The 54,278-nt window shown below is 60.4% G+C and carries 62 protein-coding genes (1 of these 62 only partly in view); 25 read left to right on the top strand and 37 right to left on the bottom strand.

From position 1 onward, the window contains the following. The 4 genes in view from WA367_RS12245 to WA367_RS12230 are tightly spaced (at most 17 nt apart) and all read right to left on the bottom strand, a layout consistent with a single transcriptional unit that may run on beyond the window. Positions 1–318, bottom strand: the beginning of a protein-coding gene (locus WA367_RS12245) for a hypothetical protein (protein ID WP_336057008.1). It extends 1,752 nt beyond the left edge of the window; 318 of the gene's 2,070 nt are visible here — the first part of the coding sequence; it begins with the start codon at positions 316–318; its stop codon lies off the left edge, out of view. A gap of 8 nt (positions 319–326) precedes the next feature. After that, complete coding sequence (locus WA367_RS12240) at positions 327–3,155, bottom strand: DUF4159 domain-containing protein (protein WP_336057007.1); 2,829 nt, start codon at positions 3,153–3,155, stop codon at positions 327–329. Next, entirely contained in the window at positions 3,152–4,057 is a 906-nt protein-coding gene (locus WA367_RS12235; protein ID WP_336057006.1) for a DUF58 domain-containing protein, read from the bottom strand. The genes WA367_RS12240 and WA367_RS12235 overlap by 4 nt, the downstream gene beginning before the upstream one ends. 17 nt (positions 4,058–4,074) lie before the next feature. After that, positions 4,075–5,088: an AAA family ATPase gene (locus WA367_RS12230; RefSeq protein WP_336057005.1), complete on the bottom strand. Its 1,014-nt coding sequence runs from the start codon at positions 5,086–5,088 to the stop codon at positions 4,075–4,077. A gap of 138 nt (positions 5,089–5,226) precedes the next feature. Between WA367_RS12230 and WA367_RS12225 the strand changes: the two genes are divergently transcribed. From WA367_RS12225 to WA367_RS12215, 3 genes are read left to right on the top strand one after another with little or no spacing between them, the layout of a single operon-like run. Beyond that, entirely contained in the window at positions 5,227–5,877 is a 651-nt protein-coding gene (locus tag WA367_RS12225) for a DUF1285 domain-containing protein (protein WP_336057125.1), read from the top strand. After that, positions 5,874–6,506: a CoA pyrophosphatase gene (locus tag WA367_RS12220; RefSeq protein ID WP_336057004.1), complete on the top strand. Its 633-nt coding sequence runs from the start codon at positions 5,874–5,876 to the stop codon at positions 6,504–6,506. The genes WA367_RS12225 and WA367_RS12220 overlap by 4 nt, the downstream gene beginning before the upstream one ends. Continuing rightward, positions 6,503–7,768 carry a CCA tRNA nucleotidyltransferase gene (locus WA367_RS12215; RefSeq protein WP_336057003.1) on the top strand — a complete coding sequence of 422 codons (1,266 nt, stop codon included), beginning with the start codon at positions 6,503–6,505 and terminating at the stop codon, positions 7,766–7,768. The genes WA367_RS12220 and WA367_RS12215 overlap by 4 nt, the downstream gene beginning before the upstream one ends. A 38-nt stretch (positions 7,769–7,806) precedes the next feature. Here WA367_RS12215 and WA367_RS12210 read toward each other — a convergent pair whose 3' ends face one another. The 4 genes from WA367_RS12210 to WA367_RS12195 form a co-directional block, all read right to left on the bottom strand. Beyond that, positions 7,807–7,992, bottom strand: a complete 186-nt coding sequence (locus WA367_RS12210) for a DUF1059 domain-containing protein (protein ID WP_336057124.1) — start codon at positions 7,990–7,992, stop codon at positions 7,807–7,809. Between the two features lie 157 nt (positions 7,993–8,149). After that, positions 8,150–10,054, bottom strand: coding sequence for an ABC transporter ATP-binding protein (locus WA367_RS12205; protein WP_336057002.1), 1,905 nt, complete (start codon positions 10,052–10,054; stop codon positions 8,150–8,152). Beyond that, on the bottom strand, positions 10,051–11,898 hold the full coding sequence (locus WA367_RS12200; RefSeq protein WP_336057001.1) for an ABC transporter ATP-binding protein: 1,848 nt from the start codon (positions 11,896–11,898) through the stop codon (positions 10,051–10,053). The genes WA367_RS12205 and WA367_RS12200 overlap by 4 nt, the downstream gene beginning before the upstream one ends. A 54-nt stretch (positions 11,899–11,952) precedes the next feature. After that, the gene (locus WA367_RS12195; protein WP_336057000.1) at positions 11,953–12,201 is read right to left on the bottom strand and encodes a hypothetical protein; all 249 of its coding nucleotides are present in this window, start codon (positions 12,199–12,201) and stop codon (positions 11,953–11,955) included. Between the two features lie 296 nt (positions 12,202–12,497). Between WA367_RS12195 and WA367_RS12190 the strand changes: the two genes are divergently transcribed. The 3 genes from WA367_RS12190 to WA367_RS12180 all read left to right on the top strand — a co-directional run bounded on the left by WA367_RS12190 (position 12,498) and on the right by WA367_RS12180 (position 15,046). Next, entirely contained in the window at positions 12,498–12,959 is a 462-nt protein-coding gene (locus WA367_RS12190) for a tRNA (cytidine(34)-2'-O)-methyltransferase (RefSeq protein ID WP_336056999.1), read from the top strand. Between the two features lie 501 nt (positions 12,960–13,460). Continuing rightward, a complete protein-coding gene (locus WA367_RS12185) occupies positions 13,461–14,333 on the top strand; it encodes a hypothetical protein (RefSeq protein WP_336056998.1) in 873 nt (290 codons plus the stop codon). Between the two features lie 116 nt (positions 14,334–14,449). Continuing rightward, positions 14,450–15,046 carry a hypothetical protein gene (locus WA367_RS12180; RefSeq protein WP_336056997.1) on the top strand — a complete coding sequence of 199 codons (597 nt, stop codon included), beginning with the start codon at positions 14,450–14,452 and terminating at the stop codon, positions 15,044–15,046. Between the two features lie 154 nt (positions 15,047–15,200). On the opposite strand, the gene WA367_RS12175 is transcribed toward WA367_RS12180, so the two are convergent. Then, entirely contained in the window at positions 15,201–15,458 is a 258-nt protein-coding gene (locus WA367_RS12175; RefSeq protein ID WP_336056996.1) for a hypothetical protein, read from the bottom strand. A 139-nt stretch (positions 15,459–15,597) separates the two neighbouring features. On the opposite strand from WA367_RS12175, the gene hemF reads away from it, so the two are divergent. Further along, positions 15,598–16,512, top strand: coding sequence for an oxygen-dependent coproporphyrinogen oxidase (hemF, locus tag WA367_RS12170; protein ID WP_336056995.1), 915 nt, complete (start codon positions 15,598–15,600; stop codon positions 16,510–16,512). Between the two features lie 9 nt (positions 16,513–16,521). Here the strand turns inward: hemF and WA367_RS12165 are convergent, their stop codons facing one another. Continuing rightward, entirely contained in the window at positions 16,522–17,154 is a 633-nt protein-coding gene (locus WA367_RS12165; RefSeq protein WP_336056994.1) for a LysE family translocator, read from the bottom strand. 119 nt (positions 17,155–17,273) lie between these two features. Here WA367_RS12165 and WA367_RS12160 point away from each other — a divergent pair, with 119 nt between their 5' ends. From WA367_RS12160 to WA367_RS12140, 5 genes are all read left to right on the top strand, one after another. Continuing rightward, positions 17,274–17,570, top strand: coding sequence for a DUF6665 family protein (locus tag WA367_RS12160; protein ID WP_336056993.1), 297 nt, complete (start codon positions 17,274–17,276; stop codon positions 17,568–17,570). 294 nt (positions 17,571–17,864) lie between these two features. Continuing rightward, positions 17,865–18,428 (top strand): ubiquinol-cytochrome c reductase iron-sulfur subunit, encoded by a 564-nt coding sequence (gene petA / locus WA367_RS12155; protein ID WP_336056992.1) that lies wholly within the window; start codon positions 17,865–17,867, stop codon positions 18,426–18,428. A gap of 18 nt (positions 18,429–18,446) precedes the next feature. Next, entirely contained in the window at positions 18,447–19,733 is a 1,287-nt protein-coding gene (locus WA367_RS12150) for a cytochrome b (RefSeq protein WP_336056991.1), read from the top strand. Between the two features lie 32 nt (positions 19,734–19,765). Continuing rightward, positions 19,766–20,590, top strand: coding sequence for a cytochrome c1 (locus WA367_RS12145; RefSeq protein WP_336056990.1), 825 nt, complete (start codon positions 19,766–19,768; stop codon positions 20,588–20,590). A gap of 112 nt (positions 20,591–20,702) precedes the next feature. Further along, positions 20,703–21,248, top strand: a complete 546-nt coding sequence (locus tag WA367_RS12140) for an adenine phosphoribosyltransferase (RefSeq protein ID WP_336056989.1) — start codon at positions 20,703–20,705, stop codon at positions 21,246–21,248. Here the strand turns inward: WA367_RS12140 and WA367_RS12135 are convergent. The 10 genes from WA367_RS12135 to WA367_RS12090 all read right to left on the bottom strand — a co-directional run bounded on the left by WA367_RS12135 (position 21,233) and on the right by WA367_RS12090 (position 28,696). Continuing rightward, complete coding sequence (locus WA367_RS12135; protein ID WP_336056988.1) at positions 21,233–21,727, bottom strand: MaoC family dehydratase; 495 nt, start codon at positions 21,725–21,727, stop codon at positions 21,233–21,235. The two genes, WA367_RS12140 and WA367_RS12135, sit on opposite strands and share 16 nt — an antisense overlap. Further along, complete coding sequence (locus tag WA367_RS12130; RefSeq protein WP_336056987.1) at positions 21,717–22,196, bottom strand: MaoC family dehydratase; 480 nt, start codon at positions 22,194–22,196, stop codon at positions 21,717–21,719. Before WA367_RS12130 ends, WA367_RS12135 begins: the two co-directional genes overlap by 11 nt. A 5-nt stretch (positions 22,197–22,201) precedes the next feature. Continuing rightward, positions 22,202–22,810, bottom strand: a complete 609-nt coding sequence (locus tag WA367_RS12125; protein ID WP_336056986.1) for a LysE family translocator — start codon at positions 22,808–22,810, stop codon at positions 22,202–22,204. Positions 22,811–22,918: 108 nt separating this feature from the next. Next, complete coding sequence (locus WA367_RS12120; RefSeq protein WP_336056985.1) at positions 22,919–23,494, bottom strand: HupE/UreJ family protein; 576 nt, start codon at positions 23,492–23,494, stop codon at positions 22,919–22,921. A 322-nt stretch (positions 23,495–23,816) separates the two neighbouring features. Beyond that, complete coding sequence (locus tag WA367_RS12115; protein WP_336056984.1) at positions 23,817–24,359, bottom strand: peroxiredoxin; 543 nt, start codon at positions 24,357–24,359, stop codon at positions 23,817–23,819. 237 nt (positions 24,360–24,596) lie between these two features. Then, the gene (gene ychF, locus WA367_RS12110; protein WP_336056983.1) at positions 24,597–25,700 is read right to left on the bottom strand and encodes a redox-regulated ATPase YchF; all 1,104 of its coding nucleotides are present in this window, start codon (positions 25,698–25,700) and stop codon (positions 24,597–24,599) included. A gap of 113 nt (positions 25,701–25,813) precedes the next feature. Further along, complete coding sequence (gene pth / locus WA367_RS12105) at positions 25,814–26,533, bottom strand: aminoacyl-tRNA hydrolase (RefSeq protein ID WP_336056982.1); 720 nt, start codon at positions 26,531–26,533, stop codon at positions 25,814–25,816. 24 nt (positions 26,534–26,557) lie between these two features. Continuing rightward, positions 26,558–27,196, bottom strand: coding sequence for a 50S ribosomal protein L25/general stress protein Ctc (locus WA367_RS12100; protein ID WP_336056981.1), 639 nt, complete (start codon positions 27,194–27,196; stop codon positions 26,558–26,560). 162 nt (positions 27,197–27,358) lie between these two features. Next, positions 27,359–27,685, bottom strand: coding sequence for a hypothetical protein (locus WA367_RS12095; protein WP_336056980.1), 327 nt, complete (start codon positions 27,683–27,685; stop codon positions 27,359–27,361). 78 nt (positions 27,686–27,763) lie between these two features. Then, positions 27,764–28,696, bottom strand: a complete 933-nt coding sequence (locus tag WA367_RS12090) for a ribose-phosphate pyrophosphokinase (protein WP_336056979.1) — start codon at positions 28,694–28,696, stop codon at positions 27,764–27,766. Positions 28,697–28,945: 249 nt separating this feature from the next. Between WA367_RS12090 and WA367_RS12085 the strand changes: the two genes are divergently transcribed. Beyond that, entirely contained in the window at positions 28,946–29,596 is a 651-nt protein-coding gene (locus WA367_RS12085; protein ID WP_336056978.1) for a phosphoribosyltransferase, read from the top strand. A 55-nt stretch (positions 29,597–29,651) separates the two neighbouring features. Here WA367_RS12085 and WA367_RS12080 read toward each other — a convergent pair whose 3' ends face one another. The 5 genes from WA367_RS12080 to lgt all read right to left on the bottom strand — a co-directional run bounded on the left by WA367_RS12080 (position 29,652) and on the right by lgt (position 34,340). After that, the gene (locus WA367_RS12080; protein ID WP_336056977.1) at positions 29,652–30,335 is read right to left on the bottom strand and encodes a hypothetical protein; all 684 of its coding nucleotides are present in this window, start codon (positions 30,333–30,335) and stop codon (positions 29,652–29,654) included. Between the two features lie 62 nt (positions 30,336–30,397). Next, positions 30,398–31,549, bottom strand: coding sequence for a M24 family metallopeptidase (locus tag WA367_RS12075; RefSeq protein WP_336056976.1), 1,152 nt, complete (start codon positions 31,547–31,549; stop codon positions 30,398–30,400). Next, positions 31,549–32,346 carry a peptidoglycan editing factor PgeF gene (gene pgeF / locus WA367_RS12070; RefSeq protein ID WP_336056975.1) on the bottom strand — a complete coding sequence of 266 codons (798 nt, stop codon included), beginning with the start codon at positions 32,344–32,346 and terminating at the stop codon, positions 31,549–31,551. Before pgeF ends, WA367_RS12075 begins: the two co-directional genes overlap by 1 nt. Before the next feature lie 60 nt (positions 32,347–32,406). Then, the gene (locus WA367_RS12065; RefSeq protein WP_336056974.1) at positions 32,407–33,495 is read right to left on the bottom strand and encodes a class I SAM-dependent methyltransferase; all 1,089 of its coding nucleotides are present in this window, start codon (positions 33,493–33,495) and stop codon (positions 32,407–32,409) included. Further along, positions 33,492–34,340, bottom strand: a complete 849-nt coding sequence (gene lgt / locus WA367_RS12060; protein WP_336056973.1) for a prolipoprotein diacylglyceryl transferase — start codon at positions 34,338–34,340, stop codon at positions 33,492–33,494. The genes WA367_RS12065 and lgt overlap by 4 nt, the downstream gene beginning before the upstream one ends. A gap of 169 nt (positions 34,341–34,509) precedes the next feature. On the opposite strand from lgt, the gene WA367_RS12055 reads away from it, so the two are divergent. The 3 genes from WA367_RS12055 to WA367_RS12045 all read left to right on the top strand — a co-directional run bounded on the left by WA367_RS12055 (position 34,510) and on the right by WA367_RS12045 (position 36,015). After that, the gene (locus tag WA367_RS12055; protein ID WP_036479468.1) at positions 34,510–34,821 is read left to right on the top strand and encodes an accessory factor UbiK family protein; all 312 of its coding nucleotides are present in this window, start codon (positions 34,510–34,512) and stop codon (positions 34,819–34,821) included. A 329-nt stretch (positions 34,822–35,150) separates the two neighbouring features. Then, positions 35,151–35,651 (top strand): YbjN domain-containing protein, encoded by a 501-nt coding sequence (locus WA367_RS12050; RefSeq protein ID WP_336056972.1) that lies wholly within the window; start codon positions 35,151–35,153, stop codon positions 35,649–35,651. A 10-nt stretch (positions 35,652–35,661) separates the two neighbouring features. Beyond that, positions 35,662–36,015, top strand: a complete 354-nt coding sequence (locus tag WA367_RS12045; protein ID WP_336057123.1) for a tRNA-binding protein — start codon at positions 35,662–35,664, stop codon at positions 36,013–36,015. Here WA367_RS12045 and WA367_RS12040 read toward each other — a convergent pair. Next, positions 36,012–36,509 (bottom strand): DM13 domain-containing protein, encoded by a 498-nt coding sequence (locus WA367_RS12040; protein ID WP_336056971.1) that lies wholly within the window; start codon positions 36,507–36,509, stop codon positions 36,012–36,014. The two genes, WA367_RS12045 and WA367_RS12040, sit on opposite strands and share 4 nt — an antisense overlap. 162 nt (positions 36,510–36,671) lie before the next feature. On the opposite strand from WA367_RS12040, the gene bla reads away from it, so the two are divergent. Next, entirely contained in the window at positions 36,672–37,559 is an 888-nt protein-coding gene (bla, locus tag WA367_RS12035; protein ID WP_336056970.1) for a class A beta-lactamase, read from the top strand. Here the strand turns inward: bla and WA367_RS12030 are convergent, their stop codons facing one another. Then, a complete protein-coding gene (locus tag WA367_RS12030) occupies positions 37,560–38,912 on the bottom strand; it encodes an ATP-binding protein (RefSeq protein WP_336057122.1) in 1,353 nt (450 codons plus the stop codon). A 245-nt stretch (positions 38,913–39,157) separates the two neighbouring features. On the opposite strand from WA367_RS12030, the gene WA367_RS12025 reads away from it, so the two are divergent. Next, the gene (locus tag WA367_RS12025; RefSeq protein WP_442935577.1) at positions 39,158–39,571 is read left to right on the top strand and encodes a DUF1801 domain-containing protein; all 414 of its coding nucleotides are present in this window, start codon (positions 39,158–39,160) and stop codon (positions 39,569–39,571) included. 16 nt (positions 39,572–39,587) lie between these two features. On the opposite strand, the gene WA367_RS12020 is transcribed toward WA367_RS12025, so the two are convergent. Both WA367_RS12020 and WA367_RS12015 read right to left on the bottom strand, forming a co-directional pair. Next, positions 39,588–40,307, bottom strand: a complete 720-nt coding sequence (locus WA367_RS12020; protein WP_336056968.1) for a response regulator transcription factor — start codon at positions 40,305–40,307, stop codon at positions 39,588–39,590. Then, positions 40,294–40,827, bottom strand: a complete 534-nt coding sequence (locus WA367_RS12015; protein ID WP_336056967.1) for a MarR family winged helix-turn-helix transcriptional regulator — start codon at positions 40,825–40,827, stop codon at positions 40,294–40,296. The genes WA367_RS12020 and WA367_RS12015 overlap by 14 nt, the downstream gene beginning before the upstream one ends. 227 nt (positions 40,828–41,054) lie before the next feature. On the opposite strand from WA367_RS12015, the gene WA367_RS12010 reads away from it, so the two are divergent. The 3 genes from WA367_RS12010 (at position 41,055) to WA367_RS12000 (ending at position 43,100) form a co-directional block, all read left to right on the top strand. Continuing rightward, positions 41,055–41,948, top strand: a complete 894-nt coding sequence (locus WA367_RS12010; protein ID WP_336056966.1) for a branched-chain amino acid aminotransferase — start codon at positions 41,055–41,057, stop codon at positions 41,946–41,948. Positions 41,949–42,067: 119 nt separating this feature from the next. Next, the gene (locus tag WA367_RS12005; RefSeq protein WP_336056965.1) at positions 42,068–42,343 is read left to right on the top strand and encodes a hypothetical protein; all 276 of its coding nucleotides are present in this window, start codon (positions 42,068–42,070) and stop codon (positions 42,341–42,343) included. Between the two features lie 103 nt (positions 42,344–42,446). Then, the gene (locus tag WA367_RS12000; protein ID WP_336056964.1) at positions 42,447–43,100 is read left to right on the top strand and encodes an MBL fold metallo-hydrolase; all 654 of its coding nucleotides are present in this window, start codon (positions 42,447–42,449) and stop codon (positions 43,098–43,100) included. A 49-nt stretch (positions 43,101–43,149) separates the two neighbouring features. On the opposite strand, the gene WA367_RS11995 is transcribed toward WA367_RS12000, so the two are convergent. After that, the gene (locus WA367_RS11995) at positions 43,150–43,629 is read right to left on the bottom strand and encodes a BA14K family protein (RefSeq protein ID WP_336056963.1); all 480 of its coding nucleotides are present in this window, start codon (positions 43,627–43,629) and stop codon (positions 43,150–43,152) included. A 210-nt stretch (positions 43,630–43,839) separates the two neighbouring features. Here WA367_RS11995 and WA367_RS11990 point away from each other — a divergent pair, with 210 nt between their 5' ends. Continuing rightward, positions 43,840–44,310, top strand: coding sequence for a VOC family protein (locus tag WA367_RS11990; RefSeq protein WP_336056962.1), 471 nt, complete (start codon positions 43,840–43,842; stop codon positions 44,308–44,310). Between the two features lie 87 nt (positions 44,311–44,397). Here WA367_RS11990 and WA367_RS11985 read toward each other — a convergent pair whose 3' ends face one another. The 3 genes from WA367_RS11985 to WA367_RS11975 form a co-directional block, all read right to left on the bottom strand. Continuing rightward, the gene (locus WA367_RS11985) at positions 44,398–44,610 is read right to left on the bottom strand and encodes a cold-shock protein (RefSeq protein WP_336056961.1); all 213 of its coding nucleotides are present in this window, start codon (positions 44,608–44,610) and stop codon (positions 44,398–44,400) included. A gap of 446 nt (positions 44,611–45,056) precedes the next feature. Then, positions 45,057–45,269, bottom strand: coding sequence for a cold-shock protein (locus WA367_RS11980; RefSeq protein WP_336056960.1), 213 nt, complete (start codon positions 45,267–45,269; stop codon positions 45,057–45,059). A gap of 270 nt (positions 45,270–45,539) precedes the next feature. Further along, entirely contained in the window at positions 45,540–46,187 is a 648-nt protein-coding gene (locus tag WA367_RS11975) for a class I SAM-dependent methyltransferase (RefSeq protein ID WP_336056959.1), read from the bottom strand. A gap of 97 nt (positions 46,188–46,284) precedes the next feature. Between WA367_RS11975 and WA367_RS11970 the strand changes: the two genes are divergently transcribed. Continuing rightward, positions 46,285–47,205: a LysR family transcriptional regulator gene (locus WA367_RS11970; protein WP_336056958.1), complete on the top strand. Its 921-nt coding sequence runs from the start codon at positions 46,285–46,287 to the stop codon at positions 47,203–47,205. 27 nt (positions 47,206–47,232) lie between these two features. On the opposite strand, the gene WA367_RS11965 is transcribed toward WA367_RS11970, so the two are convergent. The 4 genes from WA367_RS11965 to WA367_RS11950 form a co-directional block, all read right to left on the bottom strand. After that, on the bottom strand, positions 47,233–47,781 hold the full coding sequence (locus WA367_RS11965; protein ID WP_336056957.1) for a DUF2239 family protein: 549 nt from the start codon (positions 47,779–47,781) through the stop codon (positions 47,233–47,235). Positions 47,782–47,853: 72 nt separating this feature from the next. Then, positions 47,854–48,276 carry a DUF1284 domain-containing protein gene (locus tag WA367_RS11960; RefSeq protein ID WP_336056956.1) on the bottom strand — a complete coding sequence of 141 codons (423 nt, stop codon included), beginning with the start codon at positions 48,274–48,276 and terminating at the stop codon, positions 47,854–47,856. A gap of 73 nt (positions 48,277–48,349) precedes the next feature. Further along, positions 48,350–48,928, bottom strand: a complete 579-nt coding sequence (locus tag WA367_RS11955; RefSeq protein WP_336056955.1) for a biotin transporter BioY — start codon at positions 48,926–48,928, stop codon at positions 48,350–48,352. 725 nt (positions 48,929–49,653) lie between these two features. After that, a complete protein-coding gene (locus WA367_RS11950; RefSeq protein ID WP_336056954.1) occupies positions 49,654–50,319 on the bottom strand; it encodes a GntR family transcriptional regulator in 666 nt (221 codons plus the stop codon). A 128-nt stretch (positions 50,320–50,447) separates the two neighbouring features. On the opposite strand from WA367_RS11950, the gene WA367_RS11945 reads away from it, so the two are divergent. Further along, entirely contained in the window at positions 50,448–50,978 is a 531-nt protein-coding gene (locus WA367_RS11945; RefSeq protein WP_336056953.1) for a SixA phosphatase family protein, read from the top strand. Positions 50,979–51,076: 98 nt separating this feature from the next. Beyond that, a complete protein-coding gene (uvrB, locus tag WA367_RS11940; protein ID WP_336056952.1) occupies positions 51,077–53,860 on the top strand; it encodes an excinuclease ABC subunit UvrB in 2,784 nt (927 codons plus the stop codon). The last annotated feature ends 418 nt before the right edge of the window (positions 53,861–54,278 follow it).

The raw sequence follows: 54,278 nt of genomic DNA, 5'->3' as shown, positions 1-54,278 counted from the left end.
TTCGAATTGACCGAAACGGGAGAGGCGCTCCTTCAATCCCTCCAGGGCCGCGCGTGCGGTCTCGGCGCGATTGCCGATCTCCTGGCTCTGGCTTTCATCCAGCACGACGGCAACGACACTTGAAAGCGGCTCGCGCTCCTCGTCCAGGAGTACGGGGTTGAAGAGGGCGAGCGCGAGCGCGCCAAGGGCTGCCAGACGAAATAGCGAACCGCGCTGGCCGACGAGCAGCCCGGCTCCCACGATCAGCAGAAGCGGCACAAGCACGATTGCAAGGAGCGTGATTGAAAAGAGGGGCTCGAAGCTGATGGAAAGGTTCATCGCGCCACCTATTGCCCAAGCCGTTCAAGCAGAACCGGCACGTGCACCTGGTCGGCCTTGTAGTTGCCGGTGAGCATATACATCATGATGTTGACGCCGGTTCTCAGCGCATAGGTGCGCTGCAGCGGGTCGGATGGCACGGTCGGCAGAAGGGCTTCGCCATTTTCGTCGATGGCCCAGGCTCCGGCCAGATCATTGCCCGTGATCATGATGGGCGAGACCCCGTCGCCGGTGCGCACCGGGCGGTCGCTGCGCTCGGCTCCACCGGCAGCCGCTTCCACCCAGAGCGGGCTTCCGCGGTAACGGCCCGGAAACTCGTTCAAGATGTAGAAGGATTTCGACAGCACGTGGTCTTCAGGCACCGGCTCAAGCGGCGGGACGTTCAGCGATGAGAGTATGTCGCGCAGGCGCTGGGTCTGCGGGCTTACAGAGCCTTGACCGCTAAAGTCGGTGGAATATTGGTCCCGTGTATCGAACAGGACCGTCCCGCCTTCCTGCATATAGGCGTCGATGCGAGCAATCGCCTCTTCCGACGGCATGGGCGCGTCAGCCTCGATGGGCCAGTAGATCAGCGGATAGAAGGAGAGCTCGTCTTCGGCGATATTCACGGCTGCGGGTTCGCCGGGTTCCAGAGCCGTCTTGTCCAGAAGAAAACGGTTCAGGCCGCGGATGCCCGCGCGGCTGATGGCGTCGGTCGATGCCACGCCGGTCTGAACATAGGCAATACGTGTTTTCGAGATCGCCTCAATGGCTGCCGCATCATCGGGGTTCGCTGCCTGCGCAAAGGCGCTGTCCGGGGCCATAAGCCCGGCGACAAGTGTCAGGGCTGCAAGAACAGGGACGGCTGCACCGGCCTTGCGCGCGGAGAAGCGGCGGGCATTCAGCTTTCCGCCCATCCACAGTACAGCCAGCGTGTCCAGGGCCAGAAGCAGAAGGGCGGCAATCAGGAGCGGGCCTTTCATATCCAACGAACTGTCTTCGGCATAATCCAGTGCCGTTACCGCAACTGGGCTTTGCGGTCGCTCCAGCGGAACAAGCCGGTCATCGGCCTTGAAGAGATTATGCGCCAGAACGCCTTCCTCGCCGCCATAAAGCCCCGGCGGGTGCTGCAGATTGACCGCTACATTGTTGGTGGCGGGAAGAGGTTCTGCCTGTGGCCCGGGAGGAACGAGCGCGCCGCTGGCGGAGATCATGCGATAGGGTGCCAGTCGCTGACCCGTTTCCTCACCCTCACGGGTGGCCGCACCCTGGTTGCGTGAGAACTGCACGATGCGCCGCAGCATCTCCACAAAGCTGCCGGAGATCGGAAGATTGGACCATGTCGCTTCTGGGGTGACATGGAAAAGCACCACGCGACCATCACCACGTTCGGCACCGGTAACAAGCGGTGTGCCGTCAGCGAGGTTTGCCCAGGTGCGCTCGACAATATCGGGGGAGGGCTGCGCCAGAACCTGCCTGCGCACCACCACGTCGCGGGGGGGTGTCAGATCCGAGAAGGGGCCGGAGGCGGGATATTCCGACACCGGTTGCGGTTCCGACCATGAGAGTGCTCCGCCAAGGGAGCGTTCGCCCACCCGTAATGTCACGGGCAGCAGGGTTTCGTCATTTTCGGCGGCTGCAAGGCGCGGTCCAGCAAAACGCACCAGCGTTCCACCGCCATTCACCCATTCCACCAACGCGTCGCGTGCACTTTCAGGCAGCGTGCCGACATCGGCCATGATGATGGCTGCCGGTTTCTGCTCGATAAGCTCGGGTATCGCCTTGGTCAGTTCCGGTGCGGAAGGCTCGAGCAGATCGGCATAAGGGGCCAGTGCGCGACGGATGTAATAGAGCGGCGAGAGGAGCGGCTGCGCGCGGTCGCCTTCATTCTGCGACAAAAGTCCGATCCTGCGGCGGCGTGCATTCTCGTCAAGCACGCGTAAAGCTCCGGCGTGGTTTTCGCCCTCGATGGCCAGTGTCGCGAAATCGTTGCGCAACTCGAAGGGCAGGCGCATCTCGCCCGACGCCGTTTCCTCGCCTGGGCCAAAGGTGATCGCGGTTTCCGCGATACGCCGGCCTTTCTCGTCGCTTGCATAGGCAATGACCTGCCGCGGCGCGCCATCATCGCCCGAGCGCGCGAGATCGACGCGAAAACTGTCCGGCTGGTTGTCGGCTGCAGTCATAACCACCGCATTCAGGCGTTGGGGTTCGATCCACAGAAGATCGGCGAGCGGGGCAGAAAGAAGTTCGGCGAATGCGCTGCCGTCGCTCTCGCTGCCTAATCCGTCGGCGAGAATGGCAAGCGAAGCTCCCGGCGCGTCATCCAGTGCTTCCTTGAGGCGCGTGAAGCCGCTCATCCGATCGACGGGGACGGGACGGGGTTCGGCGGCGTTCAGTCGGTCACGCGCTGTTGCCGCATTGAACGGACCGATATCCTGCGAGGCAAGCTCTGCGGCCAGGAGCAGATAGATCGGCAGATCGTTGTCTGCCGCATCTGCCACAAGCCGCTCGGCCGTATCCAGTCGCCGCTCCCAATCCGCCGCAGAGGCCCATCCATTGTCGAGCACGATGGCCAGCGCATTGCCCGAGACCGCAATCTTCTCACGCGGATTGAAGACGGGGCCGGCAAGCGCGAAAATCAGGAGAGCCGCCAGCATCAGCCGCAACAGGGTCAGCCACCACGGGCTTTTGTGCGGTGTTTCTTCCCGCTTCAGCACATTTGCCAGGATGCGCAGCGGCGGAAAGGTTTCGCTCTGCGGGCGCGGGGGTGTCAGCCGCAGAAGCCACCAGATCGCCGGCAGCGCAATCAGGCCCCACAGAACCATTGGTGTCGCGAAGGTCAGGCCGAGGAAATTCATGCGCCAAAGCCCGCATCGACGGATAGCGCCATATGCACCGCAACGAGAGCTTCCGACGCGAGCCGGTCGGTGTGGTTGACAGTGTAGCTCCAGCCGATCTTCTTGCACCAGCGCGAAAGCGTGTCGCGGCGTGCGGCATAGAGGTTGCGGTAGTCTTCGGCCAGTGTTTCCGCACGGCCTGCAGTCAGCTTCGCGCCGGACTCGGGATCACGGAACTCGGTGCGGCCGGTATAGGGGAATGTCTCTTCCGCCGGGTCAGCCACCTCGATCAGATGGGCGCGAGCCCCGGTACGCGCCAGCACGTCGAGCCGGCGCATGGTTTCTTCGGGCGTATCGAGAAAATCACTGACAAGAACGACATCGGAGAAGCGTTTGACGGTTCCGAGATCCGGAAATTCGTCTTCCTCAGATGCATGAACGAGATGATGCGCCAGGCGCTCTGCACCATTGCGGGCCGAGAAAGGATCCGTCAGGCCCGGCCAGGCAATGCGCTCGCCGCTGCGTGACAGCAATTCGGCAAGTGACAATGCCAGAACCAACGCGCGGCTTTCCTTGGAAACACTTGCCGTCTTCGACTGGAAGCGCATGGAGGGCGAGCGGTCGGCCCACAGCCACACCGTATGGGCGGCCTCCCATTCGCGGTCGCGCACATAAAGATGCTCGTCGCGGGCAGACCGGCGCCAGTCGATGCGGGAAACGGCTTCGCCTTCGGTATAGGGGCGGAACTGCCAGAAATTCTCGCCAATTCCGCGGCGGCGGCGGCCATGCCAGCCGGCAATCACATTGTTCGCCACGCGCCTTGCATCCACCAGCAGATCCGGCACAAGCGAAGCACGCATGCGGGCGCGAGCCAGCGCATCCTGTGTTTCTGCCGGTTCTGCAATCTGGCCGATGGGCGCCATCAAATGCCTTTCAAACCTCAGATTGCCTGCGCGAGACGGGCAATCACGTCGCGCACGCTCATGCCTTCGGCACGGGCGGCGAATGTCAGTGCCATGCGGTGCTGAAGCACGGGCTCTGCCAATGCGCGCACATCGTCCACGGACGGCGCGAGACGGCCATCATACAGTGCACGTGCACGCGCGCACAGTGTCAGTGCCTGGCTTGCACGCGGACCGGGACCCCAGGCGACATGGCGGTCGGTCTCGGGATGGCCAAGGCCGGGACGGGCGGAGCGCACGAGGGCCAGAATAGCCTCGACCACGCTTTCAGGCACCGGCATCCGGCGCACCAGAGCCTGGATCTCCATCAGGCGCTCGGGCGTGAGCACGTTTTCAGCCTTCGCGTCTTCGGTGCCGGTCGTCTCCAGAAGGATACGGCGCTCGGCCTCAAGCTCCGGATAGAGAATGTCGACCTGCATCAGGAAGCGATCAAGCTGCGCTTCGGGCAGGGGATAGGTGCCTTCCTGCTCCAGCGGGTTCTGGGTGGCAAGCACGTGGAAGGGCTTCGGCAGGTCATGGCGGTGGCCCGCGACCGTCACGTGATATTCCTGCATGGACTGCAAAAGGGCCGACTGGGTGCGCGGGCTTGCGCGGTTGATCTCGTCAGCCATCAGAAGCTGGCTGAAGATGGGGCCGGGCAGAAAGCGAAAACCGCGCTTGCCACTGTCATCCTGCTCCATCACTTCGGAGCCCAGAATGTCTGACGGCATCAGGTCGGGGGTGAACTGGATGCGGCGGGAGTCGAGGCCCAGCACCACGCCCAGCGTCTCGACCAGCTTTGTCTTGGCCAGGCCCGGCACGCCGACCAGCAGCGCGTGTCCGCCGGCAAGCAATGCGACCAATGTGCGTTCGACAACAGCTTCCTGACCGAAAATGATACGGCCCACGCCATCGCGGGCGCGCGCAATGTCCTCGAGCGCCTTTTCGGCCTCGGCAACCATCTGCTTCGGATCCACTCCGGTGGCTGCATCCTCGCGTGCGATAATGCTCATATGGGTGTCCCTTCCCTTCGACCGGTGGTGCATCCCGTGCAATAGTCAGAATGCGGGAATCGCAGCTTGCGACAGTGCTTGGAGCTTAAATTACTCCATAAGGCTGACAATCCTAAGAACAGTGACTATTTCGTGACCATGCACAGGCAAAGCGACGACAATAAGAGCAGCAGTGACAGCCTTCGCGAAGCGGGTGACGCTGGCGCGCTTGAAGCCATGATCTCGCGGGCAGCGCGTGCTGGCAAGGGTGCTGCACCGGTTGACAAGTGGAACCCCGATTTCTGCGGCGATCTCGACATGCGCATCGCTGCCGATGGCACCTGGTTCTATATGGGCACGCCCATTGGACGCGCCGCGCTGGTGCAGCTCTTTTCCTCCGTTCTGCGCAAGGACGAGGATGGCAGGACATATCTCGTCACGCCGGTGGAAAAGGTTGGTATCACTGTCGAAGACGCGCATTTCATTGCCGTGGAGATGACGGTTACCGGCCAGGGCGACACGCAGATACTCACCTTCCGCACCAATGTTGGCGACGTGGTCGAGGCGGGAGAAGACCATCCACTGCGTTTCGAGGATGAGCCGGCAACCGGCGGGGTGAAGCCCTATCTTCTGGTGCGTGGACGGCTTGAGGCTCTGCTTTCGCGGGCGCTTCTTTATCAACTCGTTGATCTGGGCGAGACGATAAGGATCGATGGCGTGGACATGTTTGCCGTGCGTTCGAAGGGCACGGTCTTTCCGATCATGCCGGTCGAGAAACTGGAGGCGCTGGCCGCAGCGGATGACGAATGAGCATGCTCGACGAGCGCTATTCCGCCATGGAATTTCGTCGGCGGGCGAGCGCTCAGGATCCGGATTGGCATCCTGACGACTATGGCGATCATCGCCTCAATCCGGAACTCAAGCCGATGATCCTGCGCGATCGCCTGCATGATGCTGCGGTACTCGTGCCCGTGGTCGATCACGGGCCAGAGGCGAGCGTCATTCTTACGCAGCGAACGCAGAAGCTTCGCGCCCATTCCGGCCAGGTGGCCTTTCCAGGTGGGCGCATCGATCCGGAAGATGCCTCGCCCGAAGATGCCGCGCTGCGGGAGGCGGAAGAGGAAATCGGACTGGAGCCTTCTCGGGTCGAGATCGTGGGCCGGATGCCAGACTATGTCACGGGCAGCGGCTACCGCATCCGCCCTGTTCTGGGCGTGGTGCAGCCGGGCTTTGAACTGAGGCTCAATCCGGACGAGGTCGATGCGGCATTCGAGGTGCCGCTGTCCTTTCTGATGGAGCCTCAGAACCACCGACGTGAAAGCCGCATCTGGCAAAGCCGGGAGCGGTTCTACTACACCATGCCCTATGGCGAACGCTTCATCTGGGGTGTTACCGCCGGCATTCTTCGCACGCTTTACGAAAGGCTTTATGCCCGATGACGAAAACGACGATCGCTGACGCTGCCTGGCTTTCCGACAAGCGGCTGCAGGCGCTGCTTGCCGCGCTCAACGAGGGCGGGGAGGAAGCACGGATTGCAGGCGGGGCCGTGCGAAATGCGCTTATGGGCCAGGACGTCACCGATATCGACATCGCCACGACGACCATTCCTAACGAGACGATCAGGAGGGCCGAGGCCGCAGGCTTCAAGGCCATTCCCACCGGGTATGAACATGGCACCGTCACGGTGGTTTCCGACGGAAAACCCTTTGAAGTCACGACCCTGCGCGCCGATGTCGAAACCAATGGTCGCCACGCGGTGGTTGCCTTCGGGCGCGACTGGCAGGCCGATGCAAACCGACGGGATTTCACGATCAACGCGCTTTATGCTGATGCGAAAGGCAAGGTTTACGATCTCGTCGGCGGGCTGAAGGACCTGGAAGACCGCAATCTGCGCTTCATCGGCGAGGCGGAAGAGCGCATCCGCGAGGATTACTTGCGTATCCTGCGCTTTTTCCGGTTTTTCGCCTGGTACGGGGCAGGGCGGCCGGATGCGCAAGGGTTGAAGGCCTGCGCGCGATTGAAGGATGGTTTGGGCGGTCTGTCGGTCGAGAGGGTCTGGATGGAGCTCAAAAAGCTCCTGTCCGCGCCTGACCCTCATCGTGCAATTCTCTGGATGCGCCAGACCGGCGTCCTCACCGCCATCCTGCCGGAATCGGAGAAGTGGGGCATCGACAGCATGGTGCCGCTGGTGGAAACGGAAAAGGCGCTTGGCTGGGAGCCGGACGCGCTCCTGCGTCTTGCCGCCATTCTTCCGCCTTATCCTCCAAAGATCGAGGAACTGGCCAAACGCCTGCGCCTGTCGCGCGCGGAGACGGCAACCCTGGTCGAGTGGGCCGAAGCGCCGCAGCCAAGTCACGAAACAAGCGAAAAGACCTTGCGCCAGCAGCTTTACCAGCATCCCGCACAGGCCATGAAAATGCGCCTGCGTCTGGCGCTTGTCGCCACGCGTCAGCGGGCAATGCAGGATGCAGAGATATTGAGGGAAAGCGCCAGCCTCCAGCGCCAGCTTGAGTTGGTGGATAGCTATCAGCGCCCCGTCTTTCCGCTCAAGGGTGAGGACCTGCTTCAACTCGGCATGAAGCCGGGCAAGGCTGTGGGCGAACTTCTCGGCCAGCTTGAGAAGGAGTGGCAGGACAGCGATTTTTCGCTGTCACGGGACGCCCTGCTTGAGCGCGCAAAACAGAAAACCGGCGAGGCCTGAGGCTTCGCCGGTTTAAAACTCCTTACTTTCCGCGCGCTCTAGGCCGCGTTCTTCTTGGCAACGATGCGCGAGCGGATCGCCTCGATCATGCTCTCGCGGATGATCGTTTCACCATGTGCCTGGCGCAGATGCTCTGTTGCACGGCGGATGACTTCGGCTTCTTCGTCATGGCGTGTGTGCCAATCGCAGCCGGGTACAAGCGAACCGCAATGGAATTCCTTCATCACATAGTCCTCCATGTCTCGCGCCCGTCTTGATGCTCAAGCATTTGCCGCTCGCATCTGCTGCTTGAGTGCAGCAAATCACGGGCTTCGGATGGCGAATATAGCATAAAGCACAGCATTTTTGATCCTGCGCCGTTCACATTTCTCCCGTCGGTTGTCATTCGGCGGCCAATTGCTTCGGCAGAAAGCCACCCGATTGGCGCTTCCACAGATGCGCGTATAGCCCATCGGCCTCCACGAGAGCCGGGTGGCTGCCTTCCTCCACGATCTGCCCTTTCTCAAGCACGATGATCCGGTCGAGTGCTGCGATGGTCGACAACCGATGGGCAATGGCGATGACCGTCTTGCCCTCCATCAGGCTTTCCAGTTTCTCCTGGATGACGGCCTCGATCTCGGAATCAAGCGCCGATGTTGCCTCATCAAGGATGAGGATGGGCGCGTTTTTGAGCATCATGCGGGCAATGGCGAGCCTTTGACGCTGGCCGCCCGACAGCTTCACGCCGCGTTCGCCCACATGCGCATCATAGCCCGACCGGCCGCGCTGGTCGGTCACGCCCATGATGAAGTCGTGGGCGGATGCCTTCTTGGCCGCGGCGATGATCTCGTCCTCGCTCGCACCCGGCTTGCCATAGGCGATGTTGTCGCGGATGGAGCGGTGCATGAGCATCGGCTCCTGGCTGACCACGCCGAACTGTGCGCGTAGCGATGCCTGGGTCACGTCACGGATATCCTGGCCGTCGAGCAGGATCCGTCCGCCTTCCACGTCGAAGAGACGCAGGAGCAGGTTGACGATCGTTGTCTTGCCGGCGCCCGATGGGCCAACAAGCGCCACCCTCTCGCCGGGCCTGATGTCCAGGGTCAGATTTTCGATGACGCCTTGCTGTTCCGGATCGCCTTTCTTTCCGTAGGAAAAGCTCACCTCTTCGAAGCGGATATTGCCCTTGACCCGTGCCATTGTTGCAGCATCTGGCTTGTCGCGAATGGCAGGCTCGCGCGAGACAACTGTTGTCGCGTCCTGAACGGTTGCGAAATTGCGGATGAGGCCGTTGATGTTGAACATCACATAGCCCGACATCTGGTTGAGGCGGAAGACGAGGCCCATCGCGGCGGCGATTTCGCCGGTGGTGGCATTGCCATTCATCCAGCTTGTGACCGCCAGCGCGCCGACGCCGGCCATCATGAAGCCGTTCAGGATGGCAACCGCGGAGCGCACCCGCGTGATCGCGCGGGTGAGGCGGCGTACCGCGCCGAGGAAACTTGCCATTCCCTCGCGCACATATTCATGCTCGCGCCGTCCGCTGTCGAACAGTTTCACGGCCATGATATTGGTAAAGGCGTCGACCATACGGCCATTGAGCAGCGAGCGCTGATCGGCAGTCCTGCGACCCGCCTCGCGCAGGGGCGGGAGAAGATAGCGTGCCGTCAGCAGGTAAAGCGCGAACCACAGGGCCAGCACCACGCCCATCAACGGGTCGAGCACGGTCAGGATAGTGCCGGCCAGAACGAGGAATGTCAGGAAGCTCCACATGGTCTGCAGCGTGGAGACGATGAAGTCACCCGTCGCCTCGCCGCCCTGCATGACCTTGGTCTGGATGCGCCCGGCAAAGTCGTTCTGATAGAACTCGTAGGGCTGGTCGATCACGCGGCGAAAGGCCTGCCAGCGCACACGCTGATAGAAGGATGGAGCGATGACCTGCTCTTCCATCACCGTGTTGAAGATCATGATCGCCGCACGCACCACCAGCACCAGCATGAGCAGGCCCGCCAGCATAAGTCCGTGTTCGGCCAGAAGCCGCGACGGTTCGGTGCGGTCCAGCACGTCGATCAGCCAGCCGAGGCCCCAATAGAGCGCCGCATCGACAACACCCATCAGGCCACCGGCGATCAGCAATATGATGAAGGGCCACTTGGCCTGTGTGGCAAAGAACCAGATGAACTCCCGGGCGCTGGCCGGCAGCACTTCCCGGTCGGTATCGCCGAAGGGCTCGATCACGCCTTCGGCGCGTTGCCAAATGCCCTCCAGCGGTCCCTGCTTGCCCTCGTCCTGCGCCCGCTTCGTCATTCTGCGGCCTCCGCTTTCTCGATATCGATGAAGCCGCCGGACTGGCGCTGCCAGAGCGAGGCATAGATGCCGCCTTTGTCGATCAGCTCGTCGTGACTTCCTTCCTCCACGATGCGGCCCTGGTCCATGACCACGAGCCGGTCCATCGCCGCGATGGTGGAGAGGCGGTGGGCAATGGCAATCACGGTCTTTCCTTCCATCAGGCGGTAGAGATTTTCCTGGATGGCCGCTTCGGCCTCCGAATCCAGCGCCGATGTCGCCTCATCGAGAAGCAGGATCGGGGCGTCTTTCAGGATGACACGGGCGATCGCGATGCGCTGGCGCTGGCCGCCGGAAAGCTTCACGCCGCGCTCGCCGACATGCGCATCGAGCCCCTTGCGCCCCTTGATGTCGGAAAGTCCCTTGATGAACTCCAGCGCCTCGGCGCGCCGCGCGGCCTCCAGCACTTCTTCATCCGTGGCATCTGGGCGGCCATAGCGGATATTGTCGCGCACGGAGCGGTGCAGGAGCGATGTGTCCTGCGTGACCATGCCGATCTTCGCGCGCAGGCTGTCCTGCTTGACGGTGGAAATGTCGGTGCCGTCAATCAGCACGCGCCCGCCCTCAAGGTCGTAAAAGCGCAGGAGCAGGTTGACGAGCGTCGACTTGCCCGCGCCCGAACGCCCGACAATGCCGACCTTTTCGCCGGGCCTGATATTGAGCGTCAGATCCTCGATCACGCCGCCCGTCTTGCCGTAGTGGAAGCGGATGTTCTGAAACGAAATCGCACCCTTCGGCACTTCAAGCTCCGTTGCATCCGGCGCGTCATCCACCACACGCGGCAGCGAGATGGAGCCGATGCCGTCCTGCACCGTGCCGATATTCTCGAACAGCGCTGTCAGCTCCCACATGATCCATTGCGACATGTTCCAAAGCCGCAGAACGAGGCCCAGCACCACCGCCACCGCGCCAACGCTGACGGCACCTTGGATCCACAGCGTGATCGAGAGCGCGCCGGCCGACAGAAGGCAGGCAGCATTCAGCGTGTAGAGCGCGCCGTAAAGGCCGGTGACAAAGCGGAACTGGCGATAGACCGTCTGCAGAAAGCCGTTCATGCCCTCGCGGGCGAAACTCGCCTCGCGCTTGGCATGAGAGAACAGCTTCACCGTCTGGATATTGGTATAGGCATCGACGACGCGGCCCGTCATCAGCGAGCGCGCATCGGCCTGTTCTTCCGCCACTTGCCCAAGGCGCGGGATGAAATATCGCATCAGGAGGATATAGCCGATCAGCCACAGCACCAGCGGCGCGGCCAGCCGCCAGTCGGCGGAAGCGGCCAGCACGATCATGCCGAGGAAATAGACCGCGACATAGTTCATCACGTCGATGAGCTTGATGACGCATTCGCGCACGGCGAGTGCCGTCTGCATCAGCTTGGTGGCAATGCGGCCGGCAAATTCCTCCTGATAGAAGCTCATGGACTGCTTCAAGAGGTAGCGATGCACCTGCCAGCGAATGCGCATGGGATAATTGCCCATGAGCACCTGATGCGTGACCAGCCCCTGCAACATCACCGCACCGGGCAGCACGATGCCGACGACCAGCGCCATGCCAAGCAGCTTCGGCCATTCATTGGCAAGGAACGTCTCGCGGTCCTGCTCTGCCAGCCAGTCGACGATATTGCCGAGGAAGGAGAAAAGCCAAAGCTCCGCGATCGCGATGATGGCGATCAGGATCGCCGACATCACGATGAAGGGCCATGCGCCCTTGGTGAAATGCATGCAGAATGCGATGAAGGTGCGCGGCGGCTCTTCCGGTTCTTCCGTCGGGAAGGGGTTCAGCCGCTCTTCAAACCATCGAAACATGTTTCGTCCTCAAAATGGACAGGGGAGGCGGATGCCTCGCCCTGCCTGTATAGATTATCGGTGGCCCTTGCCGGGGATATAGGCCGCTTTCACACCTTGTCTGCCTCGGTTCGCCTTTCCCGCGGCAGTTTCTGCAGCGGGTTTCATGCCCTTTTGCGCAGATTGCGGGTAGGGCATGGCTGGCGTCTTGGCCAGCCGCCCAGCCAGCGCTCCTGACAGGCTTGTGTCAGAAGTGTTTGCCTGCGGCGCGAAAGCCGTGATGGCCGCGGGCGCGGTCAGAGGTGTTCTGGTCTTGGATGACATGATCGAATCCTGATTGTCCGGAATTGTTGTTCCGGCGGATCCGCTCGTGCGTCTTTTCGAATGTCAGTGAAAATGCGTGGAACGAAATCCGCCGTCAGGCAGCGCCCAAAATCCAGGGGCGTGCGCAGAACGGGATGGTCGGAAGAGCCTTGTCCATTTCTGCCTCCAGCGGTTTCAGTTCAACACGGATGGTCTTATAGACCCACAATTGCCCAAGCTCCAGCCATAGTCTGGCCAAGGCGCAAAACAACCTGACGCTGTGGCCCAATGGCTACAGGTTGCGAAAGTGACAGTTCATGAGTCTGCATATCGCCCTCTACCAGCCGGACATTCCCGGCAACACAGGCGCCATCCTGCGCCTTGCCGCCTGTCTCGGCATCACCGTTGACCTCATAGAGCCCGCCGGCTTCGACCTCTCCGACCGCTCGCTCAAACGCGCAGGCATGGACTACATCGCCAAGGCCGTCCTCACCCGCCATCCCTCATGGGAAGCCTTTTGCGAATGGCGCGAGGCCGAAAACCGCCGCCTCATCCTCTTCACCACAAAGGGTGCTGCCTCCTATTGCAATGTCGCCTACGAACAAAACGACGTGCTCCTGTTCGGCCGCGAATCCGCAGGCGTGCCCGAGCATGTGCACGAACAGGCCGACCAGCGCGTGACGATCCCCATGCAAGGCGAGGCAAGAAGCCTCAACCTGGCCATGTCGGCTGCAATGGGAGCAGGCGAAGCGCTGCGGCAGTTGGGGGTGATGGGGTAGGGAGTTTTGGTAATACGAGGTTCACGTGTGGGAATGTGGAGTGTACTGATCGCACTTTGCAATGATTGAATGGTGTGACGGAGCGCCCAGTTGCAGTAGTGTTCATTGTGGCAACAATCGACCCCAATACGGTCATTCGCGCTTGGCTTTGGGAATGACGGCTTGCGGCCCGGAGCAACTTCCAGGGGCGAAGCCGTGGTCCACCAGTTTGCGCCATCATCCAGGTCGTTCAGGAGCTGCCCGCTATTCCAAAAGCTACCGGCCGGAGTGGTGAGCTCTGAACATTAAATTCTAATGGAGAGCGACCGTTGTGTGCCTTCCACGGGGAATGGCTTTTAGCGGTACAAAATTGTAGTTCGCTCATTGTGGTCGTGTCTGCCGTGCTTCAGAAGCTGTCGCCGTCGACACTGCTGCGGGGTGATGCCTAGCAAAGCGTGCGCAGACGAGTACGCTCGCTATCGTTATGGTATAGCGAGACGGTGAGGTGGGAGGAAATTAGAGTTGTGGACGCGCATTATGATCTCTATCAGGCGCTGGCTAATTCAACCATTCGCGGAGCATTTCTATACTTTCGGGACAGCGATCAGCTGGTCCGCTCTTTCTAGCATTGGAAACTCGCGTATTGCACAGTTGACGATCATTATGCCGTTTGTCGGCTACCTCATCGTCTTCAACTCGACTCTATCGGGGTATTTTTCAACGATTCTGCCAGGCGCGTTCGTACAAGAACCAGGTGATATCTGGTCGTTCCTCTACTCTCGGAACTTATACTTCTTATATTTCGGCCTCCTGATTTTTGGCGGGGGAGTAGCTTTATTCAACGTCGTTGCGCCACCTCAGATACGGCGATTCCCAGCAGTGGAGAACTATATTGCCGCGATGGAGGCTATCAAAACTCCCAACTTGATCGTTGGGAGCTTCGAGAGCATCACCACCATGTATTTTGCCAGCCTTCACGGCGAAGAGCGGAGCCCGATGTTTGACAGCCGACGGATCGGCTTTCCGACCGATGTGAGCGGAAACTTGCATCGATTTATCGAAACTCTCTTTCTGGCGACTAAGTTCTCGGATGAGAATTTAGAACCGGCCGGTGACGGCCTCGGCGGCAGCTTTTGGACTGGATCAGGGTATCTTATGACTGACGAAGTTTTGGACGTCGCCTATTCTGGACGCCGGGCTGAGCGCGTCCTTCATAAAGCACTGCTAAATGAAGCTGTTGCTCGGCCGAAAGACGTCTTTTACCTCGAGCACCGCGCGCTTGACTATCGTTACCCCGCGGCTCGAATCATCATTTCGATGTTCTACGCGATTGGGTCAATTTTGCTGATTTTCCCCTCTATCGTCACGAGCATCATCATACTGGAATTCTGGTAGCTTTGATGCGCCTCGTGGCCACGCCGAGCGAAGCATAGGCGGTCATTTTGTCCTAACTGCACCAGTCGCCGGAGCGAAGTCGTTGCGAAAATATAACGTTTTGGGGAGCGTATGGGGTGAGCGAAATGGCAGCTGCAATAGGGTTTTCAAAAGATTGGCCTGCAAGTGTCGAGGACGGCAACGAGATGGATGTGGCGGGTTTGTTCACCTGGGCACGTGCGTACTTCAGCGCTGCTGAACTCTTGCACTTCTCAGAGAATAACAATCATCATGCACCGTTCTACTGTGGTCCAGTCATGCAGAACGTTGGCTTGGCGACTGAGCTCACTTTTAAGACAATGCTTCGTGGTTGCCGAAAATCCATGCATGAGATCAGAAAGTACAGCCACAATACATACAAATTGTACTGTGACTCTCGGGGGTGCTTCGACGAAGTAAAATTCATCAACTTGCATATGGCGAATACAAGTCATCTTTCTTTATCTGAAGAGGTTCGGCGTAGATACGAGTTGCTGGGCGAAGAGGGTGCTGATACCCGATGGCGAGTCTACTTCGATCATCTACGACTTCTGGATAGTGTTTACGACCGGCCATATCGCAGCCGCTACGTCACTCCTGGCGAGATGATTCTTCCTGAGACAGAAATCGTGCTTATCGGGACTAAGATCCTACTGAACGCTATGGGCGAGCGCCTCGAACGGGAATGTCCGTGAGGCTCATCATGAGGGTCATAGTGACGGCGAACCGAGTATGGGTAAGGATTAACCAAGTGCGGTCGTGACCGCGGCCTGCAAATAGCCCTCATCCTGAGCCTGTCGAAGGGCGAGAGTGTTTGGCTCCACTTTTCAACAGAGCTTCGAGCCACCCCTAATCCGCCGTCGGCAGCCTGCGCATGGTGAACTCGATCACGTCGCCGGGGCGTTCGCACCAGCTTTCGATTTCGGTCCAGTAGGCTTGTCGGGGCCAGCGTTCCAGCCATTCGCGCGCCTTGGCGCGGGCCTGGGCGCGCGGGAGTTCGAAGGTCTCGCGCAGAAAGCCGTCCTTGGGCATCCGAACCGGCTGCGCGCGCCTCTTGTCAAGGCTGCGTTTCAACCCGTCCAGCGGTGGTTTGGCGGGTACGCGCACGAAAGAACTCCTTGACCCGACTGCTTTTCAGTTTAGGTCTCGGCGGGGAAAATTGCGAGTCATTTGTGAGACTTCCCGGACTGTCCTTGACCAGATTGTCATGGAGCATGAACCTTGTCCGGCAAGAGGATATGCCATCATGGAACGACCAGATCTGCCGGCCGGCCTGCCCGACGATATCGAAGAGAAGAAGGAAAAGGCGCGGGCCTGGTTCGAGGCGCTGCGCGACCGCATCTGCCACGGGCTGGAGCAGCTGGAGGACGAGCTGGAAGGCCCGATGTCGGACCACATGCCCGGCCGCTTCGAGCGCACGCCATGGCTGCGCCAGGAAGGCGAGGGCGGTGGCGGCGTCATGTCCATGATGCATGGCCGCGTCTTCGAGAAGGTGGGCGTGCACACTTCCACGGTCTTCGGCGAGTTCTCGCCCGAGTTTCGCAAGCAGATCCCGGGTGCCGAGGAAGACCCGCGCTTCTGGGCGTCGGGCATCTCGCTCATCGCGCATCCGCAAAACCCGCATGTGCCAGCCGTGCACATGAATACGCGCATGGTGGTTACCACACGCAACTGGTTTGGCGGCGGGGCCGATCTCACGCCGATGCTGAGCGCGCGGCGCAGCCAGGAAGATCCCGACACGCAAGCCTTTCACAAGGCGTTTCAGTTCGTCTGCGAAAAGCATTCCGCTGTGGCCGACTATGAACGGCTGAAACAGTGGTGCGACGAATATTTCTATCTGCCCCACCGGCAGGAGCCGCGCGGCATTGGCGGCATCTTCTATGACTGGCTGAAATCGCCGGAGGAGGCGGGCGGCTGGGATGCCGATTTCGCCTTCACGCAGGATGTGGGCCGCGCCTTTCTCATCATCTACCAGCGGCTGGTGCGCCAGAACTTCAACCGGAACTGGACGGATGCCGAGCGCGAGCAGCAGCTCGTCCAGCGCGGTCGCTATGTGGAATACAACCTGCTCTATGACCGCGGCACGATCTTCGGTCTCAAGACCGGCGGCAATGTGAACTCCATCCTGTCCAGCATGCCGCCCGTGGTAAAGTGGCCGTAAGCCGCGACTTCAGGGTCGGAAAGCCGCCAGCTTCACGCCGAATGCGATGAAGATCGTGCCGGTCACGGCCTTGATCATGCGCTGCACCCAGACGCGGGTGCCTAGGCCCTTGAGCGAGGCCAGCAGCAGCACCATGGTCGAGAACCACGCGACATTCAACGCGGAGTGGATGCCAACCAGCGCAAAGGCCCACAAGGTCGCATCCGCGTTGGGGGGAATGAATTGCGGGAAGGCCGCTAGATAGAACATCGAAACCTTGGGATTGAGCGCGTTGGTCAGAAAGCCTTCCACACCGGCGCGCCACAAGGTGCGCCTGCGTCTGGCAGGGGCGACCGCGAGGGGCGCCGTCGTGCCCTTCCAAGCCTCCAGAAGCGCCTTCACGCCCACATAGCACAGATAGGCGGCACCCAGCATCTTGACGATGAAGAAGGCCTGCGCAGACTGCAGCAGGATGATGGAGATGCCAAGGATCGAGAAGGCGCCGTGCAGGTAGAATGAGGCGAAAAAGCCGGCAATATTGGCAAAGCCTGCCGCCTTGCCGGAGGTTGGCACCGTGCGCGCAATCAGCACTCCGTTGGGACCCGGAGAGATGACCAGTAGGGCTGCAACCAGGCTGAAGGTGGCGAGTTCGAGAAAGGTCATCGCATATCTCCGGACAGCCATTGCGGCCCGCGGTTGAAAGGGCAGGGTGTCTTCGCCAAATTAGCGTGTGCGCCCGCTCGCGTCGAGCATTGGCACAAGCATCACCGAAAGAGAGCAACATGTCCGCCAGCGCCAACAGCCGCCTACAGACAGGCGTTCAGGTTCTCGATTACGAACTCGCCGAGGAAATGGCGACCTCGCTTGGTTCTGCCGGAAGAAGCGCCGAAGAGGCCATTGCCGCGCTCGAGGGCCTGCCTGAGACGGGCGCACATCGCGAGAAGCTTCTCAAGATTGCCGCCGAGGCCGTCTATGCCTATTTCATCCAGCGCGAACTTTGCGGCCTGAAGCGCCATGACGACGTGATCAGGGACATGGGCATCCCCCGCATGGTGCTTGCGCGCCTGGGCGCGCGTTAGCTGCGATACTACGAATCTCCATGGTCAGCGAAATGGCCATTTTGGGGCGGGAACTGGCGCTGTCGTGGCCTGTCTGGCGGCGCCATAAGTGCGTCTGCCTGTGTATTCAAGGCTTTCACCCGCGACAATCTGCCCACAAGCGGCTTGTGTGTCTGGACAAGTGAAAGATGCGAGCATAGAAACCAACGCGAATTGCCGGGGGAACAGGCAGCCTGTTGCGACCAATCCGACGGGCGCTTTGGCATAGATGCATATTTCTTCCGGCACTTACCGAGGTGAAAGGACCACTGTGCCGTGAGCGCTAGCGATTCGACCGAACATACCCGTCGCGATTTTCTCTATGTGGCAACCGGCATGGCCGGTGTGGTGGGCGCCGCAGGCGTCGCCTGGCCGTTTATCGATCAGATGCGTCCAGACGCATCGACGCGTGCCCTTGCTTCCATCCAGGTGGATGTCTCCGGCGTCGAGCCGGGCATGAGCCTGACGGTGAAGTGGCGCGGCAAGCCTGTTTTCATTCGCAATCGTACCGAAGCCGAGATCGAGGCCGCCCGCGAAGTGGCGCTCGAAGAGCTGAAGGATCCGATTGCCCGTAATGAAAACCTGACGGGCGAAGAGCCGGCCACGGACGAAAACCGTGCAGCAGGCGAGGGTCGCGAAAACTGGCTGGTGATGGTTGGCGTGTGCACCCATCTGGGTTGCGTACCACTCGGCCAGGCCGGTGATTTCGGCGGGTGGTTCTGCCCCTGCCACGGTTCGCATTACGACACTGCGGGACGCATCCGCAAAGGCCCGGCACCGACGAACCTTCTGGTTCCCACGCTCACCTTCGTAAATGATACGACGATCGAGATCGGCTAAGGGCAGGGAGAGAAGATTATGAGCAGCGGACACTCTACCTATACGCCGAAAACCGGCTTTGGTCGCTGGATGGATGCGCGCATGCCTTTGCCGCGCCTCATCTATGATTCCTTCGTGGCCTATCCGGTGCCGCGCAATCTGAACTACGCCTACACCTTCGGCGGTATCCTGAGCCTCATGCTGGTGGCCCAGATCCTGACCGGTGTTGTGCTGGCGATGCATTATGCGGCCAACACGGAAATCGCGTTCCTCTCGGTCGAGAAGATCATGCGCGACGTCAATTCCGGCTGGCTTCTGCGCTATCTGCACGCCAATGGCGCGTCGATGTTCTTCATCGCCGTCTATATCCACATCTTCCGCGGCCTTTATTACGGCTCCTACAAGGCGCCGCGCGAGCTTCTGTGGATTCTCGGCTGCATCATCTATCTCCTGATGATGGCAACTGCCTTCATGGGCTACGTGCTGCCCTGGGGCCAGATGTCCTTCTGGGGTGCAACGGTTATCACCGGCTTCTTCACTGCCATTCCGCTGGTGGGTAGCTGGATCCAGGAACTGCTTCTGGGCGGCTTTGCCGTGGGTGATCCGACGCTCAACCGCTTCTTCTCGCTTCACTATCTTCTGCCCTTCATGATCGCCGGCGTCGTGGTTCTCCACGTCTGGGCGCTGCATGTGACGGGTCAGACGAACCCGACGGGCATCGAGGTGAAGTCGAAGACCGACACGGTTGCCTTCACTCCCTATGCGACGGTGAAGGACGCCTTCGCGATGGTGCTGTTCCTCATCCTGTTCGCCTATTTCGTCTTCTACATCCCGAACTATCTGGGACATGCGGACAACTATATCGAGGCGGACCCGCTCAACACGCCGGCTCACATCGTTCCGGAATGGTACTTCCTGCCCTTCTACGCGATCCTGCGTGCCATCACCTTCAATATCGGCCCGATCGACTCCAAGCTTGGTGGCGTCTTGGCCATGTTCGGTGCAATCGCGGTTCTCTTCGTGGTGCCGTGGCTTGATACCTCGAAGGTGCGCTCGGCCGTCTACCGCCCGTGGTACAAGCTGTTCTTCTGGGTCTTTGTCGTGAACGCCATCTTCCTTGGCTGGCTTGGTTCGCGGCCTGCGGAAGGTGTCTATGTGGCACTCGCCCAGGTATCGACGCTGTACTACTTCGCATTCTTCATCGTCATCATGCCCGTTCTTGGCCTGATCGAGACCCCGCGGCGTCTGCCGAACTCGATCACCGAGGCTGTTCTTGAAAAGAAGAAGGGCGGCAAGTCGACCATCGCACCGGCCGCAGCCGAATGATGCTCGAGCGCATGCGCAAAGGAATGTTGAACATGAAACTTCTCCTCAATGGGTTCGCAGCGCTCGGCCTCGGCCTCCTGACGGCTGCTTCCGCCAGTGCTGCCGAATATCCGATCAAGAAGCCGGTCGAGCAGGACTGGTCCTTCGAAGGTCCTTTCGGCACCTATGACCGCGGCCAGCTGCAGCGCGGCTTCAAGGTCTATCGCGAGGTCTGTGCCTCCTGTCACTCTCTCAACCTTGTCGCCTTCCGCACGCTGGAAGACCTTGGCTACTCGGAAGAGCAGGTGCGTGCACTTGCCAGCGAATATGAAGTGCAGGACGGGCCGGATGAAGCTGGCGACATGTTCATGCGCCCGGCGACCCCTTCGGACTACTTCCCCGCACCCTTCGAAAACCCGCAGCAGGCTGCAGCTTCCAACAACGGTGCCTATCCGCCGGATCTTTCGCTGATGGCCAAGGCGCGTACCGCCGAGCGTGGTTTCCCGACCTTCGTCTTCGACATCTTCACCCAGTATGCCGAAGGCGGCGTGGACTATGTCTACAACCTTCTGACGGGCTATGAGGAAGACAGCCAAGGCCATGAGATCCCGGAAGGTACCTATTACAATCCGTACTTCCTGAAGGCTGCGTCGCTGGCCATGGCTCCGCCGCTTTCCGACGGCGTGGTTACATATGACGACGGTGCGCCCGAGACGGTTGACCAGTATGCGCGCGACGTGTCCGCCTTCCTGATGTGGACTGCCGAGCCGCATATGGAAGCGCGCAAGTCGACCGGCTTCGTGGTGATGGTCTTCTTGGTGCTCTTCGGTGGTCTGATGTATCTCACCAAGCGCAAGATCTGGGCAGAAGCACACTGAAGCTTTGCCTCATGTGATTCAAAGGGCGCTCCGGCGCCCTTTTTCACGTCTGCAGCACAGACTTGAACTGGCGGCATTTACGCCGCAAAAGGAAATGCCAAGGGGCTTGTCCATGAAACAGACGCTTGAACAGACGCTGCGCGCAGCGATCCGCACCATTCCGGACTATCCCAAGCCCGGCATCCAGTTTCGTGACATCACCACATTGCTGGGCGATGCGCGGGCGTTTCGCCGTTCGGTGGACGAACTGGTGCATCCCTATGCGGGCATGAAGGTCGACAAGATTGCGGGTATCGAGGCGCGCGGCTTCATTCTCGGCGGCGCAATGGCGCACCAGCTGTCGTCCGGTTTCATCCCGATCCGCAAGAAGGGCAAGCTGCCGCACGAGACCGTGCGCGTCGCCTACAGCCTCGAATATGGCATTGACGAGATGGAGATGCATCGCGATGCCGTGAAGGAAGGCGAGAAGGTCATTCTCGTCGATGATCTCATTGCGACCGGTGGCACTGCGGAAGGCGCGGTGAAGCTTCTGCGCCAGATGGGTGCGGAGATCGTTGCGGCCTGCTTCGTCATCGACCTGCCGGATCTCGGTGGCCGTGCGAAGCTTGAGGCGCTTGGCGTCGAGGTGAACACGCTCATCGCCTATGAAGGCGACTGAACGCGCTCCTTCTGTCGCGCATGGAAGAACAGGACTGCACTCTCAAAGCTTAGTATCCGCTCTCCATGCTGGTTGTCCGCGGTTGCCAGCGCGTTAAGCACATGCCAGCCGGGGCGCGAGGAGAGGGGGCGATAGGCGAGTGACTGTCTTGCAAAGGTGAGGCTGTCGCCCGCATAGGCAGGTTTCAGCCATTTCAGGTCGCGAAAGCCGGGTGAGGGGCCGAAGGCAGGGGCTGGTCCTTCGCCATTCCAATGGGCTTCGCCGAACCCGGCGGCCACATTGTACTTCATCCAGAGCGCGCATGTGTGCCAGCCGGAGGCACACAAGCCACCCAGCACGCTTTTGGCGGCTGCCTCTTCATCCGTGTGGAAAAGCTGCGGATCGTATTGGCGAGCGAAGCGTCGGATTTCCTCTGCATCCAGCTGATGCGTGCCAAGCTCGATGCGTCGCCCTATCTGGAGAAATTCATCAAGCGTCATGGGTCTCCCCGCGTTTGCGGAACATGATCGGGTTTTGCAGCACAAGTACGGTCTCCCCGCGCTGATTTCTCAGCTCGTGGCGCAGCGTTACCATTCCCAGATCCGGCCGTGATTTCAGTTCACGCTTCGCCACAACGGTGGAGCAGCCGGTCAGCACATCGCCCGCCAGTACGGGCTTCTTCCATTTCAACTCCTCAATGCCGGGTGAGCCCTGTGACGTTGAAGAAAGCAGGAAGGCGTCGCACATCATGCGCATGAAGATCGCGCTTGTGTGCCAGCCGGATGCGGCGAGCCCTCCCAGAAGCGAGGCCTGTCCGGCCTCATCGCTGAGATGCATGGGCTGCGGGTCGAACTGGCTGGCAAACTCCACGATCTCCGCGGCAGTGACCTCGTGGCTGCCAAGATCGATCTCCGTGCCTGGCTCGAAGTCGTCATAACTCCAGTATTTGGTGCCGAGCGTGTCTGTCATGCGTTCTACTGTCGGGAGAAAGCCATGGATGCGCCGGAGACGATGAGCGCGCCTCCTACGAAGCGGTTGAGATTCACGAAGAGCCGGGCGGATTTGAGCGCCTTGCCGAGCAGCGTGCCGCCCAGGGCATAGGCAAGCACTGCCAGCACCTCAAGAAGCAGGAAGACCACGCCCATTGCCAAAAGTTGAGGCTGTGCTGCAGTCGCTGGGTCCAGAAATTGTGGGAAGAAGGCGGTGAAGATGGCAATCGCCTTCGGATTGCCGATCGCGATGAGGAAGTCCCTGCGCATCAGCGCGCGCAGTGCCACATCGCCGCTCTGGCTCGTCGCCAGCGCCTTTGCGTGTCTCAGGAAGCGGATGCCGACATAGATCAGATAGGCGGCACCTGCCAGCTTCACGAATGTGAAGGCGAGGGCGGATGTCGCCAGCACCGCGCCAAGGCCGATGATCGTGATGGCAATAAGAATGACGAATGCGGGCATCCGCCCCATGCCGCCAGCCATTGCCGGCCAAAGGCCGAGCCTTGCCGCATTGGAAAATACAAGCATGTTGTTGGGGCCCGGCGCGCAATTGAGCGCGAAACAGGCCGGTATGAACAGCGCCCAGGATATCACTTGGTCATCCTCCTCGTGGAGAAGCCTAACCGGTTCTCATGCTTTGTGAAGCGCCAGAACCCGTCTGTGGACAAGCCAGACCCCTACCCGGCGGCTTGCCGGCCTTGCTCATGCATGGGTGAACAGCAGGCTGAAACCGGCAAAGAGGGTAAGGGCGCCGAGCGCCTGTGTTGCCCAAGGCGCTGCCAGGCGCTTGCATAGTGCCACCACCGTGATGCCGGCTATATGCAGGGAAGCGGTCGCCAGGCTCAATCCGACGAGAAAGCGTAGCGCCTGGATATCGGCGGCCAGCATCACACCATGCATATAACCATGCAGCAATGCGAAGACGGCGATGAGGCTTGCACCCGCGGCCACATGCAGCTTTGAAGCGAAGGTGATCATGAGGCCCAGCACCAGGATTGAGGTGAGAATGCCGGGTTCCACGAAGGGCACGGATATGTCCGAGACCGCCAGCAGGCTTCCGCAGGTCATGATCGTAACAAAGCAGAGCGGCCAGGCCCATGTGGCGCGCCCGCCCGACTGCGCAGCCCAAAGCCCCACTGCAATCATGGCGAGCAGATGGCTGCCGGCGCTGAGCGGATGCAGGAGACCCTCATGAATGGAGGTGCCTGCGGGCGCATGTGCGGATGCCACAGCTGTCAAAACCAGCAGTGAGCCAATGGCAAGCAGCATTCGCATCATGCAGTCACTCCCCCAGCAGTGTGGCCTGCGGCCGACCCATTGCGCTCCATCCATCCGGCTGTGCGGCAAGGCCGATACCAGATCATGGTTCGGCACAACCAGCTTCGAGCGAAGAGTGTGGAGCAAATCTTGTGGTTGTTCTTTTCAACCACAGGGCGCGAAATGTCGAGAGGTATAAGCGGTTGTCTACAGTTGAAGGGACCTGCAATCTTAACGGGGTCTTGCCGAGCTCAATCGTATTTTCATGATCGGGGAATTGCGCAAGAAAAAGCCCCGGCCAAGCTGACCGGGGCAGACGTTCCTAACAAGGACGGTCGACAGATCAGGCGGCCTTGCTCTTTTCCGCGCGCAGATTTTCAAGGATGTTCTGCGGCGAGGATACGCCGTAAGGGTCGCTCTCGCAGTTGTCGGAGAAGCCTTCTTCCTCGAACCACTGTTCGACCAGACCGTTATTGACCACGGCCGCATAGCGCCAGGAGCGCATGCCGAAGCCGAGATTGTCCTTGGCCACGAGCATGCCCATCTTGCGGGTGAACTCGCCCGAGCCGTCCGGAATGACCTTGACCTTTTCGATGCCCTGCTGCTTGGCCCATGCGTTCATCACGAATGCGTCGTTGACGGAAATGCAGTAGATCTCGTCGATGCCCTCGGCCTTGAACTCGTCAAACAGCTTCTCGAAGTCGGGAAGCTGGTAGGTGGAGCAGGTTGGCGTGAAAGCACCTGGCAGCGAGAACAGCACAACGCGCTTGCCGCCAAAATAGTCTGCAGTCGTCTTGTTTTCCCAGCGGAACGGATTCGGTCCTTCGATGGACTCATCGCGCACGCGGGTGCGGAAGGTAACGTCAGGGACTTTGCGGTTGAGCATTTTCGGGCTCCTTCAATCAAAACAATGCCAGCGGCGCTGCCGAAACAGGCGCTTCATCTCAAGGAAATCGGTCGGATTTTCCGGAACACCCGGGAGGAGGGCGTTCACGCTGGGCGGAACATAGGCATGCAATGTTGCAGTGCCAAGACATGGCGGGAAAAGTCGCGAAAAAACCGACCATTGGCCACAGAAACCTTCTGGCCGAAGCTGTTGTCCGGGCCAGAAGGAGAGGGGGGATCAGGTGTTGAACTTGAAGAGCATCACGTCACCATCGGCGACGACATATTCCTTACCTTCATCACGTGCCTTGCCGGCGTCGCGGGCTGCCGTCTCACCACCAAGCGTCACGTAATCATCATAGGCGATGGTCTGCGCACGGATGAAGCCGCGTTCGAAATCGGTGTGGATCACGCCTGCGGCCTGCGGTGCCTTGGAGCCCTTCGCCACCGTCCATGCGCGGGCTTCCTTCGGTCCGGCCGTGAAGAAGGTGATGAGGTCCAGAAGCTCGTAGCCCGCACGGATCAGGCGGTCGAGGCCGGGCTCTTCCAGGCCCATCGCGTCCAGATATTCGGCGGCTTCCTCGTCGGCAAGCTGGGCGACCTCGGCCTCAATTGCCGCGGAAATGACGACCGTCTTCGCTCCCTGCGCGGCAGCCATCTCCTGCACCTTGGCGGAATGCTCGTTGCCTTCTGCGGCGTCACCTTCGGCGACATTGCAGACATAGAGCACCGGCTTGGAGGTCAACAGGTTCAGGCTGCGCAGGATCTTCAGGTCTTCCGCCGCAATACCGTCGAGAAGCAGGCGGACGGGCTTGCCGTCCTGCAGGAGCTTCAGCGCTTCGTCCATCATCGGCAGAAGCGTCTGGGCTTCCTTGTCCTTGCCGGTGGCGCGCTTGCGCATCTGGGTCGTGCGGCGCTCAAGGCTCTCAAGGTCGGAAAGCATCAGCTCCGTCTCGACCGTCTCGGCATCGGCCACGGGATCAATGCGGCCTTCCACATGGGTGATGTCGTCATCCTCAAAGCAGCGCAGCACATGCACGATGGCGTCGACTTCGCGGATATTGGCGAGGAACTGGTTCCCCAGCCCTTCACCCTTGGACGCACCGCGTACCAGACCGGCAATATCCACGAAGGAGATGCGCGTGGGCACCACTTCCTTGGAAGACGCGATCTGCGCAATCTTCTTCAGGCGCGGATCGGGCACAGCCACTTCGCCGGTATTCGGTTCGATCGTGCAGAAGGGATAATTTGCCGCCTGCGCCGCCGCCGTCTTGGTGAGCGCGTTGAACAGCGTGGACTTGCCGACATTGGGCAAGCCGACAATGCCACATTTGAAACCCATGAGATGTCAGTCCTGTCAGGCTTTGATAATCGTAGCAGGGCTATGGGCGAAGGGGTCCATGATCGTCAAGCCCCCGAGGCGGTGCCCGTCCTGCAAATCCTTCTAAACCCCGTTTACTTCGGCTTGTCGCCCAGAAGCTTCTTCAGCATGGCGGCCATGGGGCCGTCTTCGGGTATGTTCACTGCAGGCTTGCTCTGGCGGGCCTGCCGGATATGGCTTTGCTTCTTCGGCTTTTTCGGGGCAGGGGCCTCCGCTTCGCCGCTCTTGCCTTTGACCGCAAGGCTGACACGATTCATGAAGCCGGAATCGTCACCACGCACCAGCATTTCGGCGTTTTCCGCGATGGCATCAAGCATCGGTTCGAGCCAGTCCTGATCCACCTTGGCGAAATCGCCCAGCACATGGCCATGCACGCGCGCCTTGTCGCCGGGATGGCCGATGCCGATGCGCACGCGCCGGTAATCCTTGCCGCAATGGGCGTCGATGGACTTGATGCCGTTGTGGCCGCCATGGCCGCCGCCGGTCTTGATGCGCAATTTGGCCGGCGCCAGATCAAGCTCGTCATAAAGGACGACCAGATCCTTCGGCTCCAGCTTGTAGAAGCGCATTGCCTCGCCGATGGCTTGACCGGACAGGTTCATGAAGGTCTGGGGCTTGATCAGAAGGACTTTTTCACCGCCCAGCGTGCCTGTGGCAATCTCGGCCGAAAACTTCTTCGACCAGGGCGAAAAGGAATGGCGGCGGAATATTGCATCCGCCGCCATGAAGCCGACATTGTGCCGGTTGTTTTCATATTGCCGGCCGGGATTTCCAAGACCTGCAATGATGAGCATGAAACTGCCTCCGAAGGGTGAGGATTACTCCTCGCCGCCCTCTTCTGCTGCTTCCTCTTCGCCACCTTCATCAGCCGCGTCGTCGGACTTCAGGCCGGCGGGGGCTGCAACCGTTGCGATGGTGAAATCGCGGTCGGTGATGGTCGGCGTGACACCTTCCGGCAGCTTGACTGCGGAGATGTGGATGGAGTCACCAAGCTCGGAACCCGTCAGATCAACCTCGATGAATTCGGGGATCGAATTGGCCGGGCAGGTGAACTCGACTTCGTGACGCACGATATTGAGAACGCCGCCGCGCTTGATGCCGGGAGAGGCTTCCTCATTGATGAAGTGCACGGGCACGTTCACGGTCACGACGGTGTTCTTGCCGACGCGCAGGAAGTCCACATGCATGGTGAAGTCGCGCACGGGGTCGAGCTGGTAGTCCTTCGGCAGGACCTGAATCTTCTTGCCGTCAACATCGATCGTGGCGATCGTCGTCATGAAGCCGCCGCCATGAATCTTCATGGTCAGCTCCTTGTATGGCAGAGCGATTGCCAGCGGGGCTTCCTTTTCGCCGTAGATGACAGCGGGTACTTTGCCGTTGCGCCGAGCTGCACGGGCGGACCCCTTACCGACCCGTTCGCGCGCCTCGGCCTTCAGTTCATAAGACTGATGGCTCATGGCCTGTTCCTTTCAAGTGTTATGGAGCATCCGAAGGGCAATTTGCCGTCCCGAATGTGAAAACCGGCTTGCCGGCTCCCATCCGCGCTGCCTCCAAGGGTGTCTACGCGGACGCGCGTGCCTATACAGGATGGGGCGAAAGCGCGCAAGACGCGCAGGGGCTTAGCGGCAGTCGTAGGGCAGAAAAGTGCCGGAAGCCCCCAGATGGATCATCTCCAGCGACACGATATTGGCAATTTCAAGCTCCTTGCCCGACGCCGGGCAAAGGGTCTCCCTGTCCATGCACTGCGAATCCATGAAGGTCTGTTGCGAGGCGAGAAATTCCGGACGCAGATCATCCGTTCCCAGCTGTTTGAGCGCGGCTTCATAGGCCTGCGTGAAAGTCGCGCACTTCTTCTGCTGCCAGTCGGAAAGCTTGTGTTCCGGGGCATCCTCTGCCCAGGCGGGGGAAGCCGTTGCAAGCAGCGCTGCAAGGATCAGTTGGCGCATTCGAGGTCACCTTTCACATGCGGGTTGCTTGCGTCGCTAACCCCCATTTGTGTCCGCAATGCGCCAGGCCTGAAACGCTCAGTTGAAAAGGCTTGAAACCGACTCTTCGCTGGCGGTACGTGAGATCGCCTCGCCGATCAGATCGGCAATGGTGATGACGCGGATATTGTTGGTGTTCAACACGGCAGGCGGGGCCTGAATGGAATCGGTGATCACCAGTTCCTTCAGCTTCGAATTGCAGATGCGGTCGCAGGCCGCACCCGACAATACGCCGTGGGTGATATAGGCGGTCACCGACGTGGCGCCGTTGTTCAACAGCGCTTCTGCCGCGTTGCACAGCGTGCCGCCGGAATCGACGATATCGTCGATCAGCAGGCAATCCTTGCCGCTCACGTCACCAATGACATTCATGACCTCTGACTCGCCAGGGCGATCGCGGCGTTTGTCGACAATGGCCAGTGGCGCGTCAATGCGCTTGGCAAGCGAGCGCGCGCGCACAACGCCGCCCACATCCGGAGAGACAACCATGACATTCTCAAGGTTGTAATGCGCCTTGACGTCCCGTGCCATGACGGGAACGGCGAACAGGTTGTCGGTTGGAATGTCGAAAAAGCCCTGGATCTGGCCAGCATGCAGATCAAGCGTGAGAACGCGGTCTGCGCCTGCGCGCGTGATCAGATTTGCCACCAGCTTGGCAGAGATCGGCGTGCGACCGGAGGTGCGGCGATCCTGGCGGGCATAGCCGAAATAGGGCAGCACAGCCGTGATGCGGCGCGCGGAAGACCGGCGGAAGGCGTCGATCATGATGAGCAGTTCCATCAGGTGATCATTTGCCGGATAGGCGGTCGACTGCAGGACGAAAACGTCCTCGCCGCGCACATTTTCCTGGATCTCGACGAAAATTTCCTCATCCGCAAAGCGTTTGACCGTCGCCTTGCCCAGAGGAATGTTGAGATACCGGGTGACAGCTTCCGCAAGCACCCGGTTCGAATTGCCCGAAAAGAGCTTCATGAAGTGTCCCCGGCTCGTCGCCATGTGATCTTGAGGGGCTTTTACCGGCATGAATTTCTAATGCAAGCATTGAGAGGCGAAATGCACATGCTTGACGTCTGCACAGACCAAAAGACTTAAGGGAACGGGGAGGCAGGGTTCATATGACCTTAACGTAAGATTGTAAAACTATATGTCACACAACTAAAACTTGACTGCAAACGTTTTCAGCCTCAATCTGCTTCATAATATAACAATTCGGGGGCGGTGATGGGGCAGGCGACGCAGTGGTTTCTCTCGGAGCAGGGTTATACGCACACTCGGGTCCATCGCTGCCCTGAAAAAACGAAGCTTTTTCGAGAATATCACGGCGCGCCCGACCCAAATTTTCTCTTCTTGGAGCAGACCCTACTGCGCAGGATGAAGGTTCATAAACGCGGGCAGGTAGCCTATTTCAGTGTGCGTGCATGGCGCCAAAGCGTACGCGAACTGCAACTGAAGGCGATGCGCAATCTGAAGCGCAGTCCGAGTGAGGAAAGTGCCAAGCAGATCGCGCGAGAGATCGCCGAAGCCGCCATGCTCATAACCAATGGTGCAGCCTTTGACTGTGTCTGCCCGGTTCCTGCTGGCTCTTCCGGAAAGACCAACAATTTCGCAACCATCATTTCCTGGTATGTCAGCAAAGAGCTGGAACTGGCTCACTATCAGGCGCTGGAGAATGTGACTGTTGCCAAGAGCTATGGCAGCAGTCATCCTCAGCAAAGCAGGCATTTCAGGTCACGTGTTGTCGACCACAGGGTGCGCAACAAGATGTGCCTGCTCATAGATGATGTGGCCACGACAGGTACGCATTTTGCCCGATGCGTCGGCCAGCTTGCAAAGCACGATACCTCAACCATATGCATTACATGGATCGGTTAGGTGCGCGCGGGGCTGCGGCTGGCTGCGCGGCAACGGCCGGATAATCGCGGGCAGATCACCCGCGGCGGCGGCTGATCCAGTTTGCGAGTTCGTCGACGGTCTTGGCCGCGATGGCTTCCATGGTGGCGTCATTGACCGAAGACCAGCCGTCACCGCTGCTGCCGGCGGCCTTTTCCTGTCCCTGGATGCGGTGAACGCGGTTGCCGGAGCCATCCATCACATCCCACACATAGATCACGCTGGTGGCGCTGCCATCGGCCATGGCCGAGAAATAGCCTTTCATCAGATAGGGTGCGGAGCCTTGGGTGATGTTGAGCCCTCGGGCGGCAGCGCGTGATGTGAGACCCCGCGAGAGTGCGGCGAGCGCCTGGGGCGTGGCACCGATTACGGGCGCGAACTGGACACTGCTGCCGGAGGGCAGGGCGGCCTGCTGTGTTGCCTGTGGCGCGATTTGTGTCTGCTGCGGCTGCGGCTGCTGCTGTTGCGGCGCTGAAACCGGCGCGCGCTCCACTTGTGATTGGGATTGAGGCTGTGTTGCGGGCGCAAGTGCGGTCTGGCCTTGCGCGGCTGGCGCCTGCGCCTGTGGTGCCACTCCTCCACCCGATGGTGCGGCGAGCGCGGTCGTCTGCGTGGCACCGCCGGGCACGCCTGCCTGCGGTCTGATTCCGTTCAGCGCGTCCGTGCCGGTGCAGCCCTGCACGGCCAGTGCAAGCCCCAAAAATGCCAGGCGCATTTTCATCGTCATCATCCCCGTCCGGTTGTTGTCCGGATCGTCATGCGTCCCCGTTCCCTTATAGAACCTTACTGTACGATCAAATCAAGGCCATGACGGGAGAGGTTTTCCGGCTCACCTTCCGTCGTAAGATATGTGCGGCCAAGGCACATGGCGGTCCCGGTTTCCGAATCCATGATGATCATGTGAGCGAAAAGCGTCATGTTCGGCGCGATCTCTTCCGGATTGGCCGCATAGAACATCTGCGGGTCCATCCATGAGGGCGAGAAGCGCGCGCCGACGGAATAGCCGCAGGCATTCAGCCGGTGCTTGGTCAGGCCATGCGCTTCCATTACACGGGCATGGGCATCGAACACGTCGCCAAAGGTGTTGCCAGGTTTCATGGCCTTCTCGCAGGCCAGAAGCGCATCGCGGGCCGCCTCGAACAGTTCCTGATGGCGCTTGCTCGGCTTGCCGGTGAGAACCGTCTGCATCATGGCCGCATGGTAGTGATGATAGACGCCGGCCCATTCCAGCGTGAGCTGGTCGTTCTTGTTCAGCTTGCGCCGGCCCGCCTTGTAGCGGCACAGAAGTGCATCCGGACCCGAGCCGATGATGAATTCGTTGGCTGGATAGTCGCCGCCGCCGGCAAAGACCGCGCCCTGCATGGCCGCAAGAATCTCTGCTTCGTCCCCACCCTGGCGGATAAGAGGCAACGCGGCGTCGAATGCGTCATCGCCAAGCTTGCCGGCCTTGCGTGCCTTGGCGATCTCCGCTTCGCTCTTGATGAGACGCAAGCCGTCCACGATGTCGGATGCATCCTCGATCTTGCCAAAGGTCTGAAGCTGCTCGTCGAGCAGGCGCCCGTTCTTCGCCGTCAGTCCGTGCGTGTCATACTCCACGCCAATGCGTGCGCCGAGCAGGTCCAGATCGTTGAGCAGGTTGCGCAGATCAACAGTTGGGTCGGCGCCGTGGCGATCGCTCCATAGCGAGATGTTCTCGATGGTGGACGTATGGCGTGCCTGGCGCAGATCCGCCGAGCGTGTCAGCAGGACCATCGAGCCATCGGATTTCACGACGAGGCACTGGAAAAAGCAGAAGCCGAAGGTGTCATAGCCCGTCAGCCAATACATGCTTTCCTGTGCGAAAAGCAGCATGACATCCAGCTTGCGCTCCGACATGGCCATGACCAGGCGGTCGAGGCGTGCGTCATATTCCGACTTCTCAAAATGAAGCGCCATCAAATCGTCTCCAGTGCAATGGCGGAAATCTGCCGCCCGTAATCCGGCTCGCCGCGATGGGTGGCCCGCCTGTATGAATAGAACCGCTCTTCATCGGCATAGGTGCAAAGGCCAAGCATGCTTGCCGTGACACCTGCCTTTTTCAGCCGGTCGAGCGTGTAGGTGTTGAGATCGAACAGCGCATGTTCGGGTTTGTCTGACGGGCGGAAATAGATCGCATTGCCATTGTCTTCCGCCGTGAAGCGATCGACGAACTCTGGCCCCACCTCGTAATTTTCCTGGCTGATCGAGGGGCCGAGCGTGGCGACAATATTCTCGCGCCTTGCACCCAGTTCTTCCATTGCCTCGATTGTGCTTTCCAGTACGCCCGTCAGTGCACCTTTCCAGCCGGCATGGGCGGCACCGATCACGCGCGCCTTCGGATCGGCAAACAGAACGGGGCCGCAATCGGCTGCCAGCGCTCCGAGTGCCAAGCCAGGCACATCGGTGACGAGGGCATCAGCTTTGGGAAGAGGTGTCGCCACGGGTTCGCGCACGACAAGGGCGGTTGGAGAATGGCATTGATGCAACGTCACCACATGATCGCGCGCCACGCCCATCGCTGTTGCCACGCGTGCCCGATTCTCAAGCACGGCCTCGCGGTCGTCATCTGAGCCAAGCCCGATATTGAGCGACGAATAGATGCCGCCTGAAACGCCGCCCTGGCGCGTGAAAAAGCCGTGCCTGATGCCGGCTGAAGCGGCATGTTCCTCGATCAGTGGGGAGCGGATCGGCTCCGGTTTCGGGGTGTTCAGCATAAGCCGCCTTCATGATGCTTGCCCGCCGGGTGCGGATGGTGGGGCAGGGTTGTGTTCAAGTCAATGCGCGGATGTGAAGGGTGGGACGGTGACCGTGGATGGCGTCACCGCGAGCACGCGGAAGAGTTCGCCCATCGTCTCAGGACCTGCCAGCCGCTCCACCGCATCGCGAATGGCTTCCTGTTCGCCGTGGCTGCGCCCTGCACCCAGACGCCCCGCGCGCTCCAGTAGTCCAAGGCCGAGCAGGAAATCGCCCTGGCTCATGGTGCGGGCAGACAGCCCATGCGACTTCGCTGCCTGTTTCAATGCGTGGAAATCCACATGAGCAGTGATATCCGCCTCGCCGGGATGCGCCAGAACATCATCATATGCATGGGCACGCAGCGCCTGCAGCGTGTCGCCGATGGCAGGTTTCTCATAGCCGTAATCTGGGAAAAGCCCGGCGCCGCCGCGCCTGGCCAGAGCTTCTGCAATACGCTGCATCATGGCCGTGCGCGCAGGCGCAATTTCAACGATCGCACCTTCGCGAGCATTGTCTGCCCCCTCGGGCAGGAGCGAAGTCTCCAGCGATCCCGCGCCTGCAACAAAGGCCAGCTGCTCCTTATCATCCAGTCCGATCATGCGCTCGCGCCAACCCTGCGCCGTCTTCACATATTGGCGCACCGGAAGCGCATCAAAGAGCTCATTGCCGGCGATGAAGAGAGGCCCCTCGGGAAGGTCGCCTACATCCGCGATCCATGTGCAATTTTCCGCACGCTGACCGAGAGTCTCGCGCTGGACCTTTGACAGTCGCGCGCTGGCCTCGATCAGGATCAGCTTGGCGTCAGACAGGAACGATGGATCAAGCCGTTCCAGCGTGCGCAGCATGTCGGCCATCATGGTGCCGCGTCCCGGACCAATCTCGGCCAGAACGGGTGCGGCGGGCGCGCCGCAGGCTTTCCACGCGCTGTAGAGCCACACCGCCACCAGTTCCCCGAACATCTGGCTGACTTCGGGCGCGGTGATGAAGTCGCCTTTCTCGCCGAAAGGCTCACGGGTCGTGTAATAGCCGTGCTCGGGATCAAGCAGGCACAGACTCATATAGTCCGCGACGCTGATCGGCCCGGCGGCCTCGATCAGCCTTGCGATCTTGCGCTTCAGCTCGCTCATGCAGCCGCTTTTGCCGGTGTCTTTGCTGTCACCATGGCCCAGATGCCGGCGAGCACCATCGGCGTGGACAGGACCATGCCCATGGTCAGCCAGCCGCCTGCCAGATAGCCGATATGCGCATCCGGCTCGCGGAAGAATTCGACGAAAATGCGCGACAGCCCGTAGCCGCAGATGAAGGCTCCGCCGACAAAGCGCGGTTTCTTGAGCTTCATTGCATGGTGGGTGAGGACGCGCAGCACGAGGAACAGGACGAGCCCTTCAAGCGCGGCTTCATAGAGCTGGCTTGGATGGCGCGGCAGATCGCCCGCACCGGGAAAGACCATTGCCCAGGGTACGTCGCTTGGACGTCCCCAAAGCTCGGCATTGATGAAATTGGCCACGCGCACAAGGCCGAGGCCCACCGGCGCGGCAGCGGCGATCGTGTCCAGCATGGACCAGGGATTGATGCCGCGATTGCGTGCGAAAAGCACCATGGCCACGATCGTGCCCAGCATGCCGCCGTGAAAGCTCATGCCGCCTTCCCACACCGCGAAGATGCTCAAGGGATCAGAGACGGAGCGGGCGAAATCGTAAAAGAGAACGTAACCAAGACGTCCGCCCACCACCACGCCGAGCGCTGCCCAGATGACGAAGTCGTCAAGGTCGAGCGGCTTCATGGGCGGCGTGTCATGGGCCCACAGCCGGGGAGTGGAAACCATGCGCTTGGTGTACCACCAGGCAAACAGAATGCCGACGACATATCCGAGCCCGTACCAGTGCACCGCAAGCGGGCCGATCTGGAAAATGACAGGGTCGATCTGGGGAAAGGGTAAGGCCGCCAGCGGCAGCAGCATATATTCGTTCAAGCGGACCTCCCGCGCCATGAATTCGTCTGCAGATAGGCGAGGGGACGATCCAAGGTCAAGGCAAAGCGGTATCATGTACCGATGCGGCCCTCCGCAACCCGCTTGCTTTCCTTGCATTCGCCCGGTTCTGGCCCTACCTCTCCATCAAAGGATATCTGAGGGCCAAGCCATGACCAATTCGTCCAATCGCATACTCGATGATTTCGCCCGCCTGATGACCGACGCCGCCGGTGCGGCGCAGGGTGTCAGGCGTGAGGTCGAAACCGCATTCCGCGCGCAGGCGGAGCGCATGCTCAATTCGATGGATCTCGTACAGCGTGAGGAGTTTGAAGCCGTTCGCGAGATGGCGGTAAAGGCGCGTGAGGAAAACATAGCGCTGTCGGCTCGAATCGAGGCGCTGGAAGCTCGGCTGTCGGCTGCGACCGAAACTGCTGAAGAATCAGCGAAAAAACCGGCAAGTGGCCGCACTGCAAAAAAATAATTTTCCGTAAATTTTCACCTGTGTGAAAGTCGAAAAAGTCCAGTCGCGAGAGTCACTTGGGGCTGGGCATGAATCCTGGGTAGAACCAGTCTATCCACATGGGGGGACGTGAGACGCCAAAAAAGGGCTGGTCTCGCAATGCCGCATCAATACACTGAATTTGCTGCATGATTCGAAACGGGGTCAGCAGCGAAGAGGGGCGGCGAGTTGTTTGCGCGTAAGTTTTCTAAACGTCCGCTTCGTTCACCAGTATCTTTGTAAGTGCGTGTGAACTGCATGTGCAATTTGCGCTGCGTGTGGGCGCGGCAAACTACGGGAAAGCAGAATTTATGAGCCTTCTTGAACTCGACATGACGCGTGAAGCCCACCCGGTGGATGTGATCGAGCATGTCGCCAATTCCAATGACTGGAGCTTCGAGCGCAATGGCGATGATGAAATCGCCATTTCCGTGGCCGGTACCTGGACCGACTACAATGTCTCCTTCTCCTGGATGGAAGAGTTCGAGGCACTTCATGTGGCTTGCGCCTTCGATCTGAAGGTGCCGGAAAAGCGTGCTCTTGAAGTGATGCGGCTTCTCTCGCTCATCAACGAGCAGATGCTGTTCGGCCATTTCGACTTCTGGGAGCGCGAGAATGTCATCATGTTCCGCCAGGCGCTCGTTCTTGCCGGCGGCGTGGAGCCGACCGGCCAGCAGGTTGAAGTCATGCTCAACAGCGCATTGGAAGCCTGCGAGTGCTACTATCAGGCATTCCAGTATGTGATTTGGTCTGGCACCAGCGCTCAGGATGCGCTCAATGCCGTGCTCTTCGAGACCTTCGGCACAGCTTGAGGTCGCGACCATGGGTGGGGAAAAGGCGGCTGAAATCTCATTCGACGATTTTCTGAAGGTGGATATCCGCGTCGGCACCATTGTCGAGGCGGAAGACTTTCCGAAAGCCCGCAAGCCTGCCTACAAGCTTAAAATAGATTTCGGCGCCGACATCGGCGTGAAGAAGTCTTCCGCCCAGATCACCGTCCATTACAAGCCCGAAGAGCTTGTTGGCCGACAGGTCATGGCGGTGGTCAACTTCCCGCCACGACAGATCGGCCCCTTCATGTCCGAAGTCCTTACGCTGGGCTTTTCCGACGAAAATGGTGACATCGTGCTTGCGGCAGTCGGCAAGCCTGTGCCGAACGGCTCGCGCCTGCACTAGTTCGCAGCGTTGCCCTGTACTCCCAGTCTTGCTGCGGCGAACAGTACCGAAAACTGCTCGCACCAGATGACGGCCGATTTGTACGTTGCCAGATCAAGATCTGATGGCAGCGTGTAGGATTGGTCTCCCACATTGCCGCGCAATGCTCCCAAGTTGACGAATTCACTCTCGGTGATGTCCCGCGCATTCATCGGATCGCTGTTTTTCGACAGGTAAATGACGAGGTCCGGACCATTCGTCACCCTGAAATCCTTGAGCTGCAATTCTGCACGACCATCAGCCCGCTTCACGACAAGAGCCGTGCCGCCCGCCTGATGTGCGCTGTCCGCGCCGCGGAATTCTCCCGCATAAAGCGCTTCGACATTGTTCCCGCTGGCCAGTTCCTCGCTGACGACGCGATCGATGAACAGGGGGGAAGCCAGATACCAGCCAGCAGCTCCGAAGACACAGCCCACGAGAAATGACGGGATGGCGATGATTAGAAATCTCAACATTAGAAAACTCCTTTCCTGAAATGGCAGACGAAAAGTATCGTGGCTAGCATAGCATGCGCGTCAAACTTGTGAGATGAGGGCATTCAGTCACAGATTGACCATCAATCGCTCGCAGCCTCGCCTCGAGGTTTTCTGGTCCCCCTTTTCTACAGGAAATATTCCATGGGCTTGTCGATGAACCGCCGCGACTACTGTGCGGGCATGGCCGCTCTTGCATTGAGCACGATGTCTTCAACCGTTTCCACAGTGGCCGGTGACAGGCTAGCCGGGAAACTTACAGCCACCGAAGCCGAGCTTGGAGGGCGACTCGGCGCGATCATCATCGACACGCATTCCGGGCAGCACTGGCTGCATCGTGCGGATGAACGCTTTCCGATGAACAGCACTTTCAAGGCATTTGCCGCAGCTGCCGTGTTGGCACGGGTCGACAGGGGCGAGGAAGATCTGCAGCGCCTCATCCCAATCAGACGCGAAAACATTTCTCGTTACGCACCTGTCACGCAAAAGCGTATCGGCGGTTACATGAGTGTTTTCGAGCTGTGCGAAGCGGCAACCACCATGAGTGACAACACCGCCGCCAATCTCATCACCGACAGTCTGGGCGGACCGCAGGGGTGGACGCAGTTCATGCGCTCGATCGGCGATGATGTCTCGCGTCTCGACCGAAAGGAGCCCGACATGACTGAAGGGCGACCGGGTGACCCGCGCGACACGACTACACCCAAGGCGATTACCGCCAGCCTTCGGACCATCACATTCGGCAACGTGCTGCAGCCTGCATCGCGTGAGCAGTTCCGCAAGTGGCTTCTGGACAACAAGGTCGCGCAGCCACTTTTCCGAAGCGTGTTGCCGGCGGGCTGGGTCATCGGGGACAGGACAGGTGCGGGAGGACATGGCACGCGGGGTATCGTGTCGGTCATTTGGCCGCCGGAGCGCAAACCCGTACTTGCCAGCGTCTACGTCACTGATACTCGAGGCGACATGAGCGAGCGCAATGCTGCGATCGCCGATATCGGGCGGGTGATGGTCGAGACGCTCACTGCCACCTGATCATGCCGGCACCCTGATCACGACGCGCAGACCGCCTCTGGGGCTGTCTTCCAGCACCACGTCGCCGCCATGGCTGCGGGCGATGTCGCGGGCGATGGAGAGGCCGAGACCGGTTCCGCTTTCGTCCTGGTTGCGCGCCGCATCCAGCCGCACGAAGGGTTTGAACACATCCTCACGGCTGTCTTCGGGGATACCGGGGCCATCATCATCTACCGTGATGACAAGGCTGCCACGGCCGTGAACAGCGTCCACCCAAACGCTGTCGGCATAACGGAAGGCATTCCCCACGACATTGGATACCAGGCGCGAGAACGCATTGGGGCGCACGAGAATTTCGGGGTCGCCCGTCAGCTTGCCGTGGAAGGTCGCACCGCGCAGGCGGGCTTCTTCGTCAAGCTTGTCGAGCAGCGCCTGCAGGTCGAGGTGGCCGGGGTCTTCGGAGGCCTCGCCCTTGGCAAAGGCCAGATAGCCCTCCAGCATGGAACGCATGTCTTCGACATCCTGGTCCAGCGCCTTGATGTCCTCATCCGTGGAAAGGGCCAGTTGCAGCTTGAAGCGGGTGAGGATCGTGCGCAAATCATGCGATACGCCGGTGAGCATGGCCGTTCGCTGCTCGATCTGACGCTCGATGCGTTCGCGCATCTTCACGAAGGCCGTGCCGGCGCGGCGGACCTCTTCCGCGCCACGCGGGCGGAAATTGGGATTGGGTCTGCCTTTGCCGAAGCTCTCGGCAGCTTCCGCCAGTTGCAGGATCGGCCGGATCTGGTTGCGCAGAAAGGCGACCGCGATGGAAAGCAGCACGAGCGAGGTGCCCACCATCCAAAGCAGGAAGATATGTGTGTTGGACGCGTAGGCCTGGCTGCGCCGGGCAAAGATGCGCAAGACATTCTCTTCCATGCGGATGCGGATTTCCACGATATTGGAATCGCCCACCGTATCCAGCCAAAAGGGCAGGTTGATCTGCCGCGTGATCTCTTCGCCCAGCGTCTGATCGAGGATCGAGAAGAAGGGCTTTGGACCGGGCGGAGGCAGAGGGTCGGGCGGCTCGATCGAGACTTTCAGCGCCATCTTTTCCTGCGCGATGCGGATGATATCCGCATGAGCTTCCTCGTCGGGAAACTGTTCGATCAGCTCGATGATTGCAGCGATATCCCTGGTGACGGCCTGCGATAGGCGTTGTGTCACGGTCTGCCAGTGGCGTTCCATGAACACGAAGGCGATGACCGATTGCAGAAGGATCATCGGTGCGATCACGATGATGAGCGAGCGCGCATAAAGCCGCTTGGGCATATAGCGGGAAACCTGCCGCCAGAAGCGCCGCCAGGGCGTGCGCGCAGCCACATAGGTCTGCATCGCGCTTGCCCGAAACCCACGCCACCCCTGCTGCCAGTCCCTGCGCTCTTCGTCCTGCATGTCGTTCATTAAAAAGGAAGCGCCCCGGCCCGTGAATTCATCAAGTGATGCACCAGCTTAGCCGAAGGGGAGCGTTGTGGGTATGGGGGAGGGTGGCGCAATTCACTTCCTGGTTCGGCTTCTACTTCGCAAACCCGCGCATCACCGCCTCAATCCTGTCATCCGTTTCGGCTAGACCATGCTGCATGAGCAATGATGGCAAGGCACGGCTTCTGTCCAGCGGAAACCCTCAGATCCCGAAAGGCGAGGGGGATGGGCCGGTTCAGGCCTATATCCAGGCCATGCCCGGCTGGAAGAGCACGATTGGTCGGCAGGTGGATCTGATCGTGGTCGATGTCTTTCCCGGTGTGATAAAGGCCGTGAAGTGGAATACCCCGCTCTATGGGAAGGAGGACGGCTGGTTCCTCTCGCTCTACTGCTACAAGAAATATGTGCAGCTGGGCTTCCTGCAGGGCAAGTCCCTTGTCCCTCCGCCGCCGAAGGAGTCGAGGGATCCGGGCACACGCTATCTCGATCTCCACGAGGATGATCCCCTCGATCATGATCGCATTGCCGATTGGGTGGCGCAGGCTGTCAGGCAGCCCGGCGTCAAGCTTTGACGCTGGAACGCGGTTCCTATTCCACACTCAAGCGATAGCCGATCCCGCGCACCGTCTGCAGCCAGATCGGGTTTGACGGGTCCTGCTCGATCTTGCGACGAAGTCGGTTGATCTGCACGTCGATGGTGCGTTCTCCCACTTCGGCATCGCCGCCCACCAGTTCGTGACGGGGTATGGTCTCGCCCGCGCGCTCTGCGAACAACACCATGATCTCGCGCTCGCGGTCGGTCAGTTTCAGAATCTCGCCGGAGCGCTTCAGCTCGCGGCGGGGAATGTTGAAGGTGTAGGGGCCGAAGACGATCTGCTCGAGCTTGGGCTGGGTGTTCGAGGGGCCGCCACGCCGCAGGATATTGTTGACGCGAAGGACCAGTTCACGCGGGTCGAAAGGCTTTGGCAGATAGTCATCCGCGCCGGCTTCAAGGCCATCCACCCGATTGTCCGTTTCGGACAGGGCGGTCAGCATCAGGATCGGCACTTCCTTTTCCTCGCGCAGTGAACGGGTGAGCGATACACCGTCTTCACCCGGCATCATCACGTCGAGCACGATCAGATCGAAGTCGAGACCGGCCAGCTTGCGACGCGCTTCGGCGGCATTGCCGGCAATTGTTACGCGAAAACCATTCTCCCGCAGAAAGCGGTTGAGAAGCGTGCGAATGCGCGTGTCGTCATCCACCACCAGCAGGTGGGGAGCGTCATCGCTTGGCGGTTCGTGCATTGACTGTTCAGCCTGGCTCATCGCGTCTGCCCGATCCTTCCTTTGCCTGTGGCCCGTCCATCTGCGCACGCAGCTCCGGATTGACCATGGCCCTCAAGAATTTTTCAATCGCCTCGCGGTCGTCAAAACCGGCTTCCTCCAGTGCCGCATGGATGCGGCGTGACTGAGGCAGGGCCAGTTCCAGCGCCAGGTCATGCCCTTTTCGCGTCGGATAGAGCTTGCGCTGGCGGCGGTCGCGAGGTCCCTGAACCTGCACCACAAATCCGGTGTCGACAAGCTGCTTTAGAACGCGCGCAAGGCTCTGCTTCGTGATCCTCAACACCTCCAGCAATTCGGCAACCGTCAGCCCCGGCCGGCGGTTCACGAAATGCAGGACACGGTGATGCGCGCGGCCGAAACCATAGCTCGCCAGTATCGCATCGGGGTCGGAGGTGAAATCGCGGTAGGCGTAGAACAGGAGCTCGATCAGCGTGAAGTCCAGATCATCATCGCCGACCTTGGCGATATAGGCTTCGGGAGGGCTGTCGGCAGTTTTGGTCATCTCTTGGTCCATGGCTTCGATTTTATGTCAGCCATATTGACATAAATTTGGCGCATTGATAATTTTTGATAATGTTTTCCGCATTTGGCGAACTTTTTTATTCGCTTTCGCGGCCAGAACAAAACATCCTGCAAGTGGATTTGCCAGTGCGGCTCAAGTGCTGGCATAGTCAGTTGTTACAGGTCACGCTGCAATTGGCGGGTGGAGCGCCCGCATGAGAGGTTAAGATGGCATCGGTCCCCTTTGATCAGTTGGACGGCTATATCTGGTTCAACGGCGATTTCGTAAAATGGGCGGATGCCAAGGTACATGTGCTGACCCATGGCCTGCATTATGCAAGTGCGGTGTTTGAAGGCGAGCGCGCCTATGGTGGCGAGATCTTCAAACTGACCGAGCATACCGAGCGTCTGCATGAGAGTGCTCGTATTCTCGGCTTCGAGATTCCGTGGTCGGTCGCCGAGATCGACGATGCCTGCCGTCAGCTTCTTGCCAAGCAGGGGCTTGAGGACGCCTATGTCCGCCCGATTGCCTGGCGCGGCAGCGAGATGATGGGTGTCTCCGCTCAGAAGAACCGCATCAATCTGGCCATCGCCATCTGGGAATGGCCGAGCTATTTCGATCCGGAGCAGCGCCTGAAAGGCATCCGTCTCGACATGGCCGAATATTGCCGCCCTGATCCGCGCACCGCGCCTTCGCGTTCCAAGGCTGCCGGTCTCTACATGATCTGCACGCTCTCCAAGCATGCGGCGGAAGCCAAGGGCTATACCGATGCGCTCATGCTCGATTGGCGTGGTCGCGTGGCCGAGGCTACCGGCGCCAATGTCTTCTTCGTCAAGGACGGCGCGCTGCACACGCCGACGCCGGACTGCTTCCTCGACGGCATCACGCGCCGCACCGTCATCGCGCTTGCCAAGCGTCGTGGCATCGAGGTGATCGAGCGCGCCATCATGCCCGAGGAGATGGAAGGCTTCGAGCAGTGCTTCCTGTGCGGCACGGCAGCCGAAGTCACGCCGGTATCCGAGATCGGCCCGTACCGCTTCGAAGTGGGTGAAATCGCACGTCTTCTGATGAACGACTACGCCGAAGAAGTGCGTCCGCGCCAGCGTATGGCGGCCGAATAGGCCGCCTTCCAGCGCAACTTTGATACGCGTATAATTTGCAACCTATTTGACTTCTGCGTGTAACGTGGCTTCACATGTCGATGCCGGCGGTGAGTCGGTATTTGCATGAGGGAGCAGATATGGAAGCCTTACTTCCGATTATTATTCAGGCAGTCACCGGTGTCATCGGTGGCGAGGCTGTCGGTGCTGTCGTCAAGAAAGCGGCGATGGGCCATGCGATGAAGATCATCAGCGGTGTTGTTGGTGGTGTCGGTGGCGGTGCGCTGCTTGGCAGCCTTGGCGGTGACGCGGGCGCGCTGTCCGGCCTTCTTGGCGATGCCATTGGCGGTGCTGCCGGTGGTGGCATTCTCACCGCGGTCGTCGGTGCGGTCATGGGTGCGATGAAGAAAGCCTGAGCCGGTTCGGCTTTTTGGCACGTTTTTCAACGGGCGGCTTGTGCCGCCCGTTTTCTTTTGCCACTCCCTTGAAAACATATTCAGCCAAGGCGAAAGGGCAGACATGGCAGGACAGCTTCAGGCCGCAATTATACCGGTCACGCCATTCCAGCAGAACTGCACGCTGCTGTTTGACGGCGAAACAAAGCGCGGCGTCGTCATCGATCCCGGCGGCGATGTGGAGCAGATCGTCGAGGCGGTGCGCGAGACCGGTGTCACGGTCGATGCCATCTGGCTGACCCATGGTCATATCGACCATGCCGGCGGTGCGATGGATCTGAAGGAGGCACTTGGCGTCGACATCATCGGCCCGCATCGCGACGACACTCCGCTTCTGCAAAATCTGGAGCAGCAGGCGCAGATGTTCGGCCTGCCGGGTAAGGTGCGCAACTGCACGCCCGACCGCTTTCTGGAAGAAGGCGAGACGCTGTCCTTCTCGGGTCATGACTTTTCGGTCTTCCATTGTCCCGGCCATGCACCGGGCCATGTCATCTTCTTCAACGAGGCCGCGCGTTTCGCGCATCTGGGCGATGTTCTTTTCAACGGCTCGATCGGGCGCACGGATCTGCCCGGCGGCGACCATGACACACTGCTCTCCTCCATTCGTGACAAGGTACTGCCGCTGGGCGATGATGTCGGGTTCCTGTGCGGCCATGGTCCGGGCAGCCGCATCGGTGACGAGCGGCGGAGCAATCCGTTTCTGACTGGAATGAAGTAGAAAAGAATAGGGCGGCTCGAAAGCCGCCCTTCATTGTCTGGCAACTGCCTCAAGGCTGGCAGAAACGCTTTTCACCGCCATAGGTGGTATAGGTGCCGGTGCGCGGATTGAAGCTGCGATAACGGGCTTCACAGGCGCGGAACCACTCACGCGTCCATGGTTCATAAGAGGGATCGCGTACATCACGTACCTCGCGCACACGATAGCTGCGCGCGGGCGGGTAGTAGTCGTGATTGCGATAGGCCGGCCGGTACTCGTAACGGCGATATCCGGTCTCGTAGCGGTCATAGTCGCTGACCGGCGGATCGATATAGCGTGGCTGGGGCGGGCGCTGCTGGGCAAGCATGCTGCCGGCAATTGCGCCCACGGCAAGGCCGGCAATGCCGGCGACAAGGGCGTCGTTGTCCCGCTTCACATAGGTGTGCTCGTGGTGATAACGGTCGGGGTGGGCTTCAGCCGCGGTCGTGGCGGCGAGGGCGGTTGCGCCGACCGCGAGGCCGTAGAGGCTGTTCTTGAAAATCGTCTTCATCGTCGTGTTCTCCAGACATCACGCGGAATTTGCCGCGCCATGATGGAAGTCACGCTAGCGCTCTCATCCTGAACGCCACCTGAATGGTTAATCCATGCTTTTCTGGTGCCAAGGGAGCCAGGCGGGGGCAGAATTTCAGACCCGGTCTGTCGGATCGCGGCGATGCTTTGCGTCCTTGTCAGAGCAACGCATCATCAAAGGGAGACTGCCATGAAAAACACACCCTTCATCTGGTTCGACCGCGATATGGAGGAGGCAATGCGGTTTTACGTGTCGATATTCGATGACGCGCGTATCGACCTTCTCAACGATCAGCCGATGCCACCGGGCACTCCGCCCGAACATCGCGTGCGCTTTGGTGCCTTCACCCTTCTGGGGCAGCAATATCTCGCCTTGCAGGCGCCGACCGACGAAGCGCTCAATCATCGCTTCTCCATCATGGTCACCTGCGACACGCAGGCCGAGATCGACCGGTTGTGGAAGGCCTTGGGCGAGGGCGGCACTTACGAGCAATGCGGCTGGCTGCGCGACCGGTGGGGGCTTTCCTGGCAGATCGCACCCCGCCAGCTTTTCGAGCTCATGCAACACGAAGACCTTTCGGTTGTAGCACGGGTCGGTCAGGCCATGATGGGGATGGTCAAGCTCGACATTGCGGCGCTGGAAGCGGCCGCGCGGGACTGAAGCGCTCCTGTACTCCAAGAAAAAGGACGGGCCGCAAGGCCCATCCTTCAAAGCCATCTCCGCCATCCTCAGGCGGAGAGCAGGTCCTCAGCCCAGCTGAAGATTGACTGCCTTCGGACCCTTGCCGCGCTTGTCCGGCTCGGTGTCGAAGGTCACCTTCTGCCCGTCTTCCAGACCCGGCAGACCGGAGGCCTGCACTGCGGAAATATGGACAAACACATCACTGCCGCCCGCTTCCGGCGTGATGAAGCCAAAGCCCTTGCTGTGGTTGAAGAATTTGACGGTACCGCTATTCGACATGGGGAATGTCCTTTCTCCCGACTTTCCATGCTGATTTCGGATCAGGTGCCGCGAGCACCTCTCCGGTTCCGGTCCTTTACTGGGGGAGAAGAAACAGTCAGCTTGAGCGCCAGGCTCCGTCGTCCGCGCCCTTTCGGGCCGATTTTTCCGACTTCCCGGTTGCCGTTATGCGATCTTGTCCCGGGGCATGCTATTCCAGTCTCCGGGCCGGCAAATGCCCGAACGGTGCGAAGCTTTCCAGATTTTCGATCATCCGGCAAGCGAAAGTTTCATGACGATCTGCAATTGCAATTGATCCGGGATATTGCCCGTCCAATTGTCTGTTGTTGCAGGCAGATCGCCACGCCGCTTCCCCAGGGGAAGTAAATTTTCGCAAAAGAAAAAGCGCTGACCGGGGCCAGCGCTTTTCCATCAGTTCAAAACCTCGGCCCAAAGGGCCTGAAGCATTAGACCTCAGCCAGGTTCACTGCCTTCGGGCCCTTGCCCATGCGGTCTTCTTCGGTGTCGAAGGAAACCTTCTGGCCGTCGGCGAGGCCCTGCATGCCAGAGCGCTCAACAGCGGAGATGTGAACGAACACGTCCTTCGCGCCATTGTCCGGCGTGATGAAGCCGAAGCCCTTGGTGGAATTGAAAAACTTTACGGTGCCGGTCTGAGACATGGGGAAACTCCTTTTCCCATTAGTAATTGCGTCTGCGCACTGCGCGCAGGTTCGCGGTCGTCGAGAGCTTACGATTTCGGGGAAAGGGGTCGTCCAATAAAAACTCTTCCAGTCTCCGGGTCTGCAATCACCCGAACAGGCGCGGACCATGACACGGATATGTGTCGTTAGCAAGACAATGCAAAATGAGAGAATGCGCGGGCTGTGCTTTCTACGCCCCCGGAGTAACGGGAGAAGGTGCGCCAGTGGACCGTGCGGGCAGGGCGCTTGTCAGCGATCGCCTGCAGCTTCCAGCCTGGGTCGTGCCACGAGGAAGCGGCTTCGTGCCTTCACTGGATAGTCACCGCGTTCGATGATGTGAAAGCCTGCGGTTTCCAGCATTGCCTCAAACTCCTTCGCGGTGAAGAAGTAAACTGGGGGTGCCTTGCCGAAGATCTGCATTGTCCTGATGGCGAGCCAAAAGAGCGGCCGTCCGGCAAGGCAGGGGGACTTCACGACGATCATCCCGTCCGGTGCCAGCAATTGCCGCATCCCGCGCAGATAGCCGGGGAGATCATCAACCAGATGCAGCAGGTTGAAGGCGAGTATCGCGTCATACCGCTTTTCCTCGTTCGCCAGATCGAACAGGCTGGCTTGGCGGAAAGTGAGGTTCGCTGCCTCCTGCTTTCCATGTCTCTCCCGCGCAATGGTCAACATGCCTTGGGAGATATCCGTTGCGGTGTAGCGTTTTACTGAGCCTGCCAGAAGGCTGGCCGTGGTGCCGGTGCCGCAGCCAAGCTCGACCACATCCATCTTTGAATCCAGATGCGCGCGGGTGTGTTCCAGCGTCTTTTGATAGGCGTCCTCGTCAGCAACTGGGCTCTTGGCATAACGGGGCGCGGTGCGATTCCAGAATGGGGCTGTATCTGTGGCGTGCATGGTCGGTCTCGGATCGATGAAGAAGTCACCGGCACCATAACCATACGCAGACCAAGTAAGAATTGCCGAATTTGACATTCCATCTATACATTAATGTATGGATCAGAGCCGTATGCCCTTTGACTGGAACCAGGCCCGCGCATTTTTGGCCACCGCGGAAGCCGGTTCGTTTTCCGCTGCGGCGCGGGCTCTGCGCCAAACCCAGCCGACACTCAGCCGCCAGGTGGCGCAGCTTGAACACAGGCTTGGCGTGCGGTTGTTCGAGCGGATGGGGCGCAAGCTGCATCTTACCGATGCGGGGCGGGAGATGCTTGTGCATTTTCGCGCAATGGGAGAGGCGGCGCTTGAGGTCTCGCTGGCCGCCTCCGGTCGCAGCGAGGCGGTAACCGGCAGCGTCAGCATCACGGCAACCGATGCCATGGCCGCATTCCAGTTGCCGAAGGTAGTCGAGCGGGTCTTCGAGGTCGCTCCGGGTCTGGGTGTCGAGCTTGTCGTTTCCAACGATCTGCGTGACTTGCGCCGCCGCGAAGCGGATATCGCCTTGCGGCACGTCCAACCGGCGGAGCCGGATCTGGTGGCGCGGCAGATCGGTGTCACCTCCGCAAGGTTCTATGCGTCCAGGGCCTATCTTGATCGTGTGGGGCGGCCGCGATCCTTACGGGAACTGGCTGCTCTCGACTTCATGGGTTTGCCGCCCATCGAGCGATTTCAGGCGTTTCTATCGGCGCGGGGGCTGGACATCGATCTCAGCCGGTTTCGGCTGGTTGTCGACAACGGAATTGCACTCGGCGAAATGGTACGGGCGGGCCTCGGTGTCACCATGTTGACCGCAGATATGGCTGAGCGGTTCGGTGAGCTTGAGATCGTGTTACCCGATTTCGAGCCGGTCTCCGTTCCTTTGTGGCTGACCACCCATCGCGAGCTCTATCCCAGCCGTCGCGTGCGTCTCGTATTCTCCATTCTTGAGGAAACGTTGGTTGGTGAGGGGCCGAGTTCGCGTCACGGTTCCGGCCCCTGAAGTTCTCAGCCCTTTCCTGATGGCCGCTCAGGCAAACGCCGCTTCCGCAAGTATTCTTGCATGGTCGCGCAGATCCGCTGGCCAGTCCGCGCTCATCTCCTCAAAGCGTTGCCGGTCTCCCGCATACAGCGCACGTGATGCCTCTTCATAGCCGGGTTGGTCACCAAGCACTGCCAACATGAAGCGATCAGCCCGGGCGCGGGCCGCGTCGGCACGCTCATTCGGCATATCGGCGGTTCGTGCTTCATCAATCAGGCGGCGCAGCGCTGCAGAGGCGCCGCCCCGCTGTCTGCCTAGCCACTCCCAGTGCCTTGGCAGCAATGTCACTTCGCGAGATACCACGCCGAGGCGAGGGCGGCCACGGCCGCGCGCGGCTTCCTCTGTCCCGGAACCTATAAGTCTGCGCGCGATGTCGCTTTCGTCGCCGGAGAGATCAAAGTCGATCTGGCGACCTGTGGCATCTTCAAAGATCAGAATATTTTCGGTCAGGCCAAGGCGCTTGAGTTCGAGTGCGACCTGCAATTTGCTGCCCGCGGCCACGCGCCTGTTTCCCGAAAAAGCCGTGCAATCAGTCATGTCTGAAATTCTCCTATCAACAATCCCTGGAATTGATAGGGGGTAATAATGTTCAAATAAAGCCCGGGTAATTTATGCGATCAGCCTGGATGATGCGAAGCTTTCCTTGCTCACGCTGGTGCACAGCCTGCTCCATTGACAGCCGAGACAGGCTTTCCTGGTCTTGCCGCTCGTGAAGCTGGTGCGGAATTCGGCGATGCGGTCGGGCGTCAGTCGGATCAACCTCCCCGGCTTGATCTCCAGGTCGGTTGCGCGGCTGATCGAAAGGGCCGCGGCATGGTCCCGCTCGCGCACGCTGGCGCCCAGGCAGTGAGGATTTTCAGTTTGAAGAAGCGGCGCGCATATATCGTCGGGGCCCTCAACCACAAGCGCCGGCTCCCCATGGTTCATGCGGCTGATGACCTCGTCCATGTTTCGTGCAAACCCCGCACTGTATCCGTGGCCAACATAGGTCAGGGTGCAGAGCAGGTGATGCGGGCGCAGTCTCACGGTCATTGCCGGAATTCTCGCTGGTGAACGGGCTGCACCCGCTTGTCCGGATGCAGCCTCTGCTGGTTCGCCTGCCGGATCAGTTCGTCTTCTTCGTCCAGCCGCGATTGAGTGCGACCAGGCTGGCGGAGCCGAGCGCCGACTTCAAAACGCCACCGAGAATGAAGGGCGTAACACCAAGCGCGATGGCCTTTTCCAGGCCGATCAGGCTTGCTAGCCACGCGCCGCCCAATGCGAGGCAGAACAGATTTGCTGCCAGCATGGAGGTGAATGCGAGCAGCGGGCGCGAGTGGTTCCAGCCGCGTTCGGCAAGCCAGCCAACCATCAGCGCCATCAGCGGAAAGGCCGCCAGATAACCGCCGGTGGGACCTGCAAAATGCGCCAGTCCACCAGCGCCGCCGGCAAGAACGGGAAGGCCGATCATAGCCTGGCCAAGCCATGCAAGCACAGTGATCATCCCCATCCGCGCCCCGTATAACGCACCAACCATGCAAATCGCGAAGGTCTGCATCGTGACAGGAACGGGCACCATCGGCACTTCTATGCGGGAAGCCACGGCCAGTCCGATCGTGCCGAACAGAACCGCACCTGCCTTATAGGCAAGCGAGCGCTCCTCAAGCCGAAGGGGGCTGAAGGCGGGGGTGGCAAGCTGGGTCATTCATCTCTCCAAAGCAGATTATAGATAATTTTGCGATTCCATTGATTATTACGGCGCAGATGGATCGGCGATGCAAGAGGGGGGATGTGTTTTGCGTGCTAGGCGCCTCGTGCTGTTCGGGAATACAAGCGTCGTGAAGCCTCCCGTAAGCCTCATCCCGGCCAACCAGGGGGAGCGCGGGGAGCTAATGAGAGCTGTGGGTGGTCTCCACGAAACGTGCTGGGGGGCATGCACCGAGGACGGGGTCGCTTTGCGAACTGCTGCCTATGGCCCCTAGCCTAACTGCTCCCAAGATAACGGCAGTGGTGGTGTAGGAGGAGGTGGAGAAGATCGCGCCCTGCGCGCGCCCTTCTGTCCTGCCGGACTGCGCTGCGCTTTCGCTCCGCGCGTTCGGGCGCTGACAAAGCCAAATCGTTGGCTTTGTCTTGACCTGCGGTCAACCGCTACTCACCCCCCACGGGTGGGGAGACTGGCCGGCTTGGGTGTTGCGCTTATTCGTCACGATGGAGTGCCGACATGGCCGCGAGTGATCTCCCCCCTTGTGGGGGAGATGCCCGGCAGGGCAGAAGGGGGGTGGTCTCAGAATAGAAGGCGAACTTCAGGAGCCACCCGCGTCATCCCCGCTGATCAAGGAAAGAGCCGGGAACCATTACGACGCACGGCTGGTCGCTGCGGAAGGTGCCCGCGTTCTGGGCAGGCAATACAAACCACAACTAGCCCAGCGGCTAACCCGGCATCAGAAAGATCGAGGCAGCTTCTTTGCCCGCCTTCTCCGTCGGTTTGTGTCCCACCCGCTTCACATGGCGGGCAAGCGCTTCGGCTGCTGCATCCACTTCGCCGCGACGCAGGTGGTGGAGGATCGTGCGGTGATCGCGGTCCGTGCGTGGCTCCCATTCGCTTCGCCAGGCGGAGAAGAGAAAATGCGCGCTGGCGGCATGAAGATCGTCGATTGCCGCCATGAGCCGCGGCATCTTGCAGGGCGCGAGGATGGTGCGGTGGAAGCGGCGGTTTGCTTCCTCCCATGCCACGACATCTGCCGCCTTGTCGCCTGCCAGTGTTGCCGCTTCGGCTTCGGCCAATATGGCGGATGTGAGATGCGGTGCGGCTTCGCGCAGCGCCAGTGCTTCCAGTGCGGCGCGCATTTCGGCCACTTCGCGCACCCGCTCCTGGCTGAAGCTGGTCACGCGCACGCCGCGCCGCGGTTCGCTTTCTGCAAGCCCTTGCGCCTCAAGAAGGCGGAAGGCTTCGCGCACGGGCACATGGCTCGCACCGAATTCCTCGGCCAGATGATCCTGGCGCAGGCGCTCGCCAGCGGCCAGTTCACCGGAAATGATCCTTTGGGAAAGCACCCGCGCGATGCGGGCGGCAACGGTCTCTTTGCGCGGGCTCATGAATTGTAGATAATTTCACCCGTGCCACCTGTCGAGCCGCAATATCATCGATCCGTGCAACCCTATCGCGGTTTTGCGGGTTTTCGGAAGATCGACGGTGGTCGCCGCGTGAAAGGGAGGGTGGTGCGATGCGCGAGCTTTATCTTTTGAGACATGCCAAATCCAGCTGGGACGATCCCGCACTTGCCGATCACGACCGGCCTCTTTCCCGGCGCGGGGAACGTGCCGCGCCGCTGATGGGGCGCTACATGGCGGAACACGGTCTCTTTCCCGACCATGTTCTGGTTTCGCCTTCCCAGCGCACGCGCCAGACCTGGAGATTTGCGGCAACCGAGCTGGGGCAGGGCTATTCGGAAGCAGAGTTTGACGATGCAATCTACAATGCGTCCGCGGACCGCCTGCTCTCACTCCTTCGTCTCGTGCCGGAGGATGCGTCGCGGGTGCTTCTGATCGGGCACAATCCTGGGATGGAGGATCTCGCCTCGAGCCTTGCCGACGAAAACTCCGACCGTGATGCCATAGCGCGCATGCGCGAGAAATTCCCGACCGCCGCACTTGCCTGTTTCACCGTGACTGCACCGTGGAGTGGACTTGACCACGCCACGGCCTGTCTCACGCGTTTCGTCACGCCGCGCCAGCTTGAGGCGGATGCGGCCTGAGCGCGGGCCGCGCTTCCTGCCAGCCTCCTGTCAGTTGCCGCCATTTCTGCGCCCGCTGCCCCTTTCCAAGCGCGGATTGAAGTTCCATATTCACCCGCATGGCCAAGACATCTCCGAAAAAGAATTCCGGCTTCGAGGAAGCCCCTCAGGCTGAGTTCGAAGGCGCGCCGCTTTCCGGCTCCATCTCCGATTGGGCGGATGAGATCGCACGCGAAGCCGAGAAGCAGCCCAAGGCGAAGAAGAAGCCGGCTGCCCGTTCCAAGGACGCCTCGCGCACATCGCGCGGCACCTCCATGGGCGGGGCCGCTTCCGCCAAGGAGCGCGCTGCGGCCGGTCTCAATCCCGTGGCGGGCATGGATGTCGCGCTTGAGGATGCCGAGAAGCTCTCCTCCTCCGGTGTCACGGCCACGGTAGCCGCATTGTCCCGCCTGATCGAGGGCGGTGATCCCAATGTCACCAATGGCTGGATGCCGCACCGGCCCGAGCGTCCGAAGAAATCCGAGGGCGGCATACCCTTCAAGATGGCGACGGAGTTCAAACCATCGGGCGACCAGCCGACTGCCATTGCCGATCTCGTTGCTGGCGCGAAGGAAAACGAGCGCACCCAGGTGCTGCTTGGCGTCACCGGTTCGGGCAAAACCTTCACCATGGCCAAGGTGATCGAGGAGACCCAGCGCCCCGCGCTCATCCTCGCGCCCAACAAGACGCTGGCCGCGCAGCTTTATGGCGAGTTCAAGAGCTTCTTCCCCGACAATGCGGTGGAGTATTTCGTCTCCTATTACGACTACTACCAGCCGGAAGCCTATGTTCCGCGCTCCGACACCTTCATCGAGAAGGAGTCCTCCATCAACGAGCAGATCGACCGCATGCGCCACTCGGCCACGCGCGCGCTGCTTGAGCGCGACGACGTCATCATCGTCGCATCCGTTTCCTGCATCTATGGTATCGGTTCGGTCGAGACCTACACCGCCATGACCTTCCAGATGGAGGTCGGCGACCGGCTCGACCAGCGCCAGTTGCTCGCCGATCTTGTCGCCCAGCAATATAAGCGCCAGGACATCAATTTCGTGCGCGGCTCCTTCCGCGTGCGCGGCGACACGATCGAGATCTTCCCCGCCCACCTGGAAGACAGCGCCTGGCGCATTTCCATGTTCGGCGACGAGATCGAGTCCATCACCGAATTCGACCCGCTGACCGGCAAGAAGACCGGCGATCTGAAATCGGTGAAGATCTACGCCAACTCGCACTATGTGACCCCGCGCCCCACGCTCAACCAGGCCATCCGCTCCATCAAGGCCGAGCTCACCCAGCGGCTGGCCGAACTGGAAAAGGCCGGGCGTCTGCTGGAGGCCCAGCGGCTGGAACAGCGCACGCGTTTCGACATCGAAATGCTGGAGGCCACCGGCTCCTGCGCGGGCATCGAGAACTATTCGCGCTATCTGACAGGCCGCAAGCCAGGTGAGCCGCCGCCGACCCTGTTCGAATATGTCCCCGACAATGCGCTGCTTTTCGTCGACGAATCCCACGTCACGATCCCGCAGATCGGCGGCATGTATCGCGGCGACTTTCGCCGCAAGGCCACGCTTGCCGAATATGGCTTTCGCCTGCCAAGCTGCATGGACAACCGCCCGTTGCGCTTCGAGGAGTGGGACGCCATGCGCCCCACCACCGTCGCGGTGTCGGCCACGCCCGGCAATTGGGAAATGGAAGAAGCCGGCGGTGTCTTTGCCGAGCAGGTCATCCGTCCCACCGGCCTCATCGACCCGCCCGTCGAGGTGCGTCCCGCCAAGGCTCAGGTGGATGACGTGCTGGGCGAAATCCGCGCCACTGCTTCTGCCGGCTACCGCACGCTCTGCACGGTCCTCACCAAGCGCATGGCCGAAGATCTCACCGAATATCTGCATGAGCAGGGCGTGCGTGTGCGCTACATGCATTCCGACATCGACACGCTGGAGCGCATCGAGATCATCCGCGACCTGCGCCTTGGAGCCTTCGACGTGCTTGTCGGCATCAATCTTCTGCGCGAGGGCCTCGACATCCCCGAATGCGGGCTCGTCGCCATTCTCGATGCCGACAAGGAAGGCTTCCTGCGTTCGGAAACCTCGCTCATCCAGACGATCGGTCGCGCGGCGCGCAATGTCGATGGCCGCGTCATTCTCTACGCCGACAAGATCACCGGCTCCATGAGCCGGGCCATGGAAGAGACCAACCGCCGCCGCGAAAAGCAGCTCGAATACAATGCCGCCAACGGGATCACGCCGGAAAGCGTGAAGAAGAATATCGGCGACATTCTCGATTCCGTCTATGAGCGCGATCACGTCCGCGCCGACATAACCGGTGCGAAGGGCACCGATCCCAACAATCTCGTCGGCAACAATCTCGCCACGCATCTGGAGCATCTGGAAAAGGCCATGCGCGACGCCGCCGCCGATCTCGACTTCGAGGAGGCAGCGCGCCTGCGCGACGAGGTCAAGCGCCTGCGCGAGATGGAACTCGCCATTTCCGACGACCCGCTGGCCCGCGAGGTCGAAGCCGAAAGCCCCGCCTCGGGACGCCGGAAAGGCCAGCACAACAAGGGCCGCCAGCTTCACCGCACGGTGGGCGAGGGCGCTTCGGAGTCCAAATCTCTCTTCCGCAAGAACGATCTCGACGAAATGACGGTCGGGCGCACCGAAAAACCGGTCGGCAAGCCTCTGCCCAAGAAGCCCCAAGCCGACGCCATGCCCCCCGACCGCCCCATGCCCATGTATGGGTCGGTTGGCTCAGGTGAAGACGGTTTGCAGCCCCGCCGCGGCAAGATCGGTGCGGGCTCATACGAGGATGCCGGCGAAGAACGGCGGAAAAAGCGGCGCCCGGGCAAGACGGGCAGGCCGGGGCGGTAGGGGGGGCGTTACTCCACGTCATCCCGGAAGCCGCAGGCTATCCGGGACCCATTGGCAGAGCGACATAGAGCGCGGCCCGGTCCTCGCCTAAACGCCTACCACAACCAGCTGCCCCTTCTGCGGATACCGGCCCAGCCTCTCAATAGGTCCCGGCTCTCGCTCCGCTCGGCCGGGATGACGCCAATGGCATATCCACCACCCGTCATCCCGGAAGCCGAAGGCTATCCGGGACCCATTGACAGGAGATCGCAGAGCACGGCCCGGTCTTCGCCTAAACGCCTACCACAACCAGCTGCCCCTTCTGCGGATACCGGCCCAGCCTCTCAATAGGTCCCGGCTCTCGCTCCGCTCGGCCGGGATGACGCCAATGGCATACTCACCACCCGTCATCCCGGAAGCTGAAGGCTATCCGGGACCT

It is taken from the genome of Nitratireductor sp. CH_MIT9313-5, from assembly GCF_037029545.1.
Taxonomy (GTDB): domain Bacteria; phylum Pseudomonadota; class Alphaproteobacteria; order Rhizobiales; family Rhizobiaceae; genus Chelativorans.
This window is presented reverse-complemented; position numbering and strand designations above follow the sequence as displayed.

What these genes read in the sequence shown, in the direction of transcription:
- WA367_RS12240 (WP_336057007.1), bottom strand. Translation starts at nt 3,155, where the DNA reads ATGAATTTCCTCGGCCTGACCTTCGCGACACCAATGGTTCTGTGGGGC.
- WA367_RS12235 (WP_336057006.1), bottom strand. Translation starts at nt 4,057, where the DNA reads ATGGCGCCCATCGGCCAGATTGCAGAACCGGCAGAAACACAGGATGCG.
- WA367_RS12230 (WP_336057005.1), bottom strand. Translation starts at nt 5,088, where the DNA reads ATGAGCATTATCGCACGCGAGGATGCAGCCACCGGAGTGGATCCGAAG.
- WA367_RS12225 (WP_336057125.1), top strand. Translation starts at nt 5,227, where the DNA reads ATGCACAGGCAAAGCGACGACAATAAGAGCAGCAGTGACAGCCTTCGC.
- WA367_RS12220 (WP_336057004.1), top strand. Translation starts at nt 5,874, where the DNA reads ATGAGCATGCTCGACGAGCGCTATTCCGCCATGGAATTTCGTCGGCGG.
- WA367_RS12215 (WP_336057003.1), top strand. Translation starts at nt 6,503, where the DNA reads ATGACGAAAACGACGATCGCTGACGCTGCCTGGCTTTCCGACAAGCGG.
- WA367_RS12210 (WP_336057124.1), bottom strand. Translation starts at nt 7,992, where the DNA reads ATGAAGGAATTCCATTGCGGTTCGCTTGTACCCGGCTGCGATTGGCAC.
- WA367_RS12205 (WP_336057002.1), bottom strand. Translation starts at nt 10,054, where the DNA reads ATGACGAAGCGGGCGCAGGACGAGGGCAAGCAGGGACCGCTGGAGGGC.
- WA367_RS12200 (WP_336057001.1), bottom strand. Translation starts at nt 11,898, where the DNA reads ATGTTTCGATGGTTTGAAGAGCGGCTGAACCCCTTCCCGACGGAAGAA.
- WA367_RS12195 (WP_336057000.1), bottom strand. Translation starts at nt 12,201, where the DNA reads ATGTCATCCAAGACCAGAACACCTCTGACCGCGCCCGCGGCCATCACG.
- WA367_RS12190 (WP_336056999.1), top strand. Translation starts at nt 12,498, where the DNA reads ATGAGTCTGCATATCGCCCTCTACCAGCCGGACATTCCCGGCAACACA.
- hemF (WP_336056995.1), top strand. Translation starts at nt 15,598, where the DNA reads ATGGAACGACCAGATCTGCCGGCCGGCCTGCCCGACGATATCGAAGAG.
- WA367_RS12165 (WP_336056994.1), bottom strand. Translation starts at nt 17,154, where the DNA reads ATGACCTTTCTCGAACTCGCCACCTTCAGCCTGGTTGCAGCCCTACTG.
- WA367_RS12160 (WP_336056993.1), top strand. Translation starts at nt 17,274, where the DNA reads ATGTCCGCCAGCGCCAACAGCCGCCTACAGACAGGCGTTCAGGTTCTC.
- WA367_RS12150 (WP_336056991.1), top strand. Translation starts at nt 18,447, where the DNA reads ATGAGCAGCGGACACTCTACCTATACGCCGAAAACCGGCTTTGGTCGC.
- WA367_RS12145 (WP_336056990.1), top strand. Translation starts at nt 19,766, where the DNA reads ATGAAACTTCTCCTCAATGGGTTCGCAGCGCTCGGCCTCGGCCTCCTG.
- WA367_RS12140 (WP_336056989.1), top strand. Translation starts at nt 20,703, where the DNA reads ATGAAACAGACGCTTGAACAGACGCTGCGCGCAGCGATCCGCACCATT.
- WA367_RS12135 (WP_336056988.1), bottom strand. Translation starts at nt 21,727, where the DNA reads ATGACGCTTGATGAATTTCTCCAGATAGGGCGACGCATCGAGCTTGGC.
- WA367_RS12130 (WP_336056987.1), bottom strand. Translation starts at nt 22,196, where the DNA reads ATGACAGACACGCTCGGCACCAAATACTGGAGTTATGACGACTTCGAG.
- WA367_RS12120 (WP_336056985.1), bottom strand. Translation starts at nt 23,494, where the DNA reads ATGATGCGAATGCTGCTTGCCATTGGCTCACTGCTGGTTTTGACAGCT.
- WA367_RS12115 (WP_336056984.1), bottom strand. Translation starts at nt 24,359, where the DNA reads ATGCTCAACCGCAAAGTCCCTGACGTTACCTTCCGCACCCGCGTGCGC.
- ychF (WP_336056983.1), bottom strand. Translation starts at nt 25,700, where the DNA reads ATGGGTTTCAAATGTGGCATTGTCGGCTTGCCCAATGTCGGCAAGTCC.
- pth (WP_336056982.1), bottom strand. Translation starts at nt 26,533, where the DNA reads ATGCTCATCATTGCAGGTCTTGGAAATCCCGGCCGGCAATATGAAAAC.
- WA367_RS12100 (WP_336056981.1), bottom strand. Translation starts at nt 27,196, where the DNA reads ATGAGCCATCAGTCTTATGAACTGAAGGCCGAGGCGCGCGAACGGGTC.
- WA367_RS12095 (WP_336056980.1), bottom strand. Translation starts at nt 27,685, where the DNA reads ATGCGCCAACTGATCCTTGCAGCGCTGCTTGCAACGGCTTCCCCCGCC.
- WA367_RS12090 (WP_336056979.1), bottom strand. Translation starts at nt 28,696, where the DNA reads ATGAAGCTCTTTTCGGGCAATTCGAACCGGGTGCTTGCGGAAGCTGTC.
- WA367_RS12085 (WP_336056978.1), top strand. Translation starts at nt 28,946, where the DNA reads ATGGGGCAGGCGACGCAGTGGTTTCTCTCGGAGCAGGGTTATACGCAC.
- WA367_RS12080 (WP_336056977.1), bottom strand. Translation starts at nt 30,335, where the DNA reads ATGAAAATGCGCCTGGCATTTTTGGGGCTTGCACTGGCCGTGCAGGGC.
- WA367_RS12075 (WP_336056976.1), bottom strand. Translation starts at nt 31,549, where the DNA reads ATGGCGCTTCATTTTGAGAAGTCGGAATATGACGCACGCCTCGACCGC.
- pgeF (WP_336056975.1), bottom strand. Translation starts at nt 32,346, where the DNA reads ATGCTGAACACCCCGAAACCGGAGCCGATCCGCTCCCCACTGATCGAG.
- WA367_RS12065 (WP_336056974.1), bottom strand. Translation starts at nt 33,495, where the DNA reads ATGAGCGAGCTGAAGCGCAAGATCGCAAGGCTGATCGAGGCCGCCGGG.
- WA367_RS12055 (WP_036479468.1), top strand. Translation starts at nt 34,510, where the DNA reads ATGACCAATTCGTCCAATCGCATACTCGATGATTTCGCCCGCCTGATG.
- WA367_RS12050 (WP_336056972.1), top strand. Translation starts at nt 35,151, where the DNA reads ATGAGCCTTCTTGAACTCGACATGACGCGTGAAGCCCACCCGGTGGAT.
- WA367_RS12045 (WP_336057123.1), top strand. Translation starts at nt 35,662, where the DNA reads ATGGGTGGGGAAAAGGCGGCTGAAATCTCATTCGACGATTTTCTGAAG.
- WA367_RS12040 (WP_336056971.1), bottom strand. Translation starts at nt 36,509, where the DNA reads ATGTTGAGATTTCTAATCATCGCCATCCCGTCATTTCTCGTGGGCTGT.
- bla (WP_336056970.1), top strand. Translation starts at nt 36,672, where the DNA reads ATGGGCTTGTCGATGAACCGCCGCGACTACTGTGCGGGCATGGCCGCT.
- WA367_RS12030 (WP_336057122.1), bottom strand. Translation starts at nt 38,912, where the DNA reads ATGCAGACCTATGTGGCTGCGCGCACGCCCTGGCGGCGCTTCTGGCGG.
- WA367_RS12025 (WP_442935577.1), top strand. Translation starts at nt 39,158, where the DNA reads ATGAGCAATGATGGCAAGGCACGGCTTCTGTCCAGCGGAAACCCTCAG.
- WA367_RS12020 (WP_336056968.1), bottom strand. Translation starts at nt 40,307, where the DNA reads ATGAGCCAGGCTGAACAGTCAATGCACGAACCGCCAAGCGATGACGCT.
- WA367_RS12015 (WP_336056967.1), bottom strand. Translation starts at nt 40,827, where the DNA reads ATGACCAAAACTGCCGACAGCCCTCCCGAAGCCTATATCGCCAAGGTC.
- WA367_RS12010 (WP_336056966.1), top strand. Translation starts at nt 41,055, where the DNA reads ATGGCATCGGTCCCCTTTGATCAGTTGGACGGCTATATCTGGTTCAAC.
- WA367_RS12005 (WP_336056965.1), top strand. Translation starts at nt 42,068, where the DNA reads ATGGAAGCCTTACTTCCGATTATTATTCAGGCAGTCACCGGTGTCATC.
- WA367_RS12000 (WP_336056964.1), top strand. Translation starts at nt 42,447, where the DNA reads ATGGCAGGACAGCTTCAGGCCGCAATTATACCGGTCACGCCATTCCAG.
- WA367_RS11995 (WP_336056963.1), bottom strand. Translation starts at nt 43,629, where the DNA reads ATGAAGACGATTTTCAAGAACAGCCTCTACGGCCTCGCGGTCGGCGCA.
- WA367_RS11990 (WP_336056962.1), top strand. Translation starts at nt 43,840, where the DNA reads ATGAAAAACACACCCTTCATCTGGTTCGACCGCGATATGGAGGAGGCA.
- WA367_RS11985 (WP_336056961.1), bottom strand. Translation starts at nt 44,610, where the DNA reads ATGTCGAATAGCGGTACCGTCAAATTCTTCAACCACAGCAAGGGCTTT.
- WA367_RS11980 (WP_336056960.1), bottom strand. Translation starts at nt 45,269, where the DNA reads ATGTCTCAGACCGGCACCGTAAAGTTTTTCAATTCCACCAAGGGCTTC.
- WA367_RS11975 (WP_336056959.1), bottom strand. Translation starts at nt 46,187, where the DNA reads ATGCACGCCACAGATACAGCCCCATTCTGGAATCGCACCGCGCCCCGT.
- WA367_RS11970 (WP_336056958.1), top strand. Translation starts at nt 46,285, where the DNA reads ATGGATCAGAGCCGTATGCCCTTTGACTGGAACCAGGCCCGCGCATTT.
- WA367_RS11965 (WP_336056957.1), bottom strand. Translation starts at nt 47,781, where the DNA reads ATGACTGATTGCACGGCTTTTTCGGGAAACAGGCGCGTGGCCGCGGGC.
- WA367_RS11960 (WP_336056956.1), bottom strand. Translation starts at nt 48,276, where the DNA reads ATGACCGTGAGACTGCGCCCGCATCACCTGCTCTGCACCCTGACCTAT.
- WA367_RS11955 (WP_336056955.1), bottom strand. Translation starts at nt 48,928, where the DNA reads ATGACCCAGCTTGCCACCCCCGCCTTCAGCCCCCTTCGGCTTGAGGAG.
- WA367_RS11950 (WP_336056954.1), bottom strand. Translation starts at nt 50,319, where the DNA reads ATGAGCCCGCGCAAAGAGACCGTTGCCGCCCGCATCGCGCGGGTGCTT.
- WA367_RS11945 (WP_336056953.1), top strand. Translation starts at nt 50,448, where the DNA reads ATGCGCGAGCTTTATCTTTTGAGACATGCCAAATCCAGCTGGGACGAT.
- uvrB (WP_336056952.1), top strand. Translation starts at nt 51,077, where the DNA reads ATGGCCAAGACATCTCCGAAAAAGAATTCCGGCTTCGAGGAAGCCCCT.